Source organism: Heyndrickxia acidiproducens DSM 23148 (assembly GCF_000374345.1).
Classification (GTDB): domain Bacteria; phylum Bacillota; class Bacilli; order Bacillales; family Bacillaceae_C; genus Weizmannia; species Weizmannia acidiproducens.
On sequence record NZ_KB893997.1, the window covers coordinates 1 to 48,921 of the forward strand.

49 protein-coding genes, 2 tRNA genes and 1 pseudogene are annotated in these 48,921 nt (G+C 44.3%); 33 read left to right on the top strand and 19 right to left on the bottom strand.

The window, feature by feature from the left end; all coding sequences use genetic code 11:
• On the bottom strand, window positions 1-772 hold a 772-nt coding region (locus C232_RS0109500), incomplete at its 3' end, for a UPF0236 family transposase-like protein (RefSeq protein WP_018663724.1).
• A gap of 107 nt (window positions 773-879) precedes the next feature.
• On the opposite strand from C232_RS0109500, the pseudogene C232_RS18520 reads away from it, so the two are divergent.
• Together C232_RS18520 and C232_RS0109510 are read left to right on the top strand one after the other, a co-directional pair.
• A pseudogene (locus C232_RS18520) lies at window positions 880-1,527 on the top strand (ABC transporter substrate-binding protein); the annotation flags it as partial.
• Window positions 1,524-2,279: an ABC transporter ATP-binding protein gene (locus tag C232_RS0109510; protein ID WP_018663727.1), complete on the top strand. Its 756-nt coding sequence runs from the start codon at window positions 1,524-1,526 to the stop codon at window positions 2,277-2,279. The pseudogene C232_RS18520 and the gene C232_RS0109510, both read left to right, overlap by 4 nt.
• Window positions 2,280-2,442: 163 nt before the next feature.
• On the opposite strand, the gene thrB is transcribed toward C232_RS0109510, so the two are convergent.
• From thrB to C232_RS0109530, 4 genes are all read right to left on the bottom strand, one after another.
• The gene (gene thrB, locus C232_RS0109515; protein WP_018663728.1) at window positions 2,443-3,363 is read right to left on the bottom strand and encodes a homoserine kinase; all 921 of its coding nucleotides are present in this window, start codon (window positions 3,361-3,363) and stop codon (window positions 2,443-2,445) included.
• Window positions 3,360-4,421: a threonine synthase gene (gene thrC / locus C232_RS0109520; RefSeq protein ID WP_018663729.1), complete on the bottom strand. Its 1,062-nt coding sequence runs from the start codon at window positions 4,419-4,421 to the stop codon at window positions 3,360-3,362. The genes thrB and thrC overlap by 4 nt, the downstream gene beginning before the upstream one ends.
• 3 nt (window positions 4,422-4,424) lie before the next feature.
• Window positions 4,425-5,720, bottom strand: coding sequence for a homoserine dehydrogenase (locus tag C232_RS0109525; protein ID WP_018663730.1), 1,296 nt, complete (start codon window positions 5,718-5,720; stop codon window positions 4,425-4,427).
• A 129-nt stretch (window positions 5,721-5,849) separates the two neighbouring features.
• On the bottom strand, window positions 5,850-6,629 hold the full coding sequence (locus tag C232_RS0109530; RefSeq protein WP_018663732.1) for an arginase family protein: 780 nt from the start codon (window positions 6,627-6,629) through the stop codon (window positions 5,850-5,852).
• Between the two features lie 284 nt (window positions 6,630-6,913).
• Here C232_RS0109530 and C232_RS0109535 point away from each other — a divergent pair, with 284 nt between their 5' ends.
• The 8 genes from C232_RS0109535 (at window position 6,914) to C232_RS0109580 (ending at window position 17,285) form a co-directional block, all read left to right on the top strand.
• A complete protein-coding gene (locus C232_RS0109535) occupies window positions 6,914-8,368 on the top strand; it encodes a bifunctional ADP-dependent NAD(P)H-hydrate dehydratase/NAD(P)H-hydrate epimerase (RefSeq protein ID WP_018663735.1) in 1,455 nt (484 codons plus the stop codon).
• A gap of 93 nt (window positions 8,369-8,461) precedes the next feature.
• On the top strand, window positions 8,462-9,346 hold the full coding sequence (galU, locus tag C232_RS0109540) for a UTP--glucose-1-phosphate uridylyltransferase GalU (RefSeq protein ID WP_026314552.1): 885 nt from the start codon (window positions 8,462-8,464) through the stop codon (window positions 9,344-9,346).
• A gap of 278 nt (window positions 9,347-9,624) precedes the next feature.
• Window positions 9,625-9,918, top strand: coding sequence for a YhdT family protein (locus C232_RS0109545; protein ID WP_018663739.1), 294 nt, complete (start codon window positions 9,625-9,627; stop codon window positions 9,916-9,918).
• On the top strand, window positions 9,915-11,357 hold the full coding sequence (gene panF / locus C232_RS0109550) for a sodium/pantothenate symporter (RefSeq protein ID WP_018663741.1): 1,443 nt from the start codon (window positions 9,915-9,917) through the stop codon (window positions 11,355-11,357). Before C232_RS0109545 ends, panF begins: the two co-directional genes overlap by 4 nt.
• 107 nt (window positions 11,358-11,464) lie before the next feature.
• Window positions 11,465-11,537, top strand: a tRNA-Lys gene (locus C232_RS0109555).
• Between the two features lie 319 nt (window positions 11,538-11,856).
• Window positions 11,857-12,798: a magnesium transporter CorA family protein gene (locus C232_RS0109560; protein ID WP_018663743.1), complete on the top strand. Its 942-nt coding sequence runs from the start codon at window positions 11,857-11,859 to the stop codon at window positions 12,796-12,798.
• A gap of 517 nt (window positions 12,799-13,315) precedes the next feature.
• On the top strand, window positions 13,316-15,922 hold the full coding sequence (gene adhE, locus C232_RS0109570) for a bifunctional acetaldehyde-CoA/alcohol dehydrogenase (protein ID WP_018663747.1): 2,607 nt from the start codon (window positions 13,316-13,318) through the stop codon (window positions 15,920-15,922).
• Between the two features lie 208 nt (window positions 15,923-16,130).
• Window positions 16,131-17,285, top strand: a complete 1,155-nt coding sequence (locus tag C232_RS0109580; protein ID WP_018663751.1) for a DEAD/DEAH box helicase — start codon at window positions 16,131-16,133, stop codon at window positions 17,283-17,285.
• A 156-nt stretch (window positions 17,286-17,441) separates the two neighbouring features.
• Here the strand turns inward: C232_RS0109580 and C232_RS0109585 are convergent, their stop codons facing one another.
• Window positions 17,442-17,885, bottom strand: a complete 444-nt coding sequence (locus C232_RS0109585; protein WP_018663754.1) for a C40 family peptidase — start codon at window positions 17,883-17,885, stop codon at window positions 17,442-17,444.
• 298 nt (window positions 17,886-18,183) lie between these two features.
• On the opposite strand from C232_RS0109585, the gene map (C232_RS0109590) reads away from it, so the two are divergent.
• Window positions 18,184-18,927, top strand: coding sequence for a type I methionyl aminopeptidase (gene map / locus C232_RS0109590; protein WP_026314553.1), 744 nt, complete (start codon window positions 18,184-18,186; stop codon window positions 18,925-18,927).
• Here map (C232_RS0109590) and C232_RS0109595 read toward each other — a convergent pair.
• Both C232_RS0109595 and C232_RS0109605 read right to left on the bottom strand, forming a co-directional pair.
• The gene (locus C232_RS0109595) at window positions 18,908-19,489 is read right to left on the bottom strand and encodes a biotin transporter BioY (protein WP_018663802.1); all 582 of its coding nucleotides are present in this window, start codon (window positions 19,487-19,489) and stop codon (window positions 18,908-18,910) included. The two genes, map (C232_RS0109590) and C232_RS0109595, sit on opposite strands and share 20 nt — an antisense overlap.
• Before the next feature lie 314 nt (window positions 19,490-19,803).
• Window positions 19,804-20,637, bottom strand: a complete 834-nt coding sequence (locus C232_RS0109605; RefSeq protein ID WP_018663804.1) for an AAC(3) family N-acetyltransferase — start codon at window positions 20,635-20,637, stop codon at window positions 19,804-19,806.
• Window positions 20,638-20,803: 166 nt separating this feature from the next.
• On the opposite strand from C232_RS0109605, the gene C232_RS0109610 reads away from it, so the two are divergent.
• Window positions 20,804-22,132: a polysaccharide biosynthesis protein gene (locus C232_RS0109610; RefSeq protein ID WP_018663805.1), complete on the top strand. Its 1,329-nt coding sequence runs from the start codon at window positions 20,804-20,806 to the stop codon at window positions 22,130-22,132.
• Window positions 22,133-22,467: 335 nt separating this feature from the next.
• On the opposite strand, the gene C232_RS0109620 is transcribed toward C232_RS0109610, so the two are convergent.
• A complete protein-coding gene (locus C232_RS0109620) occupies window positions 22,468-22,953 on the bottom strand; it encodes a hypothetical protein (protein ID WP_018663807.1) in 486 nt (161 codons plus the stop codon).
• Between the two features lie 410 nt (window positions 22,954-23,363).
• Window positions 23,364-23,606, bottom strand: coding sequence for a hypothetical protein (locus C232_RS0109625; protein WP_018663808.1), 243 nt, complete (start codon window positions 23,604-23,606; stop codon window positions 23,364-23,366).
• Window positions 23,607-23,931: 325 nt separating this feature from the next.
• Between C232_RS0109625 and C232_RS0109630 the strand changes: the two genes are divergently transcribed.
• Both C232_RS0109630 and C232_RS0109635 read left to right on the top strand, forming a co-directional pair.
• Window positions 23,932-24,150: a hypothetical protein gene (locus C232_RS0109630; protein ID WP_018663809.1), complete on the top strand. Its 219-nt coding sequence runs from the start codon at window positions 23,932-23,934 to the stop codon at window positions 24,148-24,150.
• 15 nt (window positions 24,151-24,165) lie between these two features.
• Complete coding sequence (locus C232_RS0109635) at window positions 24,166-24,432, top strand: LexA family protein (RefSeq protein WP_155891560.1); 267 nt, start codon at window positions 24,166-24,168, stop codon at window positions 24,430-24,432.
• A 284-nt stretch (window positions 24,433-24,716) separates the two neighbouring features.
• On the opposite strand, the gene C232_RS0109645 is transcribed toward C232_RS0109635, so the two are convergent.
• Window positions 24,717-24,789, bottom strand: a tRNA-Arg gene (locus C232_RS0109645).
• 896 nt (window positions 24,790-25,685) lie between these two features.
• Between C232_RS0109645 and C232_RS0109655 the strand changes: the two genes are divergently transcribed.
• The gene (locus tag C232_RS0109655; protein WP_026314556.1) at window positions 25,686-26,375 is read left to right on the top strand and encodes an N-acetylmuramoyl-L-alanine amidase family protein; all 690 of its coding nucleotides are present in this window, start codon (window positions 25,686-25,688) and stop codon (window positions 26,373-26,375) included.
• A gap of 126 nt (window positions 26,376-26,501) precedes the next feature.
• On the opposite strand, the gene C232_RS0109660 is transcribed toward C232_RS0109655, so the two are convergent.
• Window positions 26,502-27,065, bottom strand: a complete 564-nt coding sequence (locus C232_RS0109660; RefSeq protein ID WP_018663815.1) for a beta-class carbonic anhydrase — start codon at window positions 27,063-27,065, stop codon at window positions 26,502-26,504.
• Between the two features lie 159 nt (window positions 27,066-27,224).
• Here C232_RS0109660 and C232_RS0109665 point away from each other — a divergent pair, with 159 nt between their 5' ends.
• The 7 genes from C232_RS0109665 (at window position 27,225) to C232_RS0109705 (ending at window position 34,492) form a co-directional block, all read left to right on the top strand.
• Complete coding sequence (locus C232_RS0109665; protein ID WP_018663816.1) at window positions 27,225-27,878, top strand: class I SAM-dependent methyltransferase; 654 nt, start codon at window positions 27,225-27,227, stop codon at window positions 27,876-27,878.
• Complete coding sequence (locus C232_RS0109670; RefSeq protein ID WP_018663817.1) at window positions 27,871-28,344, top strand: S-ribosylhomocysteine lyase; 474 nt, start codon at window positions 27,871-27,873, stop codon at window positions 28,342-28,344. Before C232_RS0109665 ends, C232_RS0109670 begins: the two co-directional genes overlap by 8 nt.
• Window positions 28,345-28,358: 14 nt before the next feature.
• Window positions 28,359-29,276 carry a PLP-dependent cysteine synthase family protein gene (locus tag C232_RS0109675; protein WP_018663818.1) on the top strand — a complete coding sequence of 306 codons (918 nt, stop codon included), beginning with the start codon at window positions 28,359-28,361 and terminating at the stop codon, window positions 29,274-29,276.
• 102 nt (window positions 29,277-29,378) lie between these two features.
• Complete coding sequence (locus tag C232_RS0109680; RefSeq protein WP_018663819.1) at window positions 29,379-30,509, top strand: bifunctional cystathionine gamma-lyase/homocysteine desulfhydrase; 1,131 nt, start codon at window positions 29,379-29,381, stop codon at window positions 30,507-30,509.
• Window positions 30,510-30,998: 489 nt separating this feature from the next.
• Window positions 30,999-31,961: a nuclease-related domain-containing protein gene (locus C232_RS0109695; protein ID WP_018663822.1), complete on the top strand. Its 963-nt coding sequence runs from the start codon at window positions 30,999-31,001 to the stop codon at window positions 31,959-31,961.
• 431 nt (window positions 31,962-32,392) lie between these two features.
• The gene (locus tag C232_RS0109700; protein WP_018663824.1) at window positions 32,393-32,944 is read left to right on the top strand and encodes an NfeD family membrane protein; all 552 of its coding nucleotides are present in this window, start codon (window positions 32,393-32,395) and stop codon (window positions 32,942-32,944) included.
• A 15-nt stretch (window positions 32,945-32,959) separates the two neighbouring features.
• A complete protein-coding gene (locus C232_RS0109705; protein ID WP_018663825.1) occupies window positions 32,960-34,492 on the top strand; it encodes a flotillin family protein in 1,533 nt (510 codons plus the stop codon).
• A gap of 58 nt (window positions 34,493-34,550) precedes the next feature.
• Here C232_RS0109705 and mreBH read toward each other — a convergent pair whose 3' ends face one another.
• The 3 genes from mreBH to C232_RS0109720 all read right to left on the bottom strand — a co-directional run bounded on the left by mreBH (window position 34,551) and on the right by C232_RS0109720 (window position 37,346).
• Complete coding sequence (mreBH, locus tag C232_RS0109710) at window positions 34,551-35,561, bottom strand: rod-share determining protein MreBH (RefSeq protein WP_018663826.1); 1,011 nt, start codon at window positions 35,559-35,561, stop codon at window positions 34,551-34,553.
• A gap of 254 nt (window positions 35,562-35,815) precedes the next feature.
• Entirely contained in the window at window positions 35,816-36,340 is a 525-nt protein-coding gene (locus C232_RS0109715; RefSeq protein WP_018663827.1) for an acyl-CoA thioesterase, read from the bottom strand.
• Window positions 36,341-36,569: 229 nt separating this feature from the next.
• A complete protein-coding gene (locus C232_RS0109720) occupies window positions 36,570-37,346 on the bottom strand; it encodes a TraR/DksA C4-type zinc finger protein (RefSeq protein ID WP_018663828.1) in 777 nt (258 codons plus the stop codon).
• Between the two features lie 403 nt (window positions 37,347-37,749).
• On the opposite strand from C232_RS0109720, the gene C232_RS0109725 reads away from it, so the two are divergent.
• On the top strand, window positions 37,750-38,106 hold the full coding sequence (locus C232_RS0109725; RefSeq protein WP_018663829.1) for a DUF488 domain-containing protein: 357 nt from the start codon (window positions 37,750-37,752) through the stop codon (window positions 38,104-38,106).
• A 46-nt stretch (window positions 38,107-38,152) separates the two neighbouring features.
• On the opposite strand, the gene C232_RS19770 is transcribed toward C232_RS0109725, so the two are convergent.
• A complete protein-coding gene (locus C232_RS19770; RefSeq protein WP_211211489.1) occupies window positions 38,153-38,311 on the bottom strand; it encodes a hypothetical protein in 159 nt (52 codons plus the stop codon).
• 116 nt (window positions 38,312-38,427) lie between these two features.
• On the opposite strand from C232_RS19770, the gene C232_RS0109735 reads away from it, so the two are divergent.
• The 5 genes from C232_RS0109735 (at window position 38,428) to map (C232_RS0109755) (ending at window position 42,180) form a co-directional block, all read left to right on the top strand.
• Window positions 38,428-38,802, top strand: a complete 375-nt coding sequence (locus C232_RS0109735) for a DnaJ family domain-containing protein (RefSeq protein ID WP_018663831.1) — start codon at window positions 38,428-38,430, stop codon at window positions 38,800-38,802.
• Between the two features lie 122 nt (window positions 38,803-38,924).
• Window positions 38,925-39,719, top strand: a complete 795-nt coding sequence (gene motA, locus C232_RS0109740) for a flagellar motor stator protein MotA (RefSeq protein WP_018663832.1) — start codon at window positions 38,925-38,927, stop codon at window positions 39,717-39,719.
• Entirely contained in the window at window positions 39,712-40,506 is a 795-nt protein-coding gene (gene motB, locus C232_RS0109745; protein ID WP_026314559.1) for a flagellar motor protein MotB, read from the top strand. Before motA ends, motB begins: the two co-directional genes overlap by 8 nt.
• 218 nt (window positions 40,507-40,724) lie before the next feature.
• Window positions 40,725-41,240: a type 1 glutamine amidotransferase domain-containing protein gene (locus C232_RS0109750; RefSeq protein WP_018663834.1), complete on the top strand. Its 516-nt coding sequence runs from the start codon at window positions 40,725-40,727 to the stop codon at window positions 41,238-41,240.
• Between the two features lie 178 nt (window positions 41,241-41,418).
• Entirely contained in the window at window positions 41,419-42,180 is a 762-nt protein-coding gene (map, locus tag C232_RS0109755) for a type I methionyl aminopeptidase (protein WP_018663835.1), read from the top strand.
• Between the two features lie 82 nt (window positions 42,181-42,262).
• Here the strand turns inward: map (C232_RS0109755) and C232_RS0109760 are convergent, their stop codons facing one another.
• On the bottom strand, window positions 42,263-42,487 hold the full coding sequence (locus tag C232_RS0109760) for a DUF1128 domain-containing protein (RefSeq protein ID WP_026314560.1): 225 nt from the start codon (window positions 42,485-42,487) through the stop codon (window positions 42,263-42,265).
• 275 nt (window positions 42,488-42,762) lie between these two features.
• On the opposite strand from C232_RS0109760, the gene C232_RS0109765 reads away from it, so the two are divergent.
• Complete coding sequence (locus C232_RS0109765) at window positions 42,763-43,605, top strand: YihY/virulence factor BrkB family protein (RefSeq protein ID WP_026314561.1); 843 nt, start codon at window positions 42,763-42,765, stop codon at window positions 43,603-43,605.
• Between the two features lie 238 nt (window positions 43,606-43,843).
• On the opposite strand, the gene C232_RS0109775 is transcribed toward C232_RS0109765, so the two are convergent.
• Window positions 43,844-45,013: an MFS transporter gene (locus tag C232_RS0109775; RefSeq protein ID WP_018663838.1), complete on the bottom strand. Its 1,170-nt coding sequence runs from the start codon at window positions 45,011-45,013 to the stop codon at window positions 43,844-43,846.
• Between the two features lie 165 nt (window positions 45,014-45,178).
• Between C232_RS0109775 and cax the strand changes: the two genes are divergently transcribed.
• The 4 genes from cax (at window position 45,179) to pdaA (ending at window position 48,338) form a co-directional block, all read left to right on the top strand.
• Window positions 45,179-46,234 (top strand): calcium/proton exchanger, encoded by a 1,056-nt coding sequence (gene cax, locus C232_RS0109780; protein ID WP_018663839.1) that lies wholly within the window; start codon window positions 45,179-45,181, stop codon window positions 46,232-46,234.
• Between the two features lie 127 nt (window positions 46,235-46,361).
• On the top strand, window positions 46,362-47,156 hold the full coding sequence (locus C232_RS0109785; protein WP_018663840.1) for a YfkD famly protein: 795 nt from the start codon (window positions 46,362-46,364) through the stop codon (window positions 47,154-47,156).
• Between the two features lie 109 nt (window positions 47,157-47,265).
• A complete protein-coding gene (locus tag C232_RS0109790) occupies window positions 47,266-47,463 on the top strand; it encodes an SE1561 family protein (protein ID WP_018663841.1) in 198 nt (65 codons plus the stop codon).
• Window positions 47,464-47,549: 86 nt separating this feature from the next.
• The gene (pdaA, locus tag C232_RS0109795) at window positions 47,550-48,338 is read left to right on the top strand and encodes a delta-lactam-biosynthetic de-N-acetylase (protein WP_018663842.1); all 789 of its coding nucleotides are present in this window, start codon (window positions 47,550-47,552) and stop codon (window positions 48,336-48,338) included.
• A gap of 188 nt (window positions 48,339-48,526) precedes the next feature.
• Here the strand turns inward: pdaA and C232_RS0109800 are convergent, their stop codons facing one another.
• On the bottom strand, window positions 48,527-48,826 hold the full coding sequence (locus C232_RS0109800; protein ID WP_018663843.1) for a hypothetical protein: 300 nt from the start codon (window positions 48,824-48,826) through the stop codon (window positions 48,527-48,529).
• Window positions 48,827-48,921 lie beyond the last annotated feature (95 nt).

The window sequence follows — 48,921 nt, forward strand, 5'->3', positions numbered from 1 at the left end:
CCGGCCCTCCGTCACTGTTAGTAATGATACGGGCTTTTTCAAGTGAATAGGTGCTGGCGGCGACAGCTTGGACTTCATCCCAGAATGTCTGGGTGGGTTCGGTTGTCATGATAACTTTTGGCTGGCGTAGAAAAACCCTTTTTCCATTGGTTCCCCACCCCTCATAAAGAATGGCATGGTGGACTTCCATATTCTGTTTCTTTTTTAACCCCCGGACGAATACGCCGTCAGCTTCGGCAAACAGGTAGTCTACCTTCTTCCCATTAGGCAGTGAGGTAGCCAATTCAAGCTCTTCTACAAGGGCCTGGTCAGATTCCACTTGGGTTTTCCCTACGCGTTTCACCATTTCCCCTACAGTTGTGTGACTGAGACTCACTGCCGTCCACTCTTTTAAAATATCAGCCGCCTCCCGATAGGTGTTCTCGCTTGCCAACTCCGCCACCTTCAATTCCACTAACGGGCTATATCTCTGGTGTGGTTCCAGCCCCAACCATTCATCCAGAGGATAATGCGAATTACCTCTCTTGTCACGCATTAATGAGCGTTTAAAGGTCACACTTCCAAACAGAAACTGAACACTTCTTCCATCACTCCGGCAGTATTCCCAGCCTTCCGCTTGTTTCTTCAGTTTAATCGTTTTATCTAACTTCTCAAATACTCCCCCAACCCATTGAGTAAAGACCCTCTGTATCAGAATTTTAACCTGTTCTTCAAATTCAATAAGATTCTTTGTATCCTTTAATAATCCAACAATTATTGATATAATATCCATGGGAAGACCTCTTTCTAAATGTATTCGCGTGCTAGCGTACATTTAAATGATAGAGTGTCTTCCCATTTTTTTCCACTTATCTGACCCTCGAGTAAAATTTTACACATACCGGATTTGCTTCTTTGAAAAAAGATCATATCACCTCGCCGAAAGATTTTGAAGGAAAACGTTACGGCGGCTGGGGAGCGCCATCAGAAGCAGCCGTGATTAAAACAGTCATGGAAAAATACGGCGCCGATTACAGCAAAGTGAAAAATATTGTACTCGGGCAGACGGATTTTTTCAAATCGATCGGCCGCGAAGCAGACTTTGAATGGATTTATTACGGCTGGGACGGCGTCCAGGCAGAGCGTAACGGGAAAAAGCTGAACATCATTATGGTAAAAGATTTGGACCCGGCACTTGATTATTACAGCCCGGTGCTGATCACAAGCGAAAAACTGGCAAAAGGCAACAAAAAGTTAATAAAGAACTTTATGACAGCGACATCGCAGGGATACGGATTTTCGATTAAACATCCGGATGAGGCAGCAAATATTTTTATCAAAAATGTACCGGACACGAATAAAGGCTTAGTACGGGCAAGCCAGAAGTGGTTAAGCACCAAATACCAGGATGATGCAAAAGAGTGGGGGGTACAGAAGGAAGAAGTGTGGAGCAGATATATGAATTTCCTTTACAAACATAAAGTCATTAAGAAAAAAATTGACATCAAAGCTGCTTATACAAATGAATTTCTTCCCGGCCAAAAATGACATACTTGCAGATTGAAGCAATTTCGAAAAATTTTAGCTCGAAAACGATCCTGTCCAATATTGATGTTGCCATTGAAGAAGGGGAATTTGCCGCATTTGTCGGCCCGAGCGGCTGCGGAAAAAGCACGCTGCTCAACATCATTGCCGGCATCGAAAAAGCAGACGGCGGAAGTGTGAAAGTTGCCGGAAAACCGATCACAGGCCAAGACGTTATCAGCTTTATGCCACAGCAGGATTTGCTGTTGCCGTGGCGGACCGCCCTGAAGAATATTGTCCTTCCGCTTGAAATCAAAGGGATGAGGAAACGGGAGCGCGAGGCGGCCGGCATGGATGTGCTGCGCCAGTTTGGGTTGGATGAATATGCAAATTATTATCCATCATCACTATCCGGCGGCATGCGGCAGCGGATCAGTTTCTTAAGGACCTATTTATGCCAGAAGCCGCTGATGCTCCTGGATGAACCGTTTGGCAAACTGGATGCCTTTACGAAGATGGATGTCCATCGCTGGCTCCTCGAATCGTGGGAAAAAGGCGAGCAAACGATTTTGATGGTAACCCATGATCTTGATGAGGCAATCTTATTATCCGATCGTGTATTTGTCATGTCCCGGCAGCCCTCCACGATCATTCATGAACTAAAGGTGAATCTGCCGCGGCCGCGCAAGTTGGACATGCTGACCTCAGAGGAACTGAAACAGGATAAAGATGAACTGCTAAGAGAACTTGCTTCATTTTTGGGGCAGGTTAGATAAGAATCGGTGTACTTGCCGGTTCTTTTTTGGTTGAAGGAGGCAGGATAAAAATACGGGCTTCCTGAACAGGCAGATAAAATGAAAGATTGATTCAGTATGGCCAGCGCCATTCATTTGCAAAAAAGGTTTGGTACCCGTAAAAAGGAGCACCAAAACCTTTTCATCATGAATTAAGCTTGTTATAGGCAGCGGGATTTACTGTGACCGTTCCCGTTCGGTCAATTTGCGCCGGCTCCACTGATAGAAAAGGAAACTGTTCCTGCAATGTGGCTGCCATTGCTTCCGCTTGCCCGGATGGCACGAGTGAAATGATCGTCGGGCCGGCGCCGCTGATTACGGTGCCGTATGCGCCAAGGGATTTTGCCAGCCGCCGGATCTCCAAAAATTGCGGAATCAATTGGATGCGGTATGGTTCGTGGAAACGGTCCTGTTCCATTATGTTGCCGGCCAGTTCATACTGGCCGCTGAGCAGGGCGGCGACCAACAGATTGCTTGTCGCGCTGCCGCTCACCGCTTCTTGCCGCGAATAGGAATCCGGGAGCACTTTGCGCGCGTCTTCCGTTTTTAACTCATCATCCGGGATAAACAACAACAGGTCTGCCATCAATCCGGAAAAAGGAACGACTTCAAAATGCCCGTTTCCATTTTCGGCAGATACGATCAGCCCGCCGAACAGTGAAGCCGCCACATTATCGGGATGTCCCTCGATGCGTGAAGCGATATCAAGCTTTTCCTGTGCGGAAAGGACGAGATTCCCGGCATAACTGGCGAGCTCGATGCCGGCAACGACTGCCGAGGCACTGCTCCCAAGCCCGCGGGCGAGCGGGATCCCGCTGTCGACCACTACTCTGCACGGAGATAATTCCGCATGATATTGATCCGCAACCTGGCGCGCAATTTTTAAAATAAACGGATCTTCCTCCGTTGGCAGCGGCGGCAAAAGCGGGGAAATTTGTTCAAAAACCCAATTTTCATGATCATACACTTCGAGCGTTAAATATCGGTTGAGTGCCATTCCGACAGAATCAAACCCGGGTCCGAGATTTGCTGTGCTTGCGGGTACACGAATGCTGATCCTGCTCATACGTGGATCACATTGGAAATATAGTCTGCGACCACATCCTCATTGTTCGGCAGCACTACAGGGTCGGCATTGACCTGGGATATGGCGGTTTGCGGATCTTTTAACCCGTTTCCTGTTAATACGGCCACCACTTTGCTGCCTTTTTGAATCTGGCCGGATTGGACTTGCTTGATCACACCTGCGATTGAAGCACAGGATCCGGGTTCGGCAAAAATCCCTTCATTACGGGCAAGCAGCTGGAAAGCCTCCAAAATTTGCGGGTCAGAAACAGAATCGATGGCACCATGTGATTCGTCACGGGCTGCAACTGCCAATTTCCAGCTCGCAGGATTTCCGATCCGGATTGCGGTCGCCACCGTTTCCGGGTTTTCAAATACACGGTTTTGGACAATTGCCGCTGCACCTTCCGCTTCAAAGCCGTGCATTTCCGGCAGGCCGCTCCCAAATTTCTCGTTGAATTCTTTAAATCCCTTCCAGTAGGCGCTGATGTTGCCGGCGTTGCCCACAGGGATGGCAAGCACATCCGGCGCGGCGCCGAGCTGTTCACAAATTTCGAATGCCGCCGTTTTTTGCCCTTCCAATCGGTAGGGGTTAACGGAATTGACAAGCGTTACGGCTTCTTTTTTGCTTACATTGCGGACAATCTTTAAAGCCTGGTCAAAATTGCCTTCAATCTCCACGATTTCCGCGCCGTACATCATCGCCTGCGCAAGTTTTCCAAGCGCGATTTTTCCGCTTGGGATGACAATAACTGCGCGGATGCCGGCTTTTGCTGCATAAGCAGCTGCAGAAGCGGAAGTGTTTCCGGTTGATGCGCAAATAACTGAGCGGCTGCCGTTTTCAATGGCTTTCGCGACGGCCATCACCATGCCGCGGTCTTTAAAGGAACCGGTTGGATTGGCGCCCTCCAATTTACCGTAGAGCTCGATCCCCAGTTTTCCGGATAAGCGCTGGAAATGGACAAGCGGTGTATTTCCTTCTTGTAACGTAAGAGCGGGTGTTTTATCTGTTACGGGTAATAATGCTTCATATTTTTTTAATAGTCCTGGCCAGTTCATGTTTTATGCCTCTCCTTCAACGCGATAGTAGCTGTTCACTTCTTTGACAACGGGCATTTCATTTAATTGCAGCAGCGCTTTTTGAAAACGGTCCAGTGAAACCTGATGGGTGACGATGATAATTTCTGCGAGTTCGTCCCTTTTATCCGGTGTTTGCAAAATCCGTTTAAAACTGATATTTAAAGCGCTGAATGCGGCAGTGATTTTTGAAAAAGCGCCGACCTGGTCCTTTAAGTGGAGGCGGATATAGTATTGGCCGAACCGCTGATCCAGTGGTTTCAGCTTTCCTTCAAACCGCGGCCCCTTTAAACTGCAGCCGTTCACGCCAAGCTGCATGTTTTTAATAGCAGCGACAACATCGCTTACGACAGCTGTTGCAGTTGGCATGCTGCCGGCTCCGGGGCCGTAAAACATCGCTTCGCCAATCGCTTCCCCGTTGACATAAACGGCATTGAATTCATTTTTAACAGAAGCAAGCGGGTGGCTTTTTGCTACAAAAGCCGGCTGTACGCTGACTTCAATTTGTTCATTCTGGCACTGTGCCATGCCGATCAGTTTCATCGTGTAGCCGAGTGTTTTGCCGTAATGCAGATCTTCCGGTAATAGATTCGTAATCCCTTCAACCTCGACATCTTCGAGTTTCACATTCGTATAGAAAGCGAGCCTTGCCAAAATGGCCATTTTCCTGGCTGCGTCAAGGCCGGCAACGTCTGCGGTCGGGTCAGCTTCGGCGAAACCAAGTTCCTGTGCGTCTTTCAGGGCTTCCTCGTACGAAACGCCGTTTTCCATCATCTTTGTCAAAATATAATTCGTCGTACCGTTGACAATCCCCATTACTTTTTGGATGCGGTCAGACACAAAACCATCCGTCAGTCCCCTCAGAATCGGGATGCCGCCGCCGACACTCGCTTCATAAAGCAGGTCGCAATGGTTTTTCCAGGCAATCTCCTGGATTTCCGGCCCGTATAGAGCAATTAAGTCTTTGTTTGCGGTCACGACATTTTTTTTGTTTTCTAAAGCTTTTATAATATATTGGCGGGTTTTATCTACGCCGCCCATCACTTCCACAACCACATCAATTTCCGGGTCATTCAGTATGTCATCCGGATTTACGGTGACAGAGGCGGGATCCATTTGCACATCGCGTTCTTTTTCAATATCACGAACCAATACGCGTTTTACCTTTACTTTACATCCCAGTTGATGGACAAGTTCTTCCTGATGTTGCCGGATCAGTTTGACAACCCCGGAGCCAACTGTTCCTAAGCCAAGCAGCCCGATTGAAATGTCCATTTTCATATGATCACACCTCTTTGTGTATTTTTAGAGAAAACAAATGTCTTTGTATAGTAGACATTAAAACATGTTTAAAGAGGAAGATCAAGACTTTCTTTTTAAAAAAGACCGAAAATTTTCTGATCGGGAAGCTTAAGCCCCGACCATATGATGCCGGGCAGCATTCAAACAGGTTGATAATATTTCTGTGTTCATGGCATCATTTTTACGGATGGCTTCCCTGATACGGGGCATAAATTGTTCTGCCGGGGACATCCGGGTTTCCCCGCAGATATCGACGCCAAAAACACGTTTTGCGCTGATCAGTGAAGCAAGATAAGACAGCAAAACAGACTTGTCCATGATCCCCTGGTCCCAATTGGTTGCAGCGAACCGGGGAGCAAGCACGTCTTTATCAATACTGATGTAAATGGTTTCGGTATGGATGGCGGATAAAACCAGTTTGAGATCAACACCATGCTGTGCGCTAAACGGAAAGATACTGGCAGATGGCGTCCGGGGGAGCGGTTCTTTGATGGCCGTTGGTCCGACGATGATCACTTTTTCAAGCAGGGGATTCTGCTGAAGGGCAAATGATACCCATGAACCGCAGGAGAGCATTTGATTTTCACAATCTTTTCCCATGTCGGGATGGTTGTCAAACAGCACAAGGCTGAATGGTTCTGCGGCTTCCTGAAGCAAAAGCAATGTGACATAGTGGTAATTGCCGCTGCCAAGAAATGTGATGCCCCGTTTTCTGCGTTTTTGCAGGCCGGTTTGGATTTGGCGGAGGGCTGCATCTTCGCAAAATAGATTACTGTGGGGCAGATGCCTCAGATTGATCGGTTCATGTGGAATGGATTGAAGCTTTTCCTGTTCGTCATACGTTTCATCAAATTCTAAAATCGCTACACCTTTATGCAATAACCCCATCTTTTGTCATCTCCTTAATAGAAATATAGAGCGGCTATCAGCATGTCATTGTGTTGACGAAATATTTAATTTTTAGTAAGTCTATCATAACATACAGATAGGCAGGCGAGATTTGTTTTTTTTAAAAAAGCAAATCTTTCATTTTTTATTTCTTTCTTTTCTCCCACGTAAAAAGTTGGAGGGATACGAAAAATCAAACGTCCCTTAAGCATGAATCCGGAAATTCATGCCAAGATGAGGAATGCATGTTAAAATAAGGATATCAGGGTGGAGGTGTGTATGGAATGTACATCTATACAAGCGAGCAAATCAAAGAGGCAGACCAATTGGCTGAAACGCTTGGAATGGAGACCTTTGCATTGATGGAAAATGCGGGGAGCGGACTGTACCGGCAACTTGCGCCGCTGCTTGGCAAACAGGATAAGGTTGCCATACTGTCAGGAAAAGGAAACAACGGGGGTGACGGGATTGTCCTCGCCCGCTATTTAAAGCAGAACGGATACGATGCAGAGCTGATCTTTCCTTTAGGGCTTCCAAAAACAAAAGTGGCTGCCCGCCATTTTTCCTACTATAAAGCCTGCGGATTTAAAGAAAGCCCTTTCCTGAGGGAACGCTCATACGACTGGGTGGTGGACGGCTTGCTCGGCGTTGGGGCCAAGCTTCCGTTAAGAGAGGATTTGCAGGCCGTTGTAAAGTGGATCAACAGCCGGAAAGCAAAAGTGGTGGCGATTGATGTGCCAACCGGTGTGGCCAGTGACACAGGAGAAGCTGATCCAAACGCAGTAAAAGCCGGGTACACCTTTTCACTTCACGGGTTTAAACCATCAGGCTTTTTATATCCATCTTCCTTCTATTTTGGGAAAAAGCGGGCTATTGACATCGGGCTGCCACAAACAGGAAAATGGAAAGTGTGGACAAAACAGGATGTGGCCCGCACCTTGCCGAAACGCGCGGGGAATGTCCATAAAGGCACGTTTGGGACAGGACTGCTGGCTGCCGGCAGCGATAACATGCCGGGAAGCGCGGCACTGGCAGCAATCGGCGCGATTCGCATGGGGATCGGGAAATTGTCTGCTTATACAACAAACGGGGCCAAAAATGTGATTGCCGGAATGGTTCCGGAAGCCACTTATATGGAAAGAGACTTTTCAAATCCGGCCCAGTGCTTTCAGCAAAAATATGCCGGGATCGCAATTGGCCCGGGCCTTGAACCGGATGAAGAATTGGAGGCTTTTATCTCGCAGGCATTGGAATTGGACGTTCCGGTCGTACTGGATGCCGGGGCGCTTGGAAACAGGACGTACCCAATCCGGAAGGCGCCGGTCATTTTAACGCCGCATCCCGGAGAATTTTCGAGAATGACCGGGATACCTGCGGAAAAAATTGCCGAAAACCGGATCCAGCTGGCTTCACGGTTTGCAAAAGAGCAGCAGGTGGTAATTGTATTAAAGGGACAATACACGGTCATCGCATTTCCTGACGGCAGCGGTGTTATCAATCCGACCGGGAATGGCAGCCTCGCAAAGGGCGGCAGCGGGGACACGCTCACCGGCATGCTGCTCGCAGCTGTATGCACCCATGAAGATATGAAAGCGGCCGTTGCCAATACCGTCTATATCCACGGTGCCTGTGCGGATGCGTGGGTCAGGGAAAACGGATCCGGCACACTGGCGGCACATGAGTTTTCACAGCTGCTGCCGAAAGTCATGCACGAATTTGAAGGCCAGGAAACAATTTGACTTGCTGTTTTCGAAGATTCCCTATACATTGGTGAAAAGAGATTGCGCATTTTTGGTTGAAGTTTTAGAGATAAAAAATGGAAGGTGAAGATGATGCAAAAAATTAAAAAAGCAATTATCCCGGCAGCCGGGCTGGGAACAAGATTTTTGCCGGCAACGAAGGCCATGCCAAAAGAAATGCTCCCGATTGTGGATAAACCGACAATCCAATACATTGTGGAGGAAGCCATTGATTCCGGCATTGAGGATATTATTATCGTAACCGGTAAAGGAAAGCGTTCCATAGAGGATCACTTTGACCACGCGTTTGAATTAGAGGCCAATTTGATTGCAAAAGAAAAATTTGATCTTTTGGAAAAGGTGCGCCAGCCTGCTGAAGTGGATATTCACTATATCCGCCAAAAAGAGCCAAAAGGTTTGGGGCATGCCATTTGGTGCGCCCGCAAATTTATCGGCGATGAGCCATTTGCTGTTTTGCTCGGCGATGATATTATCCAGGCAGAACCGCCGTGTTTAAAACAAATGATTAACGTGTTTGATGATGTCCAATCCAGTGTCATTGCGGTTATGGAAGTGCCGAAAGATGAAACAAACCGTTACGGCATTATCGACCCGCTCGAACAGAACGGCCGCATATATGATGTAAGGGGTTTTGTCGAAAAGCCGAAAGTCGAAGAAGCGCCGTCAAATGTCGCCATTATCGGCCGCTATATTTTAACGCCGGAAATCTTTAATTTTCTTGAACTCCAACAGACGGGTTCCGGCGGGGAAATACAATTAACCGATGCGATTGAAAAATTAAACGGCATCCAAAAAGTGTTTGCATATGCTTATGAAGGCAAACGCTATGATGTTGGCGAAAAATTCGGTTTCATCAAATCAACAATCGAAATGGCATTGACAAGGGACGACTTGCGTGATGAAATGATCCAATATCTTGAATCATTACATAAAAGATATCATAATAATCTGATTTAAAATAGATAAAACGGCAAAAAAACCGATTGTATGGCAAGCATGCACCTTCTAATTAGCAGCAGGAAAATCAAGGCACTGCGCTAAATGAAGGTGCCTTTTTTCACTGGCGGCAGCCATTTTTCAAAAGCAGTGAAAAAGTGGATATTTCATTACAATTGAAAAAATCCCCCACAAGTTTTAAGATAAAGGCAGCCAATTTAGCTAAAAGAATCATCCGGAAAGTTGCAGAATGAAAACGCTGTACAAAGCCAAAAATATATAAGAAAGGAAAACGTACTTTGAAAAAACAAGTAGAAACAGAGGATAAAAGATTTAAAGTGGCACACAGGGAAGCACTGATCGGTATCGGGCTTGTCATTTTTAACTTTTTATGGTGGTATGGGTTTGCTTACGGTTTCGGATCAAAGCCTGTTAAATCCTATCACTATGTTTTTGGAATGCCGGCATGGTTCTTCTACAGTTGTATTGCCGGGTACATTGTTGTCGTTATCCTTGTCATTATTCTTGTAAAATTCTTTTTTCATGATATCCCTTTTGAAGAGGAAGAAGACGAAAAGGGGGATCAACCATGAATTGGCCAGTCATTACGCCGCTGCTGATTTTTTTGGCGGTTATTTTCGCAGTCGGATTTTGGGCAAATCAATATGTTGTAAAATCGCAATCATTTGTAGAGGAATATTTTTTAGGTGAGCGCCAATTAGGCGGCTTTATTTTGGCGATGACAATGGTTGCCACATATGGGAGTGCCAGCAGCTTTATCGGCGGCCCGGGTGTTGCCTATACAAAGGGGCTGGGCTGGGTGCTGCTCGCGATGGCACAGCTTTCAACAGGTTATTTTGTCCTGATGGTACTTGGAAAAAAATTTGCGATTATGGCGCGCAAATACAAGGCGGTTACGCTGATTGACTTTTTGAAAGAACGATACCAAAGCAAAGCCGTTGTCCTTGTGTCTGCTGCCAGCATCATTATTTTTCTGTTTTCTTCGATGACGGCGCAATGGATCGGCGGCGCAAGGCTGATTGAATCTTTAACAGGTTTGAACTATACGGCGTCGCTTTTCATTTTTGCAGCATCGGTCACATTATTCGTCATTGTCGGGGGATTCCGGGCCGTAGCGGTCACGGACGCGGTACAGGGAGTTGTGATGTTTGCCGGCACACTCATCCTTCTGATTGCAACCATAAAAGCCGGCGGGGGCATGGGCCATATAATGTCAAACCTTTCCGCACAAAATCCGAATCTGATTACCCCGTTTGGTGCAGCCCATGAATTGACACCGGCTTATGTCTCGTCTTTCTGGATTTTAGTCGGCATCGGCGTTGTCGGCCTGCCTCAGATTACGGTGCGCGCGATGTCATATAAAGATTCAAAAGCGATGCACCGGGCAATCATTATTGGTACCATTGTCGTCGGCTTCATCATGTTCGGCATGCACTTCATCGGCGTAATGGCGCGGGCAGTGATGCCGGGAGTGGAAATACCGGATACCGTGATGCCGCTGCTGTCGATGAAAGTACTGCCGCCATTTATGGCCGGAATTGTGCTGGCCGCACCAATGGCGGCAATCATGTCAACCGTGGACGCGCTCCTGATTTTGGTCAGTTCCGCGCTTGTGAAAGATGTTTATTTGAATTATTTTAAAAAGGATGCCTCAATCCGCCATATCAAAGCAGTGAGTTTCAGCGTGACCGCGGTAATGGGGATTCTCGTAGTCCTGCTGTCGCTGAGCCCGCCGGATTTAATTATCTGGCTGAACTTATTTTCATTCGGTGGCCTGGAGTCCGTTTTTATTTGGCCGATCGTTTTCGGGCTTTATTGGAAAACCGGCAACAAATACGGCGCTGTCACGTCCATGTTTCTCGGAATGGGTTCATATATTCTGTTTGACCGGTTCGATCCGAATCCTTTCGGCATGCATACGGTCGTATTGCCGATTGTGATTTCATTTGCCGGTTTTATTGCCGCCAGTTTGCTATTCCGTAAAAAGTCTGCAACATCGATTGAAGTTTAGGATGCGAATTGCAGATAAATGAAACAAGATTTCGTCCCGTTGATGATTAAAGAAAAAAGTTCTTGCCTGCTTCAAGAGATTGTGGTAATATAGTTAATGTCATCAACGGGACATTAGCTCAGTTGGGAGAGCAGCTGACTCTTAATCAGCGGGTCGTGGGTTCGAACCCCTCATGTCCCATATTTTGAAAAAGCAATATCATGCGTGATTTGCAGCATGTATTGCTTTTTTGTTTTTAACAAAGAAATGAACAATCCGGCATATTCACGCATATTATATTATGGTATAATATAATGGTTGCCAAAAAGCCTGAAAAATCATGATACAAAACAAAGAAGGAGATGATAACTAATGGATTCTGACGCGCATCCGAGGTCGACCATGAAACATATGCAAGAGGAAGTCTTCATACTGACCTCACGATATTCTATAGGTTATCAATCTCTGGAAGAGTAAAGTATGCATGAGCTTCCTCTCAAATTGAGGAGGAGGTGGCTGCATGTTAAATATATATTTAACGGATGAAAGCGGCAAACTGCAAGAAACCGGTACCTTGACAAAAGGCTGCTGGGTGAATTTAGTAAACCCGACCGAAGAAGAAATGAACCGGGTTGTGAATGAAACCAATATACCACTTGATTTTATAAAAGACCCTTTGGATGATGACGAACGTTCCCGGATTGAAAAAGAAGACGACGATGTCCTGATCATTGTCGGTGTTCCGGTGAAGATGAAAGAAGACGTCGATTCCGCATTATATGACACGATTCCTCTGGGGATCATTGTCACACCTTTCTATTTTATTACCGTCTGCCTTCAGGATAATCCAATTATTGGAAAGTTTATCCATAAGAAAGTGCGCGGCTTTTACTCCTACATGAAAACAAGGTTTACCCTGCAACTTCTTTATGAAATCGCAAGCTATTATTTAAATTATTTAAAGTATATTGATCGCAGAACGAGTTTAATTGAACGCGAACTGCATGAATCGATGAGAAACGAAGAACTTTTTGAACTGCTGAGCCTGGAAAAAACGCTTGTTTATTTCACGACTTCGCTGAAAGCCAACAAAATTGTCATGGAAAAAATGACAAGGCAGCATTTCCTGAAAGTGTATGAAGATGATATTGATCTGCTGGAAGATGTCATGATTGAAGTCAAACAGGCGATCGAAATGTGTGAAGTCCACAGCAATATTTTAAGCGGGATGATGGATGCATACGCTTCTGTTATTTCCAATAATGTGAACCGGGTCATGAAATTTTTGACAACCTGTACGATCATTCTTTCCCTGCCGACCATGGTTTCGAGCTTCTTTGGCATGAATCTGCACGGCCTGCCATGGGAAGCGAGCGCGCACGGATTCTGGATGGCGATCCTCGTCTCGGCCGTTTTATCCACGGTTACGGCAATTATCTTTTGGAAGAAAAAGTATTTCTGAAACAACCTGGTGTAACAGAGATGATTTCATTAACCAGTGGAATCATCTCTTTTTCGAATCATATATCGGGAAAAGACGAAAAATGGCGAAACCACCTGAATCTGAACAGCATCCGGATTTGTATTGGAATAACTGTAAAATGCCAGGAAGCTTGTTCCCGTTTGTGAAGATGCATCGATCACAAGCCGGATTTTGCACATCAAAACATCCAATAAAATCAATAATTATGCAGAAATTAATGTAAGCACTTACATTATGGAAATGATAAAAATATCTATTTTATACGAGATCAGAAAAGAAGGCAATATCAATTAAAAAATAATTATAAATTTTTTATTCATTCGTCAATAATTTGACACAGCTATCGTTTGTGAAATCGCTTATAATAAATGCATGGGAAAGGAAAATAGAAAACCCCATTACAGATTTAAATATACTTGTGAATTATTTCACAAATATTATTTTTTATCCCTTTATGTGAAATCATTCACAAACTATAAGATTGGAGGCCTTTACGATGGCGGTTGATGAAAAAGTTATAGACAAATCAGCACGCATTACGGAAATGGTGGATTCACTTGTCGCAAAAGGAAAAAAAGCACTACAGGAGTTTATGAGCGCAGATCAGGAACAAGTTGACAATATCGTCAAGCAAATGGCACTGGCAGGTTTGGAACAGCATATGGTGCTCGCAAAAATGGCTTTTGAAGAAACAAAGCGCGGTGTTTATGAAGATAAAATTACGAAGAACCTGTTTGCATCTGAGTATATTTACCACAACATTAAATACAACAAAACAGTGGGCGTGATTGAGGAGAACCAAAATGAAGGAATTGTAAAAATTGCTGAACCTGTCGGCGTCATTGCCGGAGTTACACCGGTGACCAACCCGACTTCGACGACAATGTTTAAATCCTTGATTTCGATCAAAACCCGTAATCCAATTATTTTCGCCTTCCACCCGTCCGCGCAAAAGTCAAGCAGCTATGCGGCAAAAGTTTTACGTGACGCAGCTGTAAAAGCCGGTGCGCCGGAGAACTGCATTCAATGGATTGAAACACCGTCGATTGAAGCGACACAACAATTGATGAACCATCCGGGCATTTCACTGATTCTTGCAACAGGCGGTTCAGGCATGGTCAAATCCGCCTATTCCAGCGGGAAACCAGCTCTCGGCGTTGGTCCTGGCAATGTGCCTTGTTATATTGAAAAAAGTGCAAATATGAAGCGTGCTGTGAATGACCTGATTTTATCAAAAACCTTTGATAACGGCATGATTTGTGCATCAGAACAAGCGGTGATCATCGATAAAGAAATCTATCAAGAAGTAAAAAGCGAACTGACTGCGAATAGCTGTTACTTTTTAACTGAAAGCGAAAGAAAGAAAGTCGAAAAAACCGTAATTGATGAACAGAAACGATCGGTTAATGGCGCCATTGTCGGAAAGCCGGCATATGAAATCGCGAAGATGGCCGGTGTCAAGGTTCCGGAAGATACAAAAATTTTAATTGCCGAACTGGCCGGTGTTGGCCCTGACTACCCGCTTTCCAGAGAAAAGCTGAGCCCTGTACTTGCCTGTTATAAAGCAAACAGCACAAAGCAAGGTTTTGAACTTGCCGAAGCGATGCTCGAATTCGGAGGCCTCGGCCACTCAGCCGTGATCCATTCGCAAAACGATGAAGTGATTGAAGAATACGGCTTAAGAATGAAAGCCGGCCGTGTTATCGTCAACTCACCATCATCGCAAGGGGCAATCGGCGATATTTATAATGCCTATATGCCTTCCCTGACACTGGGCTGCGGCACTTTCGGCGGCAACTCGGTTTCTACGAATGTCGGGGTCATTAACCTGTATAACGTCAAAACGATGGCAAAACGGAGAGTCAATATGCAATGGTTTAAAATTCCACCACGTGTTTATTTTGAAAAGGATTCTGTACGTTACCTGGAGAAAATGCCGAATATCAGCAAAGCCATTATCATCACCGATCCGGGCATGGTACAACTGGGCTTCGTTGATAAGGTATTGTATTATTTGAGAAAACGCCAGGACTATGTCCACTGCGAAATTTTCTCTGAAGTCGAACCGGATCCTTCTATTGAAACCGTCCGGAAAGGCGTTGCAATTATGGAAAGCTTTCAGCCGGATGTCATCATTGCGCTTGGCGGCGGTTCCGCAATGGATGCTGCAAAAGGGATGTGGCTCTTCTATGAGCATCCGGAAGTTGATTTCAATGAATTGCGCCTGAAATTTATGGATATCCGCAAGCGGGTGGCGAAGTTTCCTAAACTTGGCGAAAAGGCACAACTTGTGGCCATTCCAACTACATCGGGTACCGGCTCTGAAGTCACATCATTTGCGGTCATTTCAGATAAAAAGAATCATATGAAATACCCATTGGCTGACTATGAATTAACACCGGATGTGGCGATCATTGACCCTCAATTCGTCATGACGGTGCCAAAATCCGTAACCGCCGATACCGGGATGGACGTACTGACCCATGCCATTGAAGCGTATGTTTCAAATATGGCCAATGATTACACGGACGGTCTTGCGATCAAAGCGATTCAGCTTGTCCATGAATACCTGCCGAAAGCGTTTGCGGACGGCAGCGATGCGCTGGCCCGCGAAAAAATGCACAATGCTTCGACTTTGGCAGGGATGGCATTTTCAAACGCATTCCTGGGCATCAACCATTCACTGGCCCATAAACTCGGCGCAGAATACCATATTCCGCATGGCCGCGCCAATGCAATTTTGCTGCCGCACGTCATCCGTTACAATGCTGCGAAACCGAAGAAATTTGCGGCGTTCCCGAAATATGAACATTTTGTCGCTGATCAGCGTTATGCAGAGATTGCCAGGATTTTAGGCCTGCCTGCAAGCACAACGGAAGAAGGCGTTGAAAGCCTGATCCGGGAAATTATCAAGATGAACAAATTGTTTAACATTCCGATGAGCCTTGAAGCTGCCGGCATCAAAAAGGCAGATTTTGAGAAAAAAGCTGCCCTGTTGGCTGATCGTGCATTTGAAGACCAATGTACTACGGCCAATCCAAAACTGCCGCTTGTCAGTGAATTGGAAGAAATTTTACGCCAGGCATTTAAGGGTGTCAAATGAGATAACGCTGTAAATGAAATACAAAGGCCCGAAAGCCGGATGCCGCTTGATTGTTGAAGCGCAGCAGCCGGTTTCGGGCCTTTTCAATTTTCTCCAAAGTAGTGTAGAATAAAAAGAACTGAATTGAAATATATGGTTCAACTTGTGACTGCAACATCGTTTGCAATGTGGAATAAAAAGAACCTGAATTGAATGTAAGGAGAAAAATATGGCCAATACTGAAACACTGATAGAGACACTGCAGCCTTTTCTGCAACAGGCTTGGAAAAAAGCCGCATTTGAGCACTTAACATCTGTACAAAAAGAAGCCATCCCGGAAATTATGTGCCACCGGGACGTGATCGCCGGTTCGCCTACAGGATCAGGTAAAACCCTTGCCTACCTGCTGCCTGTACTCAATCAGATCCAGCCCGGCAATAAGAACGCCCAGGCCGTCATTCTGGCGCCGTCAAAAGAACTGGTCATGCAAATACTGGCGGAAATTGGAAAATGGGCTGAAGGCAGCGGCATTCAAAGCGCATCATTTATTGGCGGTGCCAATTTAAAACGCCAGCTCGAGAAACTGAAAAAACACCCGCAAATCATCGTTGGAACTCCGGGCCGCATGCTTGAACTAATCAGGCAGAAAAAGCTGAAAATGCATGAAGTTAAAACGATTATCCTGGATGAAGGGGACCAGCTTTTGCAACCGGAACACAGCGGTGCGATTGCACAAATCATCAAATCAACATTACAAGACCGCCAGCTGTTGCTTTTTTCGGCAACGCTGCACGAATCGGCTGTCCAAAAAGCCAAAACCATGATGAAGGATCCAGCCTTGATTCAGATAAAGGAAGAAAAAGCGATCAAACCGGTTGAGCATCTTTATGTTGTCTGTGAGGCCCGCGATAAAGTCGAACTGGTCCGTAAAATTGCCCGCATGGAAAAAGTCCGGGCACTCGTATTTATGAAAGACCGCTGGGATGTATCCGTTGTGGCAGAAAAACTGAAATTTAAAGGTATTGCGGCCGGCGAACTGCACAGCGATTTACGAAAAGAGGAACGTGAAAAAGCGGTCCGCTTATTTCAAAATGGGAAACTGCAGCTGCTGCTGGCAACGGATGTGGCCGCCCGCGGTTTGGATATACCTACGATTACACATGTGATCCACTTTAATCTGGCAGAAAATGTTTCCCAGTACGTCCACCGTTCAGGGCGGACGGGCAGGCTTGGCTCCACAACTGCAGGTACAGTCCTTTCGCTTGTCACGCCCAGGGAAGAAAGCATGTTGAAAAAATACGCAAAAGAACGAAATCTGAATGTAAAGAAAAGCTCCATTATCCGTGGAGAAATTGTCGAATACACAACAAACAACCGGGACTAGTTCCCGATTGTTTTTTGTGTTTGCAAAAGAAAAATTCCGGGTTAAACCATCACCCGGAGTTTTGCCACTACGATGAGCGGGTAAAAAATATAAATAGTTTTTACGCAACAGAATGCAAAAAAAAAACAACGGCAAGGCTACCGAAGTTTTTGGGGACTATATTCTTTTTGCACCAATATATCTTGGTTTCCAGTAAGGGTTGCTGAGGCTGTCGTTTTTTACCCCTTTGGAAACAGAATGGATCACTTTATTATGTCCAATATAAATCGCAACATGTGACGGAGATCTCTTATAAGTATGGAAGAAAACCAAATCTCCCGGTTTTAATTTTGACTTGCTGACTTTTTTGCCTTTTTTATACATACTTGCTGCAGTTCGCGGGAGATTTTTTCCGTTCTTTTTATATGTATATTTCACGAAACCTGAGCAATCAAAGCCGGATGGTGTCGTGCCTCCCCATTTATATGGTGTTCCAATATAATGTTTCGCTGTCTTTATCACTTTAGATGGAGAATAGCTGGCGGCTTCAGCTGCCTTTGATGGTAATAAAAACCCAAAACTTATCATGATCGCCAGTAGTATTGGAGCAACTTTTTTCATTTTTCCACCTCTGTCTATTATTCTTGTATATAAATATACCAAATGATTGTCGGAATTTTGGTTACGTGAACATTAAATAGTATTACAAAAAGATTACATAATCGACATAAATTTCAAACTTATTCTATTTGGATTGGCTTATGAAGAAAAGCGGGTGCTGCCAATCTTTATTTTGTTCCTAAATGGAAAGGCCGGTGCACGTAAAAAAATAAACGCCGTTTTTTGCTTCCTGTTATTGTTTCTGGATATAATGGAAAGGTCCGAATGGTGTATTTTGAAATTGAAGGGAACGATTGGCATGATCGTTAAAACAGAAGAAGATTTGGAAGGATTAAAAAAAATCGGCCGGCTGGTGGCTTTCATAAGGGATGAATTAAAAGAAAAAGCAAAACCAGGCGTGACAACGAAGGAATTGGACGAACTGGCCGGGCGGATTTTTGCGGAAAACGGGGCAATTTCCGGGCCAAAAGGAGAATATGATTTTCCCGGCTACACCTGCATTAGTGTTAATGATGAAGTTGCCCACGGCATTCCGGGTAACAAAGTGTTGCAGGAAGGCGATCTGGTTAATGTCGATGTGTCAGGTTCGTTAAACGGTTATTATGCCGATACAGGGATTTCTTTTGTGGCAGGAAAAGGCAATCCGGAGTTAACGGCGCTTTGCGAATGTGCAGAAAGGGCATTTGAACGGGGCTTAACCAAAATAAGAGCAGGCAAAAAACAGAATCAGATCGGGCGTGCGGTTGAAAAAGAGACGTATGGAAGCGGATTTAATGTACTGCTGAATTTAACGGGACACGGAGTAGGAAGAGCGCTGCATGAGGATCCGGAATACATTTTAAATTATTATGATCCTGAGGACACGGATCTATTAAAAGACGGTATGGTCATTGCATTTGAACCATTTGTCTCAACCGGCGCAGAAGAAGTCGTCGAAACTGGCGACGGCTGGACATATAAAACGCCGGACGGGAGCCTGGTTGCGCAAGTGGAACATACCGTCATTGTTACAAAAGGCAAGCCTATCGTTTTAACGCGATAAGCGGGGAAACTGAGCGGATACGGTGTGCCATCCAGCCGGCAAACAGTGATAAAACAATATCTTTTGGAAGCGGCACGGCCATCCAGATCCAGGCGATTTTATAACTAAAAGCCTGCGGTGCCTGCGCCCAAATTTTATAAGCGGCATACATCCAGTTGGTGCCAATAAGATAATTGATGATTAGTCCAATAATGGCGGCCGTGAAGTAGGCTGAAAGATGGTTATGCTTCTCGATGACTTTTCCAACTGCATAGGCCGCAATGATAAAGCTGACAATGAATCCGAAAGTAGGGCTGAGAACATTTTGAAAGCCCCCGCTGAATCGGGCATAGACCGGCGCTCCCAATAAGCCGATGATCATATAGGCTGCCATTGAAAGAGCGCCGAGCCTGCTTCCAAGTATGGCGCCTGCAAGGATAGCAAAAAATGTTTGCAATGTAATTGGAACCCCTCCAACGACCAGAAATGGCACGATGGACGTAATATTTGACCCAATTGCCATCAGTGCGACAAAAATGGCCGCATAACAAAGGTCAAGGGCGCGAAACTTTTTTCCTGCCATAGTAATGAATCCTCCTTATTCCTGTTAAAATATCATCCTTTAAAGCTTAAAAAATTTTTGGACATATGTCAACATAAAATTAAAATAGGTTGACATATATTTTAGGGAGAGCCGTTGCAGGATGCCAGGTCCGGAATAGCAGAAGACCTGCATCCAATTGGCCTGCTTTTAGTGCCGGACAAGAAAGAAAGCCGGTTTGGGTAAGGAAAATGGCATAGTAAACAAGCAAAATAGCACAGTTGACCTACCGCAGTATCGGACAGAAAGCAGTTGGCCGGGCATGAAAAATCGCATAAAATAAAGCAGATAACCGTCTAGTTATCTGCTTTATTTTGGTTTTCCACAGCGTATTCATCCAAAAAACGTGCGGTGAAGTCTACTAAAGGTCGCTGCCTGATGAGTCTGGCGGGTGCCGCACCAATGAGGCCGGTCTCGACCATGTGTTTTTTTTCAAAGGCTCTGCCGATTTTATTAAAAAGATCGGAGTTTTTCTCATAGTCCCGGTAAGTTCCCCACACTCTTTTGCCATCTTCCATCATGGCGCAGTTCATTGTGTACACTTTTGTGTACCGGTTGGAGCGGAATTCACCGAGGTGCATAGATGTATTGGAATGGTAATCCACGCCCAGAAGCAGAATATAGCCGTTTTTTTCATAAATGCGGGCAAGCGGGGATTGTTCGCCAAAAGGAAAATCAAGGAAATGCTCTGCAACCATATATTCGGCATACTTGCCCCATGCCGTAAAAGAACAGTTTGGATGGCTGCTTCGTAACACACCCGGATACGTCCGGAAAAGTTCTGCAATTCTGCCCATCCCGTAAGTCGGCGTGATGCGCGGATCAAAAGCAGGCATTGTTTCACGGATCGTATCCCACCAGTCTTCCGGAACAAGGGGGTTTTCCCAAAAAGAAGGATCTGAATTATTCGTCGTTTGTGCCGGCATGATAATGGTCCCTTTATCTGTAATGGTTTCCATTAAGGCTTGGATCACGGTAACCTCGCCGCCGCAAACCCAGCCCATTGAACTTAAAGAAGAATGAACGATCACGGTCATCCCCTTTTTTAATCCCAGCTTGTGGAAGTCTTCGGTACATCTTTCTTTTGTCACAATGATTTTTTTCTTCTGGATAACCTGTTCTTCAGACATATTTTTTCCTCCCGTCAGAACGGTAGCAAAGTGCTTTTAGCAATATTGTAACACGAAAAGAGAGCTTTCTGAGCGGCTGTACCATTTCATTTGAAATATTCTCCGGACTTGTCTCATATCCTTTAATATTGAAAAAGTTTTTCGAGATAAGGAGCAGTGGCAGAACATGGCTGTGTTTTTCAAGGGAGCATTCTTGCTGATGGGGGTTGCATTAATCGGGGAATGTATTGAATTTTTAACCAATATGGTACTGGCCAATGAACTCGGCGAACATGGAATGGGGCTGTACATGTCGATATTGCCGGTGATCTTTCTTATCGTCACCATATCGAGCATGGAGCTGCCTATTTCAATTTCAAAATTTGTCGCTGAAAAAGAAAAAAAATATCACTATCATATGCTCCAGCATACGATTCGTTTTACGATCCTATTTACGCTTGTATTAATCGGCGCCGCACTCGTTTTGCTTCCCGTCATTCCGATTTTCAAGCATTATCACCCCTATATCCGCGGGTTGATCATAGCGTTGATTCCAATCGTTGCTTTTTCCTCCATTGCACGAGGCTATTTTATGGGCGTCCAGCAAATGGGTAAAATCGCGACCGCTAATTTTCTGCGTAAAGTGATGCAGCTAATTTTACTTGTACTCCTTTATCACTGGATACATTTTGACTTGGAGTTGTCCATTTTTGTTGCCTTGTGCACGTTAGTCGGCAGCGACCTTGTTGTCATGCTTTATTTTATCCACATGTTTGTGCTGCAGTTGAAAATGCTAAAGAAAAAGGAACAGACCTATCTGAGCGGCCGGGTAATACGGAAAAATCTGCTGGCTGTTTCCCTGCCGACAACCGGCATGCGTATCATCCATTCCATTACGAGTGCAATTGAACCGTTTTTGATCAAATGGGTGCTCATAAAAGCAGGCATGACGGAAACAATGGCAAACGAACATTTCGGCCTCATGGCAGGTATCGCATTCACGATCGGATTTTTTCCCGCTTTTATCGCCCATTCCTTCTCCACCGTATTGATCCCTACAGTTGCGGAAGCCTATGCCAAACGGGATGGGGTTACATTACAGAAGCTGCTGCAACAGGTGATGATGATGACATTTCTTTACGGTTTGCCGGCTGTGATCTTGATCTACACTTTTGCGGATCCGCTGGCGCAATTGTTTTCCCATTCATCAGCTGCATCTGTTTATGTGCGACTGTTGTGGCCGTATTTTTTATTCCATTATTTTGTGATTCCGATGCAGGCATTTTTGATCGGGCTCGGGCTGATCCGCGATGCTTTGGCCCATTTCGTCTGGTCCACCATTGTTTCGTACGGGATGATTTATTTTCTCGGCGCCAATCCCCAGTACCAAATGGCCGGGGTTATTATCGCCATGAATACCGGAGCACTCCTGCTTATGATGATGCACTATTTAACGATTTGCAAAAAAATTGAAATTTCGCTGATTCTGCGGAAACCGGCGAAGCATACTTTTTAAAGTGCCAATGGAGATGAAACATGGGGAGTTAATAAATATGGAAAAAAGCGGGCGCGTTTGCTTGCCGGTACCGGACAAGTGTTACACGGCTACGGTTGGATCAAGGAAAGCGGATTTGACCAGGCAGAAGCTGAGGGCTGGGATTTTGTACAGTACGGGCAATTTCCAGCTTGGAACAAAAGTTTAGCAAGGAATATAGAAAATTGGAACATGGCATGAGTCAATCGCAGCGAAAAACCAATATCTCTTGGTGTTTTCATCCTTTTTTTGTGAAAAAGAGGATACGTGGAGGTTACCGTTTTCAATTTTTTAAAAGCTGTCCACTCTCCAGCTCTTTAATGATTATTTTTCCCGTCTTTAAGGGCATAATTTTTTTCGAATAGATATTGAATTCCATACAGTAGAAATGCTTTATAAAAGTAATAAAGGAAGAATTGAAAATGATTTAACTTCTTTAAAGAAATGTATTTTACTTTTCCAAATAACTTTATTAGTGGAAAAGTAAACAAAAAGTCAATTGCCGCGTTGGTTAGAATGAATTTTTTAAAGTTTCCATATGTACATTTTAGTATCCACAATGAATTTGTTAAGAATGGCCCAATATAAAAAGGAAACTCACCAAATAAATGTGAATGGGGTTTATTATAAAAAAACCACCATTTACGTTTTTTTCCAATCATTCCATTTATTATTTCAAATAGAACCAGTACCAAAGTTGCAGGAAAAAATCTTTTCATATTGTTTTTTCCAAAAAATATGAGTGTTGACCATGAAAACACAACTAAAGCAATACGAGCGATTCCTTGCATTTTTACTGTCATCACACGATTCTCCCCTCTTATGATCAAGATTATTTCTTTATTTAGATTGCCCAATTATTTGGTTGTATATTTGTGGTGGGCAAATATATTTAAAAAGAAGTTATATATACAGAATTGTGCGAAATTAACGATTGAAGATGGTATTGTAACCAAAACAAGCGATTATCATGGCACCCCGGTACAAAATATTGCTTTTCTAAGTAATATTAAAATCGGCAAGTGGTGCAGTGTATTGTAAGGTAGTTCCGTAGAGATGTGATAAATAAGCTGGCTAAAAAGTATGGCGCCACGATTGGTCAAGTCTTGGAACCATTTTGATAGTAGTTATACTATTTGATTGGAAAAATGATTTGGATGAAATAAACACAAAGACGACGATTCCTATTATTGGAATGGTCTAATAAAAATTGTTATCTAATATTGTTTTCTACCCATACTTTATATTTAAGAATGCCATCTTCTCGAAACTCTTCTGTATGAACAAGGTATGTTACATCCGGTAATCCACATAAAGCATAAGAAAGTACACTCGCAACTTTCAAATCAGGAGTAATAAATCCCCTTCCTTCTCCCATATCACTAACGCTGGAGAACCCCGCTTCCTCAGCCTCCCAAAATGTATCATAAATTCTATCATCTATTGTCCATTCCATATGAATGCTCCTTTAGATATTTTAAAAAAATAATACTATTTTTAAAGGGAAAATTTTGTTTATTTGTGTCGGCTATAATTAAAAATCAAAAAATCCTTCGCTTTTACGAGGGCCTATTTTGTTTATCGCCTGGACGTGTTCTGGCAAGCGCATTCGGCTGCTTTCCCAGCGATGATTGTTGCCATCGAAAGTAATACTTTGTTTTTGCCCACATTTTTATTTACCTCATTCACATTATACGCGAATAAACGTTCGAAATATACCCTTGAAAGGAATACATGTTCGTGTTAAAATAAGAACAAATATTCGGATTGGAGGATTACCGATGAAAAGTTTATTGCTTAATGCTGTTGAATCTGGCGAGCGATTGGAAATGATCTATATAAGCGAAAAAGGCGAGATATCGCAGCGTATTATCAAAGTCCTAAATGTAGAGGACGGATCCATTAAGGCATACTGCTGCACCCGCAGGCAGTTTCGCACATTTAAGCTGGTAAACATCTTATCGGTTGGCCATCTCCGTAAATACAATAGGGGGGCTTGAAAAGTGGAATGGCGTATGAAAGCAAACGACTTTCGACCGCAACAGCAGCGGATAGAGAAAACAGAAGAACAAATTTTCAACTACATAAAAGAGTATATCGAAAAAAATAATTACTCTCCGTCCGTCCGGGATATCCAGCGGAACTGCGATTTGCATTCACTCAGCACCATACATAAATACCTCGAAAAATTGAAGGGCAGGGGCCTGATTGATTGGGCCCCTGCGACTCCCAGGACAATCAAAATTGTAAACAGGGGTTACGTAAAAAAGCCCACATGTTAGGGCTTTTTGTTTGTATACATGATTGATTGCAGACAATGTATTCAATATTTATCGGAGAATTATGGAACCTACTGGGTAAAAAGGAAATGGTTAACGGATGGGGATAAAGACATTTTGATTGTGGCTGGAATTTTGTTTTTAATGTGGCTAATTAAATGGAAAAACGAGAACAAATATTCCTGTTTTAAAAATTCGTGCCAAATTCGTGCCAAATGGGGCAAAAAGAAAAAACCACAAGGATTCCAGAATTGATGAAACCCTTGTGGCTGTAGTGTTTTTTATAGCGGCCCCGAGAGGACTCGAACCTCCGACGCACGGTTTAGGAAACCGACGCTCTATCCGCTGAGCTACGGAGCCATATATGTGATGTAAAATGCACAGATATTATTATATACGAAAAGTAGTATTTTGAAAAGCCCCTTTGTCTGCCACTGTGTTTTTTTCGGCCGTACGATTCATGCCGGCTTTTTCATTTATCAGGTCTATCCCGCTGTATTACATATCTAAACAGCTTTGTTCTTGTCCAGCCACATTATTCATTTCGTGTCTAAACCGCCTTTTTATCTGCACGATTTAAAACGTTTATTCTCACACACAGGCCTGATGATTTAGATATAAAATGAAAATTTTTTCATCGGGAGGAGCGCCGTTTCGCTTTTTTACACACGGAATAGCATATTTAAAAAGGGGTTGCGGCACAGCCGTTATCCTGTTCATCATTGGAATTGGCTGGGATATTTAAAGGGAACGGGCATTCATTCGCCGTATGAACGACCATGGGAGCGGCTTTTTCTTGGGAACGGGCATTCATTTGCCGTATGAACGACCATGGGAGCGGATTATCTTCTGAGGCGGGCATTCATGCGCCTTATGAACGACCGTGGACGCGGCTTTTTCTTGGGAACGGGCATTCATTTGCCGTATGAACGACCATGGGCAAGGCTTTTTCTTGGGAATGGGCCATCATTCTCCTTATGAACGACCGTGGGCGCGGATTTTCCCCGGGAACGGGCATTCATTCGCCGTATGAACGACCATGGGTACGGGTTTTTCTTGGGAGCGGGCTTTCATTCCCCCAATGAACGACCATGGGCACGGATTTTCCCCGGGAATGGGCCATCATTCTCCTTGCATTAGAGGCGCAATCGCTTTGTAAGAAGCTGCATGCACGGAAGTATCCAAAAGAAAAGAAAATCGATATATATTTAGTGAACCTGGACCGGGCAAAAACATTGACAAGGAGTGAAGAATTAGTGTTTAAACTTTTTTTGGATCCCGGGCACGGTGGAAGAGACCCAGGTGCAACGGGAAACGGGCTCAAAGAAAAAGACATTACCTTAAGAATTGCAAGACAAATCAGGACGCTATTGGTGAATAACTACCAGAATGTTTCTGTGAAAATGTCACGGACAGGAGACAGCTATCCTACACTGGTAAGCCGGACGAATGCAGCCAATGCATGGAATGCCGACTTCTTTCTGTCCATTCACATCAATTCCGGGAATGGAGAGGGTTTCGAAAGCTATATTTACCCTGACTCCGGTTCACCGACGACGAAATATCAGCGTACGATCCATCAAGAAGTGATAAAAAGAAGCGACTTAAAAAACAGGGGCATAAAAGAAGCAGACCTGCATGTGCTGCGGGAATCACGGATGCCCGCACTGCTTACGGAAAACGGGTTTATTGACCGGGCAAGTGATGCGGCAAAAATGAAGAAAAACAGCTGGATTGAAGACGTAGCGCAGGGGCATGTAAACGGGCTTGCCAAAGCATTCGGCCTTGTGAGAAAAAATTCTGTTACTTACCATAAAGTCGCCAAAGGGGATACAGTGTATTCTTTAAGCAAAGAATATCATACAAGTGTACAAAAAATAAAAGAATGGAATAACCTGGATAACGATTATACGATCTACGTTGGGGAAAGATTAAGGGTAAAATAAGGCAGCTTCATTCACCTGTGACAAAACATCAGCGGAACTGACGCCTTCGTTTGTCACGTTTGAGCATATGGTAAATTTCGGTTAATGGGAAAAAGCCAAGCAAGAAATCACTTGGCTTTTTCTTTTTTAATTTTCATAACCATTGATCACTAAATCGAGCTTACCCGTCTCCGGATCAATGACCAGCCCGTGCACCGGCACCTTTTGATCCATGAGCGGATGGTTTTTGATGATGCCGACGCTGCGGCTGACGCTGTCCTCAACACGGTCAAAGCCTGTCAGCCATTCCTCGAGATCCAAACCTGCATGGGTAAGAGCCTCAATCGTTTGTTCTTCAACCCCGCGTTCTTTCATATGTCCGAGCACGGTTTCGCCTTTTAACCCTGTCATTCCGCAATCATGGTGGCCGATCACATAGACTTCATCCGCCTGCAACTGGTAAATGGCAACCAGCAGGCTCCTCATTGTGCTGTCAAAGGGGCTTGTCAGAATCGCCCCGGCGTTTTTCACAATTTTTGCATCGCCGTTTTTAATGTTCATTGCCTTATGTAACAACTCAATGATGCGCGTATCCATGCATGTGAAAATGACCAAGTGTTTATCCGGAAATTTTGAAGTCATATAAGGCTCGTACCCTTTTTTCTCCACGAAATCCTGGTTGAAAGATAGAATTTCATCTAACAATGTCATCACATCTCACCCCTCCCAGAATATTTTAAAATACAATCCGCTTTATGGAAAGTAAATAAGTTTAAATTGGTAATAAGTGTACGCCCCGTTTGATTGCGAAAAATCGGAAGAAGTGGTACATTTAATTCATAGTTATTCTATAGGAATGGAGAGATTGGATTGGGCACGGAATTTAACGAGCTCTTCGATGAATGGTCCTACTCGTATGATGAGACCGTTTCAGGACATGATGCCGAATACGAAGAAGTATTCTTTCAATATGATAAGATTTTAAAAACGGTTGCGGCGCATGCCCGTGGAACTGTCGTTGAATTTGGCGTCGGCACCGGGAATTTAACATCAAAACTGCTGCGTAGAGGGCTGGATGTAATCGGAATAGAACCTTCTGCCAATATGAGAAAAATTGCACAAAGTAAACATCCTGATGTTAAAATAATAGATGGGGATTTTTTAAATTTTCATGTTCCAAAGAAAGTAGATTCATTTGTCAGCACTTATGCTTTCCACCACTTAACAGATGAAGAAAAAACAGCTGCAATTTCTAACTACAGCAGGCAATTGAATCCGGGCGGTAAAATTGTGTTTGCCGACACCATTTTTATTACACAGGAAGCAAAAGAAGAAATGATTCAGGAAGCGATGCGCCGCGGATTCAAGCGGCTCGCAGAAGATTTGCAGCGCGAGTATTATACGATCGTACCGGTTTTGGCATCCATCTTTGAAGACCATCATTTTAGTGTATCTTTCCGCCAGTTAAACCGGTTCGTATGGCTAATCGATGCAGAATTGAAAGGAGAAAATGATCATGACTGACACAAAGAAAATGAATGTAGAAAGTTTTAACCTGGACCATACAAAGGTAAAAGCGCCTTTTGTGCGTTTGGCAGGCGTTAAAGAAGGAATTCATGGCGATGTGATCCGCAAATACGATATCCGTTTCTGCCAGCCGAATAAAGAACATATGGATATGCCTGGCCTTCATTCACTGGAACATATGATGGCGGAATTTGCCCGTAATTACACTGACAAAATCGTGGATATTAGTCCCATGGGCTGCCAAACCGGGTTTTATTTTTCCGTGATCAATCTGGATGATTATGACCAGGTGCTGGATATCATTGAAAAAACGTTAAAAGATGTGTTAAAAGCGACAGAAGTGCCGGCTTGCAATGAAACACAATGCGGCTGGGCAGCTAGCCACTCGCTGGAAGGTGCGCAGGCCATTGCCAGAAATATGCTGGCCAAACGCGATGAATGGGCACAAGTTTTTGCAGAATAATGGAGACGATTTAAATGAAATACGCAAAAAATGTACATGAACTGGTTGGCCATACCCCTTTGGTTGAAGTTACGGCTTTTCCTTTGCCAAAGGGTGTCCGCCTGTTCGCAAAGCTTGAATATTTTAACCCGGGCGGCAGCGTTAAAGACCGGCTTGGTGCTTACCTTTTAGAACGCGCGTTTGCGGAAGGAAAGCTGGAGCGCGGTTGGACGATCATTGAACCGACCGCCGGAAATACAGGGATCGGCCTTGCATTGGCTGCGATCCGCTTTGGCGTTCGGGCAGTATTTGTTGTGCCGGAGAAATTCAGTACCGAAAAGCAGACGCTGATGCGGGCGCTTGGAGCGGAGGTCATCAACACGCCGACAGCTCTTGGCATGGAAGGGGCAATTGCAAAAGCGAAGGAGCTGCTTGCAGAAACGCCGAATGCCTATTTTCCAGGCCAGTTTGAGAACCCTGCAAACCCGGAAACGTATTATGAGACGCTTGGTCCTGAAATTTGGGATGCACTTGACGGGCGTGTGGATGTTTTTGTCGCGGGTGCCGGTTCAGGCGGAACTTTCATGGGTACGGCCCGCTATTTAAAAGCGAAAAATCCTGAATTAAAGGCTGTCATCGTTGAACCCGAGGGCTCGATTTTAAACGGCGGCGAGGTGCACGGCCACCGAACGGAAGGAATCGGCATGGAATTCCTTCCGCCTTTTATGGACCGTGCTTATTTTGACGCCGTCCAGACGATACCGGATGATACGGCTTTTACACGCTTAGCGGAAGCGGCCCGTTTGGAAGGCCTGTTGATCGGCAGTTCATCGGGCGCCGCATTGGAAGCAAGCCTGCGGGAAGCCGCACAGGCAAAACCAGGCACCCATATTGTGACAATTTTCCCTGACAGCAGCGAACGCTATTTAAGCGGCGGTATTTATGCTGTATAAAAAATACACTTTCATTCTTTAAATCCGGCAAAATATGGGGGCATTTACGTTTCCATGCGGATGAACTTGAAATGATAAACTGTTTGAGAAGGAGATTCAGTGATGCGTAAAAAAACGAAATTCATTCACGGCGGAATCAGCCGCGATCCGTATACGGGTGCCGTTTCTGTGCCAGTCTATCATGCAAGCACATTCAAACAAGACGGTGTCGGCCATTTTAAATATGAATATGCAAGAACCGGCAATCCGACGCGTGAAGCATTGGAAAAGCTGATTGCCGATATCGAAGAAGGCACGCATGGCTTTGCATTCGGCTCCGGGATGGCGGCCATCACCGCTGTGGTTCAGTTGTTCTCTGCCGGCGACCATATTTTAGCGACTGATGATGTGTACGGCGGTACATTCCGTGTCATGACAAAAGTGCTGAACCGTTTCAATATTGATGTCACATTTGTCGATACGAGCAATCTGGACGCCGTGCGCGATGCAATCCGCCCGAATACAAAAGCGATTTATGTGGAAACGCCGACCAACCCGCTTTTGAAAATTACAGATCTGCGTGCAATTGCCGGTGTGGCGCATGAAAACGGGTTAAAATTTATTGTTGACAATACCTTCAGTACACCGTATTGGCAAAACCCGCTTGTGCTGGGTGCGGATATCGTGGTGCACAGCGCAACGAAATATCTCGGCGGGCACAGCGATGTTGTGGCCGGTCTCGTAGTGGTAAAAGATGAAAAGCTTGCCGAAGATTTGCATTTTATCCAGAACTCAACGGGGGGTATTCTCGGCCCGCAGGACAGCTGGCTTCTAATCCGCGGCATCAAAACCCTGGGCGTGCGGATGGAAGAAATCGAATCGAACACGAAGAAAGTTGTGGAATTTTTGGCAGACCATCCTGCCGTTGAAAAGGTATATTACCCGGGGCTTGCGGGCCATCTAGGCCATGAGCTGCACCGTTCCCAGGCAGACGGGTTCGGCGGCATGGTTTCGTTTACTGTTTCGAATCAGGAAAAAGCTTTGGATGTGTTGAAAAAAACCGAGTATTTTACATTAGCAGAAAGCCTGGGTGCGGTGGAAAGCCTGATTTCCATTCCATCTCTGATGACCCATGCCTCAATCCCGCGCGAACGCCGGCTTGAACTTGGCATTGAAGACGGCCTGATCCGAATTTCCGTCGGGATTGAAGATATTGAAGACTTGCTTGAGGATTTGGAACATGCTTTAGGATAAATATTTTTTTGTGAGGACCTGCTCTTTGGGGAGCGGGTTTTTTTATTTAAGAGAGCTAATATTTTGGAATGAAAAACCCGGAAATTGGAACGGAAAAGACCCATTTTGGAATGGAAAACCCCGATTTTGGAATGAACCAAAATGTGCGGAATGCAAAATCCCAGTTTTGGGATGAAAAACCCGGAAATTGGAATGGAAAAGACCCATTTTGGAATGGAAAACCCCAATTTTGGAATGAACCAAAATGTGCGGAATGCAAAATCTCAGTTTTGGGATGAAAAACCCGGAAATTGGAACGGAAAAGACCCATTTTGGAATGGAAAACCCCAATTTTGGAATGAACCAAAATGTGCGGAATGCAAAATCTCAGTTTTGGGATGAAACATACAAAAATTGGAATGGGAAAGGCTAAAAAATAAAAAAACTTCTCTAATCAGGTAGGAGAATAGACTTGACTCGAAGAATCTAATATAAAAAAGGAGGGAGTCTATGGTTATTAAAGAAAGACAGATTTCAAGAAAGATGAAACAATTGGAAGTGCTTCTTAGAAGGCTATCCGCCAATCATCCAAAACGCCTTACCATTGAGAGTGATTATAAAAAAATTAAAGCAGGCTATAAAGGAGAATTAGAAGTTGATTACCATGTAGGAATATTGCCTCAGAAAGAAAGCCTCATACTTTATGATTTGCGCCTCCCCATTGACCAGCAATATTTTTTTCAAATGGACACACTCATACTTACTCAAAATTTTTTCCTTATATTAGAGATAAAAAATATATCCGGGATCTTAAATTTTGAATCAGAGCAGCTGATTCGAATGATGAATGGTAAGGAGGAAGCATTTCGGAATCCAGTAACGCAGGTGTTAAAGCAAGAGATGCATTTAAAAGAGTGGATAAAAAAACATAAATTCCCCGGTGTACCCATCTGTTCTTTAGTTGTGATTAGCAACCCATCATCTATTATGAAAATTAATCCCACTTACACTGAAGCAATTGATAAAGTAATAAAAGCTGACAGCCTTTTTTTAAAACTAGAAAAAATAATGAAACAGTATCCAGTCCACAGGCTTAATCAAAGACAAATGAAAAATATTTCAAACCAGCTAATGAGAGAGCAAAATGAAATGATTTCAGATATTTTGACGGTGTATCAATTGTCGGAAAATGATTTGATAAAGGGAGTTCAATGCCCTTCTTGCTTTTCAGCTCCAATGGATAGGAATCAGGGAATTTGGATTTGCCATCAGTGCGGTAAACGAGATAAGCATGCTCATTTCCAAGCTCTTCATGATTTTTCTTTAATTTATCGACCAGTTATTACAAACCGTGATTTAAGATCTTTTTTGCAAATTTCATCACCTCATATTGCCCACAGTCTCCTCACATCTCTTAACCTCCCATACTCCGGAACAGGAAAAAACCGCCGATACGACCTTTCCAAACTATAACGCTTTAGAAAAGCAACTAGTCATCTTTACGTAATCATGATCCAAACTGAGTTCTGTATGATAATTTTGACATGACATAACTTCTGAAAAAATACTGTTGTTGCCTAAGCTTGTCACTGTTTGATAACTGGATTTTTTGACATGGCATCGACTTCTGAAGGAATACTGTTTTTCACTGAGCAGTACTCTTTTTCGATCATAATTACACAGCGAAATATTTCCGCCGTCCTGTGAAACCAAACCCGCACATAAAGCGTAGTAAAAGTACATGGGAGTAGAAAATGGTCATGATCGGCCCGCATAACCCGTGCTTGAAAAAGTTTTGTACGGCTTGCATTTTTTAAAAAAAATTTTGAAGAATTTCCGGCTCCGTCAGTGTATACTTTGTATAGGACGAAACAAAATCCCATTCTGGAAGGGATGTGCTGCAGATGGAAGTTTTTGGCGTGTCGATTGAAACGGCATATTTGTTTGTTTTGATTGCCGCCGGGTGTTTAACTGTCCTGTATTTGCTGTTTAATGATTTGCTTGGAGGAGTTACAGATGCTGTTCATTTTATCCACCCGGCACTGATTCTTGCTTTTATTACATTTTTTTCTGCGAGCGGATACATTTTTGAAGCGGCCACCAACCTGTCCCATATCTTGATTATCGCCATTTCAATGATGATTGCGCTTGCTTTGGATACGCTCCTGAATGTATTTGTGCTCGTGCCGCTCTCCACGGCAGAAGAGTCGCTAGCCTATACGGAAGAGTCTTTAAAGGGCAGGGTAGGGAAAACGATTCTGTCGATTCCAAAAGACGGGTTTGGGGAAGTGGTCATTGACAGCATGACCGGCACGATTTCAAAACCGGCAGCAAGTATGCAGGACCTGCCGATTGAAGAAGGAAAGCAGGTGCTTGTGATCGAAGTAAAAAACGGGGTGCTGTATGTGGTGCCTTATGAGCATTACCGGCTGAACCACGAAACCTTTCAAAATTAATTAGGGGGAAAAAACATGTTCGCAAGTGGAATGATTGGAATTTGGATTGTCATAGCAATTGTCGCCTTTTTAGTGATCGCGCTGGTCGGTGTCTTCATTACAAAATACCGGACAGCGGGGCCTGACGAAGCCTTGATTGTCACAGGAAGTTTTTTAGGCGGAAAAAATGTCCATGTTGATGAAGCCGGGAATAAGATCAAAATTATTCGCGGCGGTGGTACGTTTGTCTTCCCGGTTTTCCAGCAAGCAAAGCCGCTAAGTTTATTGTCGAGCAAACTGGAAGTGACAACACCTGAAGTTTATACCGAACAGGGCGTACCGGTGATGGCAGATGGGATCGCGATTATCAAAATCGGCGGCTCGATCGGAGAAATTGCCACAGCAGCAGAACAATTTCTCGGGAAATCAAAAGAAGACCGTGAAAATCAAGCAAAAGAAGTGCTTGAAGGCCATTTGCGTTCGATTTTAGGATCCATGACCGTCGAAGAAATTTATAAAAACCGCGATAAATTCTCCCAGGAAGTGCAGCGCGTTGCTTCCCAGGACTTGGCGAAAATGGGCCTCACGATTGTATCCTTCACGATTAAAGAAGTGAAAGATAAAAATGGCTACCTTGATGCACTTGGAAAGCCGCGGATTGCCCAGGTGAAACGGGATGCTGATATTGCAACGGCAGAAGCCGATAAAGAAACAAGAATCCGCCGTGCTGAAGCCGCAAAAGAAGCGAAACGGGCAGAATTGGAAAGAGCAACGGAAATTGCCGAAGCCGAAAAGCTGAACCAGTTAAAAATTGCAGAATACCGCCGCGAGCAGGATATCGCAAAAGCAAAAGCTGACCAGGCATATGATCTCGAAACGGCGCGTTCGAAGCAGGATGTCACCGCGCAGGAAATGGAAATCAAAATTATTGAACGCCAAAAACAAATCGAACTTGAAGAAAAAGAAATTCTGCGCCGTGAAAAACAATACGATTCCGAGGTCAAGAAAAAAGCAGATGCCGACCGCTATGCTGTTGAACAGGCCGCAGCTGCTGAAAAATTAAAACAAATAGCGGAAGCAGATGCCCATCAATACCGGGTGGAGGCAATGGCAAAAGCGGAAGGGGAACGCGTCCGCATCGACGGAACGGCAAAGGCGGATGCCCAGCGTGCCCAAGGGGAATCGGAAGCTGAAATTATCCGGCTCAAAGGTTTGGCGGAAGCAGAAGCAAAACGAAAGATTGCAGAAGCATACGAACAATTCGGCGAGGCTGCTGTGCTCGATATGATTTTAAAAGTGCTGCCTGAATATGCGAAACAAGTAGCGGGTCCGCTTTCCAACATCGACTCGATCACCGTTGTCGACACGGGCAGCGGCGCGAACGGAGGGGCCAACAAGGTAACCGGCTATACAACGGATTTGATGTCCACTTTACAGGAAACATTAAAAGCATCAAGCGGCATCGATGTTCGCGGGATGCTGGAAAACCTGTCCGGCAAAAAACAAGACGAAACGCCGCAGCGTAAACAAACGCCGGCGCCGGTTTTTGTTGAGCAGGAAACAAGATAAAGCTATTAAAAAAGCGTGCATCCTTATAAACAGATGTACGCCTTTTTAGTGTTCCGCCTTATTTTGCTGCAGCAGCAGTCATTTTGCTGATAAACTGCAAGGAGCGACCGGTGCCGATCACAACGGATTGCAGCGGGTTAGGTGCGAGGTGTACAGGGACAACAATTTCTTTGCTCAGCCAATCCTGCATGCCTTGCAACAGCGAGCCGCCCCCTGTCAGGACAATGCCGCGGTCGACAATATCACCGCTCAATTCAGCCGGGCTGTTTTCCAGGGTGGCACGGATTGTTTCTAAAATTGCAAGGAGTGAATCGCGCAACGATTCCTGAATTTCATAGGAGCTTAAAGTGATTGTTTTTGGCAGGCCGGTAACGAGATCACGGCCGCGGACATCCATCGTTTCTTCAGGATGTTCAATTAAGGAATGGCCGATTTCAATTTTAATTTTTTCAGCTGTCCGTTCACCAATAAGCAGGTTATACGTTTTTCTGACGTGTTGAATGATGTCTTCATCCATTTTGTCGCCGCCGATCCGGATCGTGTTGTAAGTGACGACACCGCCATAAGAGATAATCGCAACTTCTGTTGTGCCGCCGCCGATATCCACGATGACATTTGCGATCGGTTCATCAACAGGAAGATCCGAACCGATTGCAGCGGCAACGGGTTCTTCAATAAGGTGGACCGTTTTTGCCCCGCTGTTTTTTACCACATCTTCAATGGCGCGGCGCTCGACCGAGGTTGCGCCGGACGGGGCACAGACAATCACATTCGGTTTACGCAGCGAGATGCCGTTTTGCTTGCTAATTTTTTTCATAATTTGTCTCAGCATTTCTGTCGTCATGTCAAAGTCAGCAATCACGCCGCCTTTTAATGGGCGGACAACCGTAATTTTTTCAGGTGTCTTGCCGATCATGGCCTTTGCTTCGTGGCCGAATGCCATGACTTGTTTCGTTTGGTTATCAAGCGCTACAACAGATGGTTCATCCAAAATTACGCCCTCTTTTTTGGAGTATACAAGAATGTTAGCAGTTCCTAAATCAATTCCAATTTCATTACCGGAGAACATTTATGTCACCTAACCTTTATCATCTTTATACGCGAAGTATCGTGAAGCGAATACTACATCTTTCAGTCTATTATAGCCGTTTTTTGTCCGTTCTTGCGATTACACATTCTTCCAATCTTCTACATTACATTTTCATTAAATCGGCAAACCTTTGAAATTTGGGCATATTCAAAGGATCTTTACAAATATTAATCTTTTTTGTAAAGATTTTCACAATGAAGCAGAAAAGTAAAATTCCTTTCGTGAAAGGAATTTTACTCAATGGAGTGGATTGCGTTAGATAAATACCGGGCCATTTCTTCACTTTGCTTTTTTCTGATCTTTCTCTGTTTTGCTCTGACTTCGGCGGTTTCATTTAACCACCGTTCTTCTTCTGTTTCCGGGATCACCTCAGGAATCAGTGTTGGTTTGCCATTTTCATCTAGGGCCACAAAGGTTAGAAAAGAAATGGCAGCTATTGATGTTTCTTCCGTTTTTAAGTTTTCTGCGCTGATTTTCACAAAAACCTCCATCGAAGAATGACCCGTCCAGCTTACCATCGCTTCAAGCGTAACGACATCCCCGACACGGATTGGCTTAATAAAGTCAACAGAATCAGTAGACGCCGTGACGACGGTGCATCTTGCCATTTTTGTTGCGGCAATGGATGCAGTATCATCAATGTAAGCCATCAATTTACCCCCAAATAAAGTCCCCAGATGGTTGGTATCCGGCGGGAACACATAACTTGTTTTGACGGTGCGTGTTTCGCGCATATATTTTTTTGATCTTTCGCCCAAATGTATCACTCCATTTTTAATTCTGTACCCCCGGTATGAGCGGCAGTGTAAAGTTTTTATGATTCAGTTCCCTAAAAGGAGCTGTTTTCCTTTTATCATATAGTAAAAATTATAACAAAATAACCGTTAATATACTAATGAAAGAATAAATAAAAGTGCTTTCATAGTAAAAAATTTTCCCGAAAAAAATCAGGTTCGAAATGCAAACCTGATTTTTTCCCAGACTTATTTATTTTTGATGTTTACGCTGATCATCGTCTTCCACATATGGATCCTTTTCATTTCCCGGCAGGTCTCCGAACGTCGTCATCGTATCGGCGTCATCAAGGGATTCTTCATATTCCTTGTACTCTTCGTTCGGATAGATCGCAACATTTTTGCCTGCTATATCCGTCCCGGAGAAATTTTCAAAGTCTTCCACGTACCCGTCATGGTCATCCGACTCTGTGTACATTTCATTGTAACTGTCGGGCGGGGTTTCAAAATCGGACGGTGACTCGGAAGTTCCCCACTTCGCAACCGACTGCCATGAATCCTCCGCATCAAATACGACCGATTCATCTTTTGAACCATCAAAAACAAATTTACCCCACGGCGGCGAGAGTACGTCCTCTTCAACCGGGCGGTGCCTCGGAATTGTCTGGTCCGGGCTGTGTTCTTTGCAATAAAGCGCAGAAGGCAGGGCCTCCAGCCGTTCTAAAGGAATATCCTTGCCGCATTCCTTGCATTTGCCGTAAGTCCCATCGTCAATGGCCTTTAGGGCTACCTTAATTTTATTCAGCTCGTATTCCTCATGGTCATTAAGGGCGATATCTTTTTCCTGTTCAAACAATTCCGTTCCCGTATCGCCCGGGTGGTTGTCATAACTGGAAAGTTCGCCTACTGAATTATAAGGATGTTCGGTTTCTAATTGAAAATGGTCATTTTGATCTAAATCTTTTTTAAAATCGTCCAGCTGAGCCTGCAAAATGGAACGAAAATGGTCTTTTTGTTGGTCTGTCAGCATGTTCACCACTTCTTTCTTTAAAAAGTGTGTTGCGAAAGATGTTCTTCTTCTTTATTTTTACCACCGCATCAAAGGGCAAAACTTTTCTAAAGATAGTATGGATCAAAAACACATGAATCATGAAAAAAAGTCTCCTGGCTCTGCTTATTGCGTGGACAGACTTCTTCAACAGAAATAGCGGGATGCAAATCTGCGCTCACAAGAGAAAGAAGCGCAGGCACGAAAAGTATCTGATCCAGCCGTAAAACGGAATTAAGACTTGGGCAATTGTCCTGCTGGTGTGTTTTACAAGCGAAGCAACAAAAAATATGGGGTGTAATTTCTGGATGGAACAGATAAATGGAAAAGTGGTAAGCTATTCTCATAAAGGAATGGGATAAAAAAATGAAGGAGACTTTTTTCTATGTTCAAGCTGAAACGTATTTATGATGAGGCAGGGCAGGGAGACGGCAGGCGGGTGCTTGTTGACCGCGTGTGGCCGCGCGGTATTTCAAAAGAAAAAGCAAATCTCGATGATTGGATGAAAACGGTGGCGCCCAGCACTGAACTGCGGAAATGGTTTAACCATGACGCAGAAAAGTTTGCGGCATTTGAAAACAGGTACAGGCAGGAGCTGGACAACCTGGCAGATAGAACCGAACTGAACAGGCTGATGAATTGGGGGCGGGAAGGAACGGTGACATTATTATACGGGGCAAAAGATGAAAGCCATAACCAGGCAGTGATTTTAAAAGCCTATCTTGAATCACATATTGTTTAGCTTGCGAACAGGCGCCGGCTTCAAACAGACAGGCGCCTGTCCAGCTTTATTCTTCTACAATACGGTTTTTAAAAGCTTCATGCGGGATGATTTGGACGTTATCGTAAGCATTTTCTTCAATAGGTTTTGCTTCCACAATCTGGCCTTTCGGGAATTCACCCGGGTGGCCTTTTCTTTTATGGTTAAACTGTTTTCCTCTTGCCAACATCAACGCCTCCCTTCCCAACTATCGTTTCATATGCAGCGGGCAAATATGTATGAAGAGGGGATGGAAAATAAGCTATAATAAAGAAAAATGATTGGAAAGGAGCGGGAGTGAAGATGGATTTCATGCGCATTGCCGAGGAAAGGATCCGTAAAGCTTATAAAGACGGAGAATTTGACCATTTGCCAGGATATGGGAAACCACTGCCGAAAGACATCACAAGCGGTGTTCCGGATGAATTAAAGATGGCGTATCATATCATGAAAAATGCCGGCTTCTCTCCTGAAGAAGCAAACTTGAAAAAAGAACTGATGACCATTGATGATTTAATCAAGCAATCTGAAAATGAACTGGAAAAAGAAGAACTGAAAAAGAAATTGAACGAAAAAATGTTAACGTATAACCAGCTTCTATCCAAAAAAAGGATTAAAACCAACGCAGCTGTATTTAAGAATTACCAGCAAAAAATTGAAAAAAAGCTTTTTGACTGAAAAAGCGCTGTGGATACTGAAAAAATACGGAGTTCTCCCGAAACTTTCCTAACTTCTTACTACACAGAACGAAATTTTATCCGATACAATAGATAAAGACATCATATATTAAGGTGAAAATTATGGATAAAACATCAATTATTGGCGTTATTTTGGGAGTCGCTGCAATCGGCACCGGCATGGTTTTAAAGGGAGTCAGCCCCAGTGTACTGGTTAATCCCGCAGCCATTTTAATTATTTTAGCGGGAACGGCCGCCACAGTCGTGATCGCTTTCCCCTTAAGTGAAATTAAAAAAATTCCTAAACTGTTTAAGATTCTCTTTACCGAACAGCACCTCATGAGTACGGAAGAGATTATCCGGCTTTTTTCAGACTGGGCCCAGGTGGCACGTAAAGAAGGTCTGCTTGCGCTGGAGACAAGAGTAGATGAAATTGATGACCCGTTTTTGCGCAACGGCCTGAGTTTAGCGGTGGACGGGCAAAGTGCCGAGTATATCCGCGATGTATTAAGTGAAGAAATCGATGCCATGGAAGAAAGGCACATGATGGGGGCAGCCATTTTTGCACAGGCAGGAACCTATGCCCCGTCACTGGGGGTATTGGGTGCCGTGCTCGGCCTGATTGCGGCACTTGGCAATATGTCTGACACTAAAGTGCTCGGCCATGCCATTTCTGCCGCATTCGTCGCGACATTACTCGGGATTTTTACCGGTTATGTTTTATGGCACCCTTTCTCGAATAAGTTGAAAAGAAAATCAAAAAATGAAGTGAAGGTCAAAGAAATTATGCTGGAAGGCATTCTCTCCATTTTGGCAGGGGAATCACCGCATGTGATCGAGCAGAAACTCTCTTCCTATCTGCCGAATGAGGAACGGAAAAATTTAGTGGAAGAAAGCAGTGTGGCCGGCAATGAGTAGAAGGAAAAAAAGCAAAGAGGAACCGGAAGCAAATGAATCCTGGCTCCTGCCGTATTCCGATCTGTTAACTTTGCTTTTGGCACTGTTTATCGTGTTGTTTGCAATGAGCTCAGTTGATGCCGAAAAGTTTCAAAAGTTTTCCAAGGTGTTGAACGGTGTTTTTGTCGGCGGGACAAGCTTTTTCGATTATACGAAGCAAACATCGGGCGATGACAACGGAACTTCGGATACGGCTAAATTGATTCAACAAAAGAAAAACGACCAGACTCAGGAGCAAACTGCTGCTTCGAATGCAGCTGATGCTCAAACGGATACCCAGCTAAAACAGACAAAGGAAAAAATCGATACGTATATTAAGAACAGCAAACTGGAAGGAAAATTTCAAACTTCATTGACCAGCGAAGGGCTGATGGTTACGATCCGGGATAATGTTCTGTTTGATTCCGGCGAGGCAACTGTCCGCCAAGAAGACATAAAAACGGCAAAACAGCTTTCAAATCTGCTGGTAATGGATCCGCCGCGCAGCATCATTATCAGCGGCCATACGGACAATCAGCCCATACATAATTCAATTTATGCATCGAACTGGGATTTGAGCGTGATGCGGGCGACCAATTTTTTAAAGGTTATTTTGGAAAACCATCATCTGAATCCGAAATATTTTTCTGCGAAAGGATATGGGGAGTATAAACCGATTGCTTCTAATGGGACTTCTGCCGGCCGTGCTAAAAACAGGCGGGTGGAAGTTTTAATCCTGCCAAAACAACAACAAAATACAGGAAAATAGCCCGAAAAAAGCAGCCATTCCGGGCAAAACATCGAGGACAGCAAATACGTAAACCCGACAGCCTTCAACATGGTTTGCCTTTATTTCTTGGGAAATGATCAAGAAAGCGACATTTTTTCAAAATATGTAAACCAAAATTTTTTGCATTAGGTGGTTTCGTTCCAAATAAAGCGGGGAAAATAATAGGGTGCCATCTTTTAGAAAAGGAGTTGTTCAGATTGGCTAAAAAGATTGCAGTACTTGTCACAGATTTGGTGGAAGATCCTGAGTACACAGAACCTGTCAAAGCTTATCAGGAAGCCGGGCACCAGATTGTAAATATTGAAAGGGAAGCCGGCAAAACGGTGAAAGGTAAGCATGGGACGGAAATTAAAATTGACAAAGGCATCGATGAAGTGAGTGTGGATGATTTTGACGCCTTATTGATTCCAGGCGGCTTTTCACCGGATCAGCTGCGTGTCGATGACCGTTTTGTTCACTTTGTTAAACAATTTATGGATGCGAAAAAACCGGTATTTGCGATTTGCCACGGGCCGCAGCTGCTCATTACAGCCAAGGCGCTGGAAGGCAGGAGTGCCACCGGTTATAAATCAATCCAGGTCGATATGGAATACGCCGGTGCAAACTTCCGTGATGAAGAAGTCGTTGTCTGCCAAAACCAATTGGTAACAAGCCGTACACCGGATGATATTCCTGCTTTTAACCGGGAATCGTTGAAACTCTTAAACGCATAATGTTTTAAAAGTACAAGGGCCGGCTGCCGTGCTTGCGGCAGCGGCTCTTTTTGGTTTTTATATACTGCCGTTATCTTTGCGAACTTCGGGAAATAGGGCTATGATAGAAAGAAGCAGGGGAACAGAAATGATTTTTTACATAGAATAAAGAAAGGCAACAACGAAAGGAAGAACGAATATGATTACTTTAAAATCGCAACGTGAAATCGATATGATGAAAAAAGCGGGGGAACTGCTTGCTGATACCCATAAACAGATTGCCAAAATGATTAAACCCGGAATTACTACATGGGAAATTGAAGAATTCGTCGATAAATTTTTGCGGGATCACGGTGCTACTCCCGAACAGAAGGGGTATCAAGGCTATCAATACGCGACTTGCGCCAGCATTAATGATGAAATCTGCCATGGATTCCCACGCAAAACACCGCTTAAAGAAGGCGATATCGTAACGATCGATATGGTGGTGAACTTAAACGGTGCATTAGCCGATTCAGCGTGGAGTTACCCGGTCGGCAAAGTGAGTGCCGAGACACAAAAACTCCTTGATGTTACAAAAAAATCATTGTACAAGGGAATTGAGCAAGTGAAACCCGGCAACCGCATCGGTGACATTGGGCATGCCATCCAGGAGTACGTTGAAGCACAAGATTTTTCGGTTGTCCGCAACTTTATCGGCCATGGCATCGGGCCGACCATCCATGAAAAGCCGGAAGTCCCGCATTACGGACTGCCGCATAAGGGAGCACGCCTCAAAGAAGGTATGGTGATCACAATTGAACCAATGGTGAATATCGGCGGTTTTGAAACAAAAATGGACAATAACGGCTGGACAGCGCGCACCATGGACGGATCGCTCTCTGCACAGTATGAACATACCGTGGCTGTGACAAAAGACGGGGTTGTCATTATTACAGACCAAGGAGAAGATAAAGCTTAACTCTTCTTATGAATAAAAAGCCTGCGTTCTTTCCCATTTTAAAATGGAAAAAGAACGCAGGCTTTTTATCTTGAACGATGTATTAATCTTTTTTTAAATGGCCGAGTTCTTCCACAATCGCCTGCATTTCATTCGGGCTGAAGGCATTTTTCTTTATGACCATTTCGTAAAGATCGTGCAAATCATCATAGCTTTCCGTGTTGAAGCGGGAGGCATGCAAGGCTTGAGCATTGACCATTTTTAATTTTGAAGTAATTTCCTGCACCATATATGCCATATTGGCAGCTGACTTTTCAGAAAGATCCACTGTATTCACCCTTTTTAAGATGTTTTCACCATTAACCCCATTATACAGAAACCAAACGGACTTTGCCATTACACTTTCCAACCCCCCAAAAAACGTTTTAGCCGGACATAACAGGGAAATATAGAATAAAGTAAAACTTCCATCAGCGGGGTTTCTCACTATAGTCCCATTGATGAAAAGTTGAACAAAGACTAAGATCCCAGGCGTCCTGCCGCAACGCCTTTGTAACCTGCATCGTGCAGGCCGGACAAATCGGATGGTTAGAGGTGAAAAAATTGGACAAAATTACGCTGCAAGCAGAACAAAATCGCCCAACCCCTAAAGCGCTGCTGGAAAACTCCAGAAGAAACGATATCACAGGGATGGCTGCACAGTTGGCCTACTTTTTCTTATTGTCATTATTTCCGCTGCTTTTGTTTTTGTTTACGCTGCTTCCTTATTTGCCGATTCAAACAGATGATGTGCTGAATATGGTACAGCATTTTGCACCGAAAGAGACGTTTGACATTATTGAGTCCACGATAAAAGAAATGCTGACCAACCGCAGCGGCGGCTTATTATCGATCGGCATGATTGTCACACTCTGGTCTGCTTCTAACGGTATGAACGCCATCATCAAGGCCTTAAACCGGGCTTACAAAGTGGAAGAATCGCGCCCGTTTTTAATTCAGCGCGGCATGTCTGTGATGCTGACACTGGGCATGATCGTTGTTCTGATTGTTGTCCTTTTACTGCCGGTTTTCGGGGAACAAATCAGCCATTATATTTTCTCCTATTTCGGCATTCCGGACTATTTGAAGAATGTATGGCCCGTTTTAAGATGGGGGCTGACACCGGTTCTTTTGTTTTTGGTGTTCGGCGCGCTTTATTTTTTCGCGCCAAATGAAAAATTCGGCTGTTTAACCGTTATACCAGGCGCTATTTTTGCAACAATCGGCTGGATCGCTGCCTCTTTGGTACTGTCTTTTTACGTTTCGTACTTTGGCAATTATAATGCAACATACGGCAGTCTTGGCGGGATTATCATTATGATGCTGTGGTTTTATATCAGCGGGATTATCCTGATTTTCGGCGGCGAATTAAATGCCATTTTGAACAATAAACACAAAAATTGCTAAAATGATCGCATTGTTCGCTGTGCATAATAAAAATGTTCCGCCGACAAATTTTTGAGGAGTGAACAGCATGGGAAAAACAAAACAGAACAGTAAACAAAAACCTAAAGGCAAAAAATCCGGATCATCAAACGGCCAAAATGGTTATCACTAATGCCAGATAAGAAAGAGCATGCCTGGACTTAAAAGCAGAGGGCTGCCGAAGCCGGAAAAGACAGACGCGGCAGGCAGCCCGGTTATTTCAGTGCGTCCGGGAAGGTGCTTCTCGTTTACAAAACACAATAGCACCTGCCAGGCCCAAAAGCAGTAAACTGATCAACATGAAGAAACTGGGCCCTTTAAACCATTCAATGACCAACCCGCACAAATACGGGCCGGCCATGCTGCCCATGCTGAAAAGGATTCCGCACATGATATTGCCGGCAGGGAAAAGATTGCGCGGCAAAAGGTCTGACATATAGCTGATGCCAAGCGAGAAAGTGGAGCCGACAGCCATACCCGCGATAAAAAAGCAGATAAATAAAGCAACAGATGAGGATTTGCTGAAAGCGGCTGCCGTAAAACAGGCGCACCCGATCAGCAAAACCGTAATGAGGGTGTTGCGCCGCCCGAACCGGTCGCTTAATATACCGAGCGGGAGTTGAAAGACGATGCTGCCAATTGAAAAAGCCGGAATGATCAGGGACACAGCATTTACATCAATCCCGTTTCTAAGCGCAAAGATTGGAAAACTGCTGTTCAGTGAAGATTCCATAAAACCATAGCCAAGCGGCGGAAGCAAAGCCACCCAGGCATATTTCCATACTTTGCCGAACCGCCGGAAAGTGCTGAGAAACGATACACTTTCCAAATCACTCTCAGGATGCTCGTTTTTCAGTAAAAACACCATCAGCCAAATCATGAGGCTGATGAGTGAAGTGGCAAGGAAAGGAAGCTTTTCGTTTACTTCCACAAGCCTTGTCATGGCAGGGCCGGCAGCAAAACCGAGGCTGAAGAAAAGCCCGTAAATCGCAATATTGCGGCCAAGCCGCCCTTTCTGTGAAAACGATGTAATCCAGGTTTGTGTGGAAAAGTTTAACATATGGTCGCCAATCCCGATCAAAAGCCGCAAAACAAACCAAAACCAAAAAGATTTCCAGGCAGAAAAAAGAAACAACGATAAAATAACGGTGAATCCGCCTGTTAAAATCAAGGGCTTATACCCAAACTTTCGCAATGGCGCTTCCATTAGCGGCGAAGCGAATAAAACGCCGATATAAAGCCCGGTTGCATTCAAACCGTTTAAAGATGAACCGATGCCGTCTTTTTCAAAAATAATAGAAATAAGCGGCAGCAGCATGCCTTGTGAAAATCCGGATACCGATATCATCATCACTAAAATCCAAAAACGCATACGTTCTCGTGTCATCATTTTTTATTCCCTCAACTAATCCGATACATAGATGGGAAAAATTCTATAAAATTTCCTTTCTTTAGCATAATAGGAGAAGAAATGTTTGGCAAGCCTGTTTTTCTTTTGTAAAATTTTTAGGAAAGCTGTCGATAGCTGTACTGTTTTGAAACGAGGAGGATGAACATGAATAAAGTTTTTGCAATCATGGTTTACGCCGGTGTACCGATATCTGTTATCGGTTCGCTGCTGCATTGGCCAAGTGTTTTAATGTTTGTTATTTACTGCTTAACAATCATCGCACTCGCGAGTTATATGGGGCGGGCAACAGAGAGTCTTGCGATTGTCGCAGGACCGAGAATTGGCGGACTGCTGAATGCCACCTTCGGAAATGCCGTCGAGCTGATTATTTCTGTCTTTTCACTTCAGGCAGGTTTACATCAAGTAGTGTTGGCGTCTTTAACGGGCTCTGTAATCGGCAACCTGCTGCTCGTTGCCGGGATGTCATTTTTAGTCGGGGGGGTCAAATTCAAAAGGCAGCAGTTTAATGTATATGATGCCCGCCACAATTCAGGACTGCTCATTTTTGCGATACTGGTCGCATTTGTTATCCCGGAAATCTTTTCAGCGAGATTAACGGCGACAAAAACGCTTGATTTAAGTGTTGGCATTTCAATCATTCTTATTATCCTTTATTTACTGGCGCTGTTCTTTAAGCTTGTGACCCACCGTGGGACTTACCAGGACCCGGCTGTAAAAAAAGCAGAAGCACACGAAGAGCCGGAATGGAAGAAAGGCAAAGCGATTTTTGTCCTGGCAGTTTCCACTTTGGCAGTTGCGTATGTATCTGAAAATCTTGTCCATACCTTTGAAGATGTGGCGGAAAGTTTCGGATGGAGCGAAATGTTCATCGGGATTATCATTGTCGCCATTGTCGGCAACGCCGCAGAGCACGCCTCTGCGATTCTTATGGCCTATAAAAATAAAATGGACGTGGCTGTCGAAATTGCATTTGGTTCCACGCTGCAGGTTGCGATGTTCGTCGTGCCGGTGCTTGTCCTGATTTCCCTGTTTTTCGAAAAAGCAATGCCGCTTGTCTTCTCAGTACCTGAATTGGTTGCCATGGTCGCTTCGGTGATGCTGACGATTATTCTCGCCAATGATGGTGAAACGAACTGGTTTGAAGGCGCCACGATGCTGGCCGCCTATATCATCATGGGGATTGGTTTCTTCCTGCTTTAAACTGCCGGCTAGAGCGCCCGTTTCCGTCCAGAAATTTAGGCAGGAAGAAGGCGGATAATTTGGCCGTTCCGGGAAAAAAATAAGGATAACGTTCGTGAATAGACATCTTGTGAAAGGAGCAAACACCATGCAGTATATACGGACGATCCTGATTTGCCTGCTGATGATTTTGGCAGCGGCCCCGGCCGGCGAAGCAAAACCATTAAAGCAGCAGGCGCAGATTCCCTCATCTGTTCTTAATATTACGAAGGAAAATACGTACCCGAACCCAACGCAGGACTTGCCCTATCTGCAGCCAAGCGATTTTACCAGCAAATTGCTTAAGACTTCCAATGTCAGAATTGAAAATCCCAACCTCATCCGGATGCTGAATGAGACAACTGTAAACCGCTCATTTTTGTCGATCGGTTTGCGTGCCAAAGTTTACCTGGGGGAGTGGCCGCTCAATTATGAGTCTGTCGAAACTTCACCGAATTGGCAGTACCAAAAAATCAATACCAACTATTTCGATAACCGCGGCGGCGAATCCAATTACAAAATGCACTATGTCCAGGAATCACAAAAAGTGGTGCGCGGCGGCTTAACGGCGAAAGTGGCGAAATCAGATGATGTGAAAAAAATGATGCTGTTAAAAGCAATGGAAAACTCAAAACTTCCGCTCGCGTTTGATACGATCATCGGGGCAGGCACGAAAAAAGACCATGAATACAATATTGCCCCGAAACGGCTCGGCTACTTGTATGCCTATGCCCCTGCCATTAATGAAAAAGGGAAAGTCACTTATGGTGAAGTATACCTTGTTCTGAAAGGCACAAAAAGGGAAATGATCGTGAAAAATGTCACCTCCCAGGGCATTGGCGCATGGATCCCGGTTCAGGACTATATTTCCTTTAGCTTCGCTGTAACCGAACAACCGAAATAATTTAAACAAGCTGTCCGGCAATGACGGGCAGCTTTTTGCTTTCCAATGAGTATTCATGATCCGGAAGATAGGGTATAATAAAGAAAGAACACAATGAGGAGGATTTTTTTTGGGAAAAGCTGTATACGATAAGGAACAACAAGTGGTTTATTTAAGAGAACGCCTGAACATGTTCCTGGAAGTACTCGACTCCATGGACCCCGAAATGACCGGGCTTGAAGACATCGACCGGCTGATCGAAATGATGGATGAGCTGGAGACAAAAATAGAACAATTCAACCAACGCAAACCGGCTCAATCCCTGTGAGCCGGTTTTTGGCATTTACTACCTGCATGGTTGGGCGGAGATAAGAAAAAAATAAGGAAAATACACAAAGGAGCTGCACGCTTGATATGAAAAAATGGTTCATGACATGCTTTGCGATTTTCTTATTGTTTTCCGTTTTTCCGCCGAAACAATCCTTTGCCATTGCAAACACCCCGATAAACTGGGGATTTAGTAAGGGAAAAGATGGCCAGCAGGCGGATGCAGGCCAGGCTTATGATGCGATCCTGAAAAAAAACGGCGGCGTCTATAAAGGCAACCCGAAAGATAAGTATCTGTATCTGACTTTCGATAATGGTTATGAAAATGGCTACACGCCGCAAATTTTAGATGTTTTGAAAAAAGAAAAAGTCCCGGCGATTTTCTTTGTCACCGGCCACTACTTAAAATCACAGCCTGATCTTATCAAGCGTATGGTTCAAGAAGGACACCTCATTGGTAACCATTCCTGGGGACACCCGGATATGACGCAGATTTCAGATGCACAGATCCGTGAAGAACTGGCAAAGGTCGAAAAAGAAACCGCCCGCATTAGCGGCCAAAAACAAATGAAATACATGCGCCCCCCGCGCGGCATCCTGAGCGAACGCACAATGCAGGTTGCCAATCGTGAAGGCTATATCCATGTCCTCTGGTCGCTGGCCTATCTCGACTGGGACGTCAACCAGCAGCGCGGCACCCAGTACGCGTATGACAGCATCATGTCGCAAATCCACCCGGGTGCGATCATCCTGCTCCACACGGTATCAAAGGACAATGCCAATGTGCTCGAGCGCGTGATCAAGGACTTGAAAAAACAAGGTTACAAATTCAAAAGTATGGATGATTTTATGAAGATTGAGAAGGTAAAAAAATAAGGACCGGGACCTCAGCCATAAAAGCGGTAAGCTGATACTTCGACAAGTAGCTTACCGCTTTTTTACTCACAAGACTGGTGTGCCTATGATTTCTTTGCTGGTAATTTGAAGGCATTCAAAAAGACAAAAGTTAGTGTTTCCGGGATCCAAATGTCTAGTAAAGGCATCCAAAAGGACAAAAGTCAGTGCTAGGAGCAATTCCAAAATCTGGGCTTTTCATTCCAAAAAAGGTTTTTTTCATTCCAAATTTCGAATGTTTCATTCCAAAACACGGATTTTGCATTCCGCCTATTTTGGTTCATTCCAAAATCTGGGCTTTTCATTCCAAAAAGGGTTTTTTCCATTCCAATTACGGGGTTTTTCATTCCAAAACCGGGAGATGCATTCCACCTATTTTGGTTCATTCCAAAATCTGGGTTTTTCATTCCAAAATGGGACTTTTCCATTCCAATTACGGGGTTTTTTATTCCAAAACTGGGATGATGCATTCCGCCTATTTTGGTTCATACCGAAATCTCAGTTTTTCATTCCAAAATGGGACTTTTCCATTCCAATTACGGGGTTTTTCATTCCAAAACCGGGA

Bases quoted from the DNA above. Each gene is read 5' to 3' on its own strand.
- C232_RS0109510 (WP_018663727.1), top strand. From the start codon at position 1,524: ATGACATACTTGCAGATTGAAGCAATTTCGAAAAATTTTAGCTCGAAA.
- thrB (WP_018663728.1), bottom strand. From the start codon at position 3,363: ATGAGCAGGATCAGCATTCGTGTACCCGCAAGCACAGCAAATCTCGGA.
- thrC (WP_018663729.1), bottom strand. From the start codon at position 4,421: ATGAACTGGCCAGGACTATTAAAAAAATATGAAGCATTATTACCCGTA.
- C232_RS0109525 (WP_018663730.1), bottom strand. From the start codon at position 5,720: ATGAAAATGGACATTTCAATCGGGCTGCTTGGCTTAGGAACAGTTGGC.
- C232_RS0109530 (WP_018663732.1), bottom strand. From the start codon at position 6,629: ATGGGGTTATTGCATAAAGGTGTAGCGATTTTAGAATTTGATGAAACG.
- C232_RS0109535 (WP_018663735.1), top strand. From the start codon at position 6,914: ATGTACATCTATACAAGCGAGCAAATCAAAGAGGCAGACCAATTGGCT.
- galU (WP_026314552.1), top strand. From the start codon at position 8,462: ATGCAAAAAATTAAAAAAGCAATTATCCCGGCAGCCGGGCTGGGAACA.
- panF (WP_018663741.1), top strand. From the start codon at position 9,915: ATGAATTGGCCAGTCATTACGCCGCTGCTGATTTTTTTGGCGGTTATT.
- C232_RS0109560 (WP_018663743.1), top strand. From the start codon at position 11,857: ATGTTAAATATATATTTAACGGATGAAAGCGGCAAACTGCAAGAAACC.
- adhE (WP_018663747.1), top strand. From the start codon at position 13,316: ATGGCGGTTGATGAAAAAGTTATAGACAAATCAGCACGCATTACGGAA.
- C232_RS0109580 (WP_018663751.1), top strand. From the start codon at position 16,131: ATGGCCAATACTGAAACACTGATAGAGACACTGCAGCCTTTTCTGCAA.
- C232_RS0109585 (WP_018663754.1), bottom strand. From the start codon at position 17,885: ATGAAAAAAGTTGCTCCAATACTACTGGCGATCATGATAAGTTTTGGG.
- map (WP_026314553.1), top strand. From the start codon at position 18,184: ATGATCGTTAAAACAGAAGAAGATTTGGAAGGATTAAAAAAAATCGGC.
- C232_RS0109595 (WP_018663802.1), bottom strand. From the start codon at position 19,489: ATGGCAGGAAAAAAGTTTCGCGCCCTTGACCTTTGTTATGCGGCCATT.
- C232_RS0109605 (WP_018663804.1), bottom strand. From the start codon at position 20,637: ATGTCTGAAGAACAGGTTATCCAGAAGAAAAAAATCATTGTGACAAAA.
- C232_RS0109610 (WP_018663805.1), top strand. From the start codon at position 20,804: ATGGCTGTGTTTTTCAAGGGAGCATTCTTGCTGATGGGGGTTGCATTA.
- C232_RS0109620 (WP_018663807.1), bottom strand. From the start codon at position 22,953: ATGACAGTAAAAATGCAAGGAATCGCTCGTATTGCTTTAGTTGTGTTT.
- C232_RS0109625 (WP_018663808.1), bottom strand. From the start codon at position 23,606: ATGGAATGGACAATAGATGATAGAATTTATGATACATTTTGGGAGGCT.
- C232_RS0109630 (WP_018663809.1), top strand. From the start codon at position 23,932: ATGAAAAGTTTATTGCTTAATGCTGTTGAATCTGGCGAGCGATTGGAA.
- C232_RS0109635 (WP_155891560.1), top strand. From the start codon at position 24,166: ATGAAAGCAAACGACTTTCGACCGCAACAGCAGCGGATAGAGAAAACA.
- C232_RS0109660 (WP_018663815.1), bottom strand. From the start codon at position 27,065: ATGACATTGTTAGATGAAATTCTATCTTTCAACCAGGATTTCGTGGAG.
- C232_RS0109670 (WP_018663817.1), top strand. From the start codon at position 27,871: ATGACTGACACAAAGAAAATGAATGTAGAAAGTTTTAACCTGGACCAT.
- C232_RS0109675 (WP_018663818.1), top strand. From the start codon at position 28,359: ATGAAATACGCAAAAAATGTACATGAACTGGTTGGCCATACCCCTTTG.
- C232_RS0109680 (WP_018663819.1), top strand. From the start codon at position 29,379: ATGCGTAAAAAAACGAAATTCATTCACGGCGGAATCAGCCGCGATCCG.
- C232_RS0109695 (WP_018663822.1), top strand. From the start codon at position 30,999: ATGGTTATTAAAGAAAGACAGATTTCAAGAAAGATGAAACAATTGGAA.
- C232_RS0109700 (WP_018663824.1), top strand. From the start codon at position 32,393: ATGGAAGTTTTTGGCGTGTCGATTGAAACGGCATATTTGTTTGTTTTG.
- C232_RS0109705 (WP_018663825.1), top strand. From the start codon at position 32,960: ATGTTCGCAAGTGGAATGATTGGAATTTGGATTGTCATAGCAATTGTC.
- mreBH (WP_018663826.1), bottom strand. From the start codon at position 35,561: ATGTTCTCCGGTAATGAAATTGGAATTGATTTAGGAACTGCTAACATT.
- C232_RS0109720 (WP_018663828.1), bottom strand. From the start codon at position 37,346: ATGCTGACAGACCAACAAAAAGACCATTTTCGTTCCATTTTGCAGGCT.
- C232_RS0109725 (WP_018663829.1), top strand. From the start codon at position 37,750: ATGTTCAAGCTGAAACGTATTTATGATGAGGCAGGGCAGGGAGACGGC.
- C232_RS0109735 (WP_018663831.1), top strand. From the start codon at position 38,428: ATGGATTTCATGCGCATTGCCGAGGAAAGGATCCGTAAAGCTTATAAA.
- motA (WP_018663832.1), top strand. From the start codon at position 38,925: ATGGATAAAACATCAATTATTGGCGTTATTTTGGGAGTCGCTGCAATC.
- motB (WP_026314559.1), top strand. From the start codon at position 39,712: ATGAGTAGAAGGAAAAAAAGCAAAGAGGAACCGGAAGCAAATGAATCC.
- map (WP_018663835.1), top strand. From the start codon at position 41,419: ATGATTACTTTAAAATCGCAACGTGAAATCGATATGATGAAAAAAGCG.
- C232_RS0109775 (WP_018663838.1), bottom strand. From the start codon at position 45,013: ATGATGACACGAGAACGTATGCGTTTTTGGATTTTAGTGATGATGATA.
- cax (WP_018663839.1), top strand. From the start codon at position 45,179: ATGAATAAAGTTTTTGCAATCATGGTTTACGCCGGTGTACCGATATCT.
- C232_RS0109785 (WP_018663840.1), top strand. From the start codon at position 46,362: ATGCAGTATATACGGACGATCCTGATTTGCCTGCTGATGATTTTGGCA.
- pdaA (WP_018663842.1), top strand. From the start codon at position 47,550: ATGAAAAAATGGTTCATGACATGCTTTGCGATTTTCTTATTGTTTTCC.
- C232_RS0109800 (WP_018663843.1), bottom strand. From the start codon at position 48,826: ATGCATCATCCCAGTTTTGGAATAAAAAACCCCGTAATTGGAATGGAA.